The organism is Blautia sp. Sow4_E7 (assembly GCF_052116245.1).
Taxonomy (GTDB): Bacteria; Bacillota; Clostridia; order Lachnospirales; family Lachnospiraceae; genus Blautia_A.
Map to the genome: position 1 here is coordinate 1 of NZ_JBQKLL010000001.1, position 57,671 is coordinate 57,671.

53 protein-coding genes are annotated in these 57,671 nt (G+C 42.5%); 7 read left to right on the forward strand and 46 right to left on the reverse strand.

Annotation, left to right across the window (positions count from 1 at the left end):
• Positions 1-974 precede the first annotated feature (974 nt).
• From ACTQ50_RS00005 to ACTQ50_RS00025, 5 genes are all read right to left on the reverse strand, one after another.
• Positions 975-1,283: a DUF6508 domain-containing protein gene (locus tag ACTQ50_RS00005; RefSeq protein WP_441482395.1), complete on the reverse strand. Its 309-nt coding sequence runs from the start codon at positions 1,281-1,283 to the stop codon at positions 975-977.
• Entirely contained in the window at positions 1,280-2,353 is a 1,074-nt protein-coding gene (gene mcrC, locus ACTQ50_RS00010; protein ID WP_441482396.1) for a 5-methylcytosine-specific restriction endonuclease system specificity protein McrC, read from the reverse strand. Before mcrC ends, ACTQ50_RS00005 begins: the two co-directional genes overlap by 4 nt.
• Positions 2,350-4,827: an AAA family ATPase gene (locus tag ACTQ50_RS00015; RefSeq protein WP_441482397.1), complete on the reverse strand. Its 2,478-nt coding sequence runs from the start codon at positions 4,825-4,827 to the stop codon at positions 2,350-2,352. Before ACTQ50_RS00015 ends, mcrC begins: the two co-directional genes overlap by 4 nt.
• Positions 4,828-4,829: 2 nt before the next feature.
• A complete protein-coding gene (locus tag ACTQ50_RS00020) occupies positions 4,830-5,000 on the reverse strand; it encodes a hypothetical protein (RefSeq protein ID WP_441482398.1) in 171 nt (56 codons plus the stop codon).
• Positions 5,001-5,090: 90 nt separating this feature from the next.
• The gene (locus tag ACTQ50_RS00025) at positions 5,091-5,288 is read right to left on the reverse strand and encodes a hypothetical protein (RefSeq protein ID WP_441482399.1); all 198 of its coding nucleotides are present in this window, start codon (positions 5,286-5,288) and stop codon (positions 5,091-5,093) included.
• A 151-nt stretch (positions 5,289-5,439) separates the two neighbouring features.
• Between ACTQ50_RS00025 and ACTQ50_RS00030 the strand changes: the two genes are divergently transcribed.
• Entirely contained in the window at positions 5,440-6,339 is a 900-nt protein-coding gene (locus tag ACTQ50_RS00030; protein ID WP_441482400.1) for a DUF6076 domain-containing protein, read from the forward strand.
• Positions 6,340-6,574: 235 nt separating this feature from the next.
• Here the strand turns inward: ACTQ50_RS00030 and ACTQ50_RS00035 are convergent, their stop codons facing one another.
• The 9 genes from ACTQ50_RS00035 to pcrA form a co-directional block, all read right to left on the reverse strand.
• Positions 6,575-7,168 carry a hypothetical protein gene (locus tag ACTQ50_RS00035; protein WP_441482401.1) on the reverse strand — a complete coding sequence of 198 codons (594 nt, stop codon included), beginning with the start codon at positions 7,166-7,168 and terminating at the stop codon, positions 6,575-6,577.
• A 4-nt stretch (positions 7,169-7,172) separates the two neighbouring features.
• Positions 7,173-7,880 carry a DUF3800 domain-containing protein gene (locus ACTQ50_RS00040; protein ID WP_441482402.1) on the reverse strand — a complete coding sequence of 236 codons (708 nt, stop codon included), beginning with the start codon at positions 7,878-7,880 and terminating at the stop codon, positions 7,173-7,175.
• Positions 7,881-7,899: 19 nt separating this feature from the next.
• Complete coding sequence (locus ACTQ50_RS00045) at positions 7,900-9,387, reverse strand: N-6 DNA methylase (RefSeq protein ID WP_441482403.1); 1,488 nt, start codon at positions 9,385-9,387, stop codon at positions 7,900-7,902.
• The gene (locus tag ACTQ50_RS00050; RefSeq protein ID WP_441482404.1) at positions 9,387-10,517 is read right to left on the reverse strand and encodes a restriction endonuclease subunit S; all 1,131 of its coding nucleotides are present in this window, start codon (positions 10,515-10,517) and stop codon (positions 9,387-9,389) included. Before ACTQ50_RS00050 ends, ACTQ50_RS00045 begins: the two co-directional genes overlap by 1 nt.
• Before the next feature lie 10 nt (positions 10,518-10,527).
• Positions 10,528-13,281, reverse strand: coding sequence for a type I restriction endonuclease subunit R (locus ACTQ50_RS00055; RefSeq protein ID WP_441482405.1), 2,754 nt, complete (start codon positions 13,279-13,281; stop codon positions 10,528-10,530).
• A gap of 5 nt (positions 13,282-13,286) precedes the next feature.
• Entirely contained in the window at positions 13,287-13,499 is a 213-nt protein-coding gene (locus ACTQ50_RS00060) for a helix-turn-helix domain-containing protein (protein WP_441482406.1), read from the reverse strand.
• 315 nt (positions 13,500-13,814) lie between these two features.
• Positions 13,815-15,182, reverse strand: a complete 1,368-nt coding sequence (rlmD, locus tag ACTQ50_RS00065; RefSeq protein ID WP_441482671.1) for a 23S rRNA (uracil(1939)-C(5))-methyltransferase RlmD — start codon at positions 15,180-15,182, stop codon at positions 13,815-13,817.
• Between the two features lie 313 nt (positions 15,183-15,495).
• Positions 15,496-15,726 (reverse strand): hypothetical protein, encoded by a 231-nt coding sequence (locus tag ACTQ50_RS00070; protein WP_173716615.1) that lies wholly within the window; start codon positions 15,724-15,726, stop codon positions 15,496-15,498.
• Between the two features lie 227 nt (positions 15,727-15,953).
• Entirely contained in the window at positions 15,954-18,185 is a 2,232-nt protein-coding gene (gene pcrA, locus ACTQ50_RS00075) for a DNA helicase PcrA (RefSeq protein WP_441482407.1), read from the reverse strand.
• Positions 18,186-18,431: 246 nt separating this feature from the next.
• Between pcrA and ACTQ50_RS00080 the strand changes: the two genes are divergently transcribed.
• Positions 18,432-19,052 carry a DUF1836 domain-containing protein gene (locus ACTQ50_RS00080; RefSeq protein ID WP_441482408.1) on the forward strand — a complete coding sequence of 207 codons (621 nt, stop codon included), beginning with the start codon at positions 18,432-18,434 and terminating at the stop codon, positions 19,050-19,052.
• A 226-nt stretch (positions 19,053-19,278) separates the two neighbouring features.
• Here ACTQ50_RS00080 and ACTQ50_RS00085 read toward each other — a convergent pair whose 3' ends face one another.
• Positions 19,279-19,605: a YerC/YecD family TrpR-related protein gene (locus ACTQ50_RS00085; protein ID WP_021926156.1), complete on the reverse strand. Its 327-nt coding sequence runs from the start codon at positions 19,603-19,605 to the stop codon at positions 19,279-19,281.
• Between the two features lie 260 nt (positions 19,606-19,865).
• Between ACTQ50_RS00085 and ACTQ50_RS00090 the strand changes: the two genes are divergently transcribed.
• Genes ACTQ50_RS00090 through ACTQ50_RS00100 form a run of 3 tightly spaced genes read left to right on the forward strand, consistent with a single transcriptional unit; the run spans position 19,866 to position 22,035 of the window.
• On the forward strand, positions 19,866-20,561 hold the full coding sequence (locus ACTQ50_RS00090) for a YesL family protein (RefSeq protein WP_441482409.1): 696 nt from the start codon (positions 19,866-19,868) through the stop codon (positions 20,559-20,561).
• Positions 20,558-21,487, forward strand: coding sequence for a TIGR01212 family radical SAM protein (locus ACTQ50_RS00095; protein ID WP_441482410.1), 930 nt, complete (start codon positions 20,558-20,560; stop codon positions 21,485-21,487). The genes ACTQ50_RS00090 and ACTQ50_RS00095 overlap by 4 nt, the downstream gene beginning before the upstream one ends.
• Positions 21,488-21,522: 35 nt before the next feature.
• Positions 21,523-22,035 (forward strand): DUF4364 family protein, encoded by a 513-nt coding sequence (locus tag ACTQ50_RS00100; protein ID WP_441482411.1) that lies wholly within the window; start codon positions 21,523-21,525, stop codon positions 22,033-22,035.
• A gap of 80 nt (positions 22,036-22,115) precedes the next feature.
• On the opposite strand, the gene ACTQ50_RS00105 is transcribed toward ACTQ50_RS00100, so the two are convergent.
• From ACTQ50_RS00105 to ACTQ50_RS00160, 12 genes are all read right to left on the reverse strand, one after another.
• Entirely contained in the window at positions 22,116-23,444 is a 1,329-nt protein-coding gene (locus ACTQ50_RS00105; RefSeq protein ID WP_441482412.1) for a replication-associated recombination protein A, read from the reverse strand.
• A gap of 213 nt (positions 23,445-23,657) precedes the next feature.
• On the reverse strand, positions 23,658-24,356 hold the full coding sequence (locus ACTQ50_RS00110) for a polysaccharide deacetylase family protein (protein ID WP_441482413.1): 699 nt from the start codon (positions 24,354-24,356) through the stop codon (positions 23,658-23,660).
• 104 nt (positions 24,357-24,460) lie between these two features.
• Positions 24,461-25,081 (reverse strand): AAA family ATPase, encoded by a 621-nt coding sequence (locus ACTQ50_RS00115; protein ID WP_441482414.1) that lies wholly within the window; start codon positions 25,079-25,081, stop codon positions 24,461-24,463.
• A gap of 63 nt (positions 25,082-25,144) precedes the next feature.
• Entirely contained in the window at positions 25,145-25,855 is a 711-nt protein-coding gene (locus ACTQ50_RS00120; protein WP_226818008.1) for an ABC transporter ATP-binding protein, read from the reverse strand.
• Positions 25,856-25,868: 13 nt separating this feature from the next.
• Positions 25,869-26,627, reverse strand: coding sequence for an ABC transporter ATP-binding protein (locus ACTQ50_RS00125; RefSeq protein WP_441482415.1), 759 nt, complete (start codon positions 26,625-26,627; stop codon positions 25,869-25,871).
• Between the two features lie 2 nt (positions 26,628-26,629).
• The gene (locus ACTQ50_RS00130; RefSeq protein ID WP_441482416.1) at positions 26,630-27,703 is read right to left on the reverse strand and encodes a branched-chain amino acid ABC transporter permease; all 1,074 of its coding nucleotides are present in this window, start codon (positions 27,701-27,703) and stop codon (positions 26,630-26,632) included.
• Positions 27,704-27,713: 10 nt separating this feature from the next.
• Positions 27,714-28,598, reverse strand: a complete 885-nt coding sequence (locus ACTQ50_RS00135; RefSeq protein WP_441482417.1) for a branched-chain amino acid ABC transporter permease — start codon at positions 28,596-28,598, stop codon at positions 27,714-27,716.
• A gap of 332 nt (positions 28,599-28,930) precedes the next feature.
• Complete coding sequence (locus ACTQ50_RS00140) at positions 28,931-30,091, reverse strand: ABC transporter substrate-binding protein (protein WP_441482418.1); 1,161 nt, start codon at positions 30,089-30,091, stop codon at positions 28,931-28,933.
• 451 nt (positions 30,092-30,542) lie between these two features.
• Positions 30,543-30,899 carry a 50S ribosomal protein L20 gene (gene rplT / locus ACTQ50_RS00145; protein ID WP_117850812.1) on the reverse strand — a complete coding sequence of 119 codons (357 nt, stop codon included), beginning with the start codon at positions 30,897-30,899 and terminating at the stop codon, positions 30,543-30,545.
• Between the two features lie 40 nt (positions 30,900-30,939).
• Positions 30,940-31,137 (reverse strand): 50S ribosomal protein L35, encoded by a 198-nt coding sequence (rpmI, locus tag ACTQ50_RS00150; protein ID WP_117850817.1) that lies wholly within the window; start codon positions 31,135-31,137, stop codon positions 30,940-30,942.
• Positions 31,138-31,227: 90 nt separating this feature from the next.
• On the reverse strand, positions 31,228-31,722 hold the full coding sequence (infC, locus tag ACTQ50_RS00155) for a translation initiation factor IF-3 (RefSeq protein WP_118578206.1): 495 nt from the start codon (positions 31,720-31,722) through the stop codon (positions 31,228-31,230).
• A 686-nt stretch (positions 31,723-32,408) separates the two neighbouring features.
• A complete protein-coding gene (locus ACTQ50_RS00160) occupies positions 32,409-34,781 on the reverse strand; it encodes a phosphoketolase family protein (protein ID WP_441482419.1) in 2,373 nt (790 codons plus the stop codon).
• A 381-nt stretch (positions 34,782-35,162) separates the two neighbouring features.
• On the opposite strand from ACTQ50_RS00160, the gene ACTQ50_RS00165 reads away from it, so the two are divergent.
• Positions 35,163-35,483, forward strand: coding sequence for a DUF1540 domain-containing protein (locus ACTQ50_RS00165; RefSeq protein ID WP_441482420.1), 321 nt, complete (start codon positions 35,163-35,165; stop codon positions 35,481-35,483).
• A gap of 133 nt (positions 35,484-35,616) precedes the next feature.
• Here ACTQ50_RS00165 and ftsZ read toward each other — a convergent pair whose 3' ends face one another.
• From ftsZ to ACTQ50_RS00255, 18 genes are all read right to left on the reverse strand, one after another.
• Positions 35,617-36,768 (reverse strand): cell division protein FtsZ, encoded by a 1,152-nt coding sequence (ftsZ, locus tag ACTQ50_RS00170; protein WP_441482672.1) that lies wholly within the window; start codon positions 36,766-36,768, stop codon positions 35,617-35,619.
• A 171-nt stretch (positions 36,769-36,939) separates the two neighbouring features.
• Complete coding sequence (locus ACTQ50_RS00175) at positions 36,940-38,082, reverse strand: cell division protein FtsQ/DivIB (RefSeq protein WP_441482421.1); 1,143 nt, start codon at positions 38,080-38,082, stop codon at positions 36,940-36,942.
• Between the two features lie 6 nt (positions 38,083-38,088).
• Positions 38,089-39,357 (reverse strand): UDP-N-acetylglucosamine 1-carboxyvinyltransferase, encoded by a 1,269-nt coding sequence (gene murA, locus ACTQ50_RS00180; RefSeq protein ID WP_441482422.1) that lies wholly within the window; start codon positions 39,355-39,357, stop codon positions 38,089-38,091.
• Positions 39,358-39,378: 21 nt separating this feature from the next.
• The gene (locus ACTQ50_RS00185; RefSeq protein ID WP_441482423.1) at positions 39,379-40,506 is read right to left on the reverse strand and encodes an FtsW/RodA/SpoVE family cell cycle protein; all 1,128 of its coding nucleotides are present in this window, start codon (positions 40,504-40,506) and stop codon (positions 39,379-39,381) included.
• A gap of 169 nt (positions 40,507-40,675) precedes the next feature.
• Positions 40,676-42,031: a UDP-N-acetylmuramoyl-L-alanine--D-glutamate ligase gene (murD, locus tag ACTQ50_RS00190; protein WP_441482424.1), complete on the reverse strand. Its 1,356-nt coding sequence runs from the start codon at positions 42,029-42,031 to the stop codon at positions 40,676-40,678.
• Positions 42,032-42,091: 60 nt separating this feature from the next.
• Positions 42,092-43,048, reverse strand: a complete 957-nt coding sequence (mraY, locus tag ACTQ50_RS00195; protein WP_441482425.1) for a phospho-N-acetylmuramoyl-pentapeptide-transferase — start codon at positions 43,046-43,048, stop codon at positions 42,092-42,094.
• 111 nt (positions 43,049-43,159) lie between these two features.
• Positions 43,160-44,872: a peptidoglycan D,D-transpeptidase FtsI family protein gene (locus tag ACTQ50_RS00200; protein WP_441482426.1), complete on the reverse strand. Its 1,713-nt coding sequence runs from the start codon at positions 44,870-44,872 to the stop codon at positions 43,160-43,162.
• Between the two features lie 123 nt (positions 44,873-44,995).
• Entirely contained in the window at positions 44,996-47,131 is a 2,136-nt protein-coding gene (locus ACTQ50_RS00205) for a peptidoglycan D,D-transpeptidase FtsI family protein (RefSeq protein WP_441482427.1), read from the reverse strand.
• 137 nt (positions 47,132-47,268) lie between these two features.
• A complete protein-coding gene (locus ACTQ50_RS00210; RefSeq protein ID WP_441482428.1) occupies positions 47,269-47,823 on the reverse strand; it encodes a septum formation initiator family protein in 555 nt (184 codons plus the stop codon).
• 14 nt (positions 47,824-47,837) lie between these two features.
• The gene (rsmH, locus tag ACTQ50_RS00215; protein ID WP_441482429.1) at positions 47,838-48,773 is read right to left on the reverse strand and encodes a 16S rRNA (cytosine(1402)-N(4))-methyltransferase RsmH; all 936 of its coding nucleotides are present in this window, start codon (positions 48,771-48,773) and stop codon (positions 47,838-47,840) included.
• A gap of 35 nt (positions 48,774-48,808) precedes the next feature.
• Complete coding sequence (gene mraZ, locus ACTQ50_RS00220) at positions 48,809-49,240, reverse strand: division/cell wall cluster transcriptional repressor MraZ (RefSeq protein ID WP_441482430.1); 432 nt, start codon at positions 49,238-49,240, stop codon at positions 48,809-48,811.
• A gap of 414 nt (positions 49,241-49,654) precedes the next feature.
• A complete protein-coding gene (gene lgt, locus ACTQ50_RS00225) occupies positions 49,655-51,004 on the reverse strand; it encodes a prolipoprotein diacylglyceryl transferase (RefSeq protein WP_441482431.1) in 1,350 nt (449 codons plus the stop codon).
• Between the two features lie 90 nt (positions 51,005-51,094).
• A complete protein-coding gene (gene ychF / locus ACTQ50_RS00230; RefSeq protein WP_441482432.1) occupies positions 51,095-52,192 on the reverse strand; it encodes a redox-regulated ATPase YchF in 1,098 nt (365 codons plus the stop codon).
• Between the two features lie 107 nt (positions 52,193-52,299).
• A complete protein-coding gene (locus tag ACTQ50_RS00235) occupies positions 52,300-53,490 on the reverse strand; it encodes a tyrosine-type recombinase/integrase (protein WP_441482433.1) in 1,191 nt (396 codons plus the stop codon).
• A 91-nt stretch (positions 53,491-53,581) separates the two neighbouring features.
• Positions 53,582-53,785 carry an excisionase gene (locus tag ACTQ50_RS00240; RefSeq protein WP_441482434.1) on the reverse strand — a complete coding sequence of 68 codons (204 nt, stop codon included), beginning with the start codon at positions 53,783-53,785 and terminating at the stop codon, positions 53,582-53,584.
• Between the two features lie 75 nt (positions 53,786-53,860).
• On the reverse strand, positions 53,861-54,121 hold the full coding sequence (locus tag ACTQ50_RS00245; protein WP_441482435.1) for a hypothetical protein: 261 nt from the start codon (positions 54,119-54,121) through the stop codon (positions 53,861-53,863).
• Positions 54,122-54,269: 148 nt separating this feature from the next.
• Positions 54,270-54,953, reverse strand: coding sequence for a hypothetical protein (locus ACTQ50_RS00250; protein ID WP_441482436.1), 684 nt, complete (start codon positions 54,951-54,953; stop codon positions 54,270-54,272).
• A gap of 128 nt (positions 54,954-55,081) precedes the next feature.
• The gene (locus ACTQ50_RS00255; protein WP_441482437.1) at positions 55,082-55,930 is read right to left on the reverse strand and encodes a hypothetical protein; all 849 of its coding nucleotides are present in this window, start codon (positions 55,928-55,930) and stop codon (positions 55,082-55,084) included.
• Positions 55,931-56,059: 129 nt separating this feature from the next.
• Here ACTQ50_RS00255 and ACTQ50_RS00260 point away from each other — a divergent pair, with 129 nt between their 5' ends.
• Complete coding sequence (locus ACTQ50_RS00260) at positions 56,060-56,404, forward strand: helix-turn-helix domain-containing protein (RefSeq protein WP_441482438.1); 345 nt, start codon at positions 56,060-56,062, stop codon at positions 56,402-56,404.
• 240 nt (positions 56,405-56,644) lie between these two features.
• Here the strand turns inward: ACTQ50_RS00260 and rhuM are convergent, their stop codons facing one another.
• The gene (rhuM, locus tag ACTQ50_RS00265) at positions 56,645-57,661 is read right to left on the reverse strand and encodes a RhuM family protein (RefSeq protein WP_441482439.1); all 1,017 of its coding nucleotides are present in this window, start codon (positions 57,659-57,661) and stop codon (positions 56,645-56,647) included.
• Between the last annotated feature and the right edge of the window lie 10 nt (positions 57,662-57,671).

Genomic DNA, 57,671 nt, shown 5'->3' on the forward strand with positions numbered 1-57,671 from the left:
AACGAAAGAGATGACCGATGATCAGCTCGCAGAACTTGCACCCTGGAGTGAAAAACTCCAATCTATCAAAAATCGCATGTGAATTATAGTGAATTACTCCAACTCGCAAAGAGCTGGGGTAATTTTATATCTGACCGCATTATTATTTGGCGGTTACTGAATAAAAGAAAAGGACTCTTACCTCTCAGAAATTCTGAAAAACAAGCGTCCTTTTGACTGTTTTAACGATATTCAAATAAAAATGAAATTTTCTTTTTCATGTGTCCACTCATACCAGATGCAGAACTACCGATACCTCGATTCCGTCCATAATCTGCTTTTTTCGTCCCTGTTTACCTGTAGGTGCGAAACTCATATATCTCGCAAAGTGCCTAAAACAAAGGACTTCTACGAATTCACCCGATGTAGACAACATACCGTCTCCACATGGCACGATACCTTCTGATTGATGTCAGGATTTGTGCCTGTTCGCGGAAACATATCCTGTCAAAACGGGAACAAGTCCACACCTCTGATATCGCGCATTCACAGCTTCAAAACAGATGCAATCTGTGGCAAAATCGACATCCATATCCAGGTCTTGACCATCGAAGTCTACGGGAACAAATCGGTATAAGGCCTTTTCTACCTATATAATGCAAGGCAATTTTACACTGCTGCTCCCTGCCACTGTCTCGACAGTTGAGACAGTGAAAGCCGCTCAACTTCTACACAATTCATCCGCTCCGAGCACGAATTTGCCATACACTCGCAGGGAGTTGAGTTGCCGGATTTCACCGTCTCGACCTGGTATCTGGTCATCATTTTATCGGTATCACATATCTCCTAGCCACTATTCAGTTTGAACTGTCCGGAAATTCCGGATAGTTCATTCAAACTTATCGGATAACTGACCACTCTTGTAATTATGAGTTATTCGATTTTTTCGAATAACTGAATCCTGTTGCAGAAAAATGCTATAAATAAACCTTTCCTTATTTTTCAATCAATTTCATCATTCGCTGAACAATACGTTCAACCTGCCCGGATTCCACTCTCTGATCAAAAGCGCCATTACAAAAATGATCTTCTCGCAATATCATCGTCAACAAAGCTGAACACAAATCATAGTCAGCGCATTCCAGGCGTTTTAACTCTTCGTTACAATTTACAGGCTCTGTGGTCATGTAATCCCAGTAGTTTGTTTTTAGGTCACCAGTCTCTTCAAGCACCTCATAGCTATTGGTAACATTTATATTTGAGAGCAACTGCCTAAACTTTATTATCTTTTCTTCGTTTGTCATCCCTTGCTCCTCTCCGGTAAATCAAAGTGCGTTTCCGCAATGGTATTCAATTGCCTAGCAATATCCGCAAAAGGCTTATTCAAATCTAATGTTCTGACGGTAATCTGGTTACCATGCATTTTATACACGTTGTCTGGTTGAATTTCCTCATCCGTTTTTGCATACAGCAACATCCCGGAAACCTTGTGATCTTCATCTCCAAATTCATAATCGCGATTCTTCACATACGTGAATATCTGGTACATATTATTTGAATGGAGCGTGTGTTTGTCATACTGCGTTTGAGTTGTGTGACTATAATATTTCGCATCAATAATCAGTACGGTATTACCTTTTTGCAGATGAATATCACTCTGCATTACCGGCAGCATCGTTCTGATTCCATCGTCCACAAACCAAGGTATCTGCGAAGCGCTGACCGACAGTTCAGGAAAATGCTTACTGTAATACTCAAGAATAAATTTCTCATACAGCCTACACATACGTTGCTCATCCACAAATGATGCAAGCCTATACTCTCCAGCATCTGTTGTGATAAGCATACCCTCAATTATCAGCTGACAAATACTTATAAGCATCCTGTAAGTCTGATTATTTCGCTGAAATCTGATGGATGACCATCGTATGGAGGTTGGCTCAAGCGTATCAACGTCAGAAAAGAATAACATCTTCTTTTTCAAATCATCCTTGTACTCCGCCTTAACCTTTGCATTTCGCAGTAACAGCATAACCGTCGTCTTAATTATTTGATTGAAAAGATTATTCTCAGACAACTCATCATAATCACATGTCAGTAACTGCTTACGTACCAGTCGATTCTTAATTGTTCCTGGCATGTTAATCTTTCCGCGCATTACCGGGAGTTCCTCCTGACGGTTTATATACTCCCGGTAGAGGCCTTGTTTCAGCTGAATTCCAATCCCCCTTGCAAGAATCGCAGCCAATAAATCATACATCTCGTCAAACGATTCAACTGCTACATCATCGTAGTTTTCCTGGTTCAACGTTTGAAAAGCATAGGACAGCATATAATATATATTTTTGATGAATATGCTCTTATCTTTTGTCATTGAAATACACCGTGCAAGATGTTCTCCCACCGCTGTAACTTTGAACTTTCATCAAACCAGTATTCACTGAGCATCGGTAAAATATCAAAATCAACAACGTCCTTCATCCATTCTTCTGTGCAGTCATCCGCATTACAGAAATAGCTATGCCCTATGCAGAAGCCTTTACCCAGAGACTTATCCTGAGCTATTTCCTTGTTGAGTTCCTTAATACGCTCAATGAGAGTGTTGAATGTTTCATTTGCAAAGCTATTCTGATAATTGATAAATCCCTCCGAATCAAAGCCTGGTTCCATATCGAAAAAGCTGAATCTACGTCTTAATGCATAATCAATCATTGCCAGACTTCGGTCTGCGGTATTCATCATTCCGATAATATGTAATCTCTTAGGAACCGAAAAGCTCAGGCCATTATATGCAAGCGTTGCTTTTTTATCTCGATAATCTGCCTCTATCAGCATCAGCAGTTCTCCGAAAATCTTACTCATGTTTCCACGGTTGATTTCATCTATGATGAAGAAATAGTCTTTATCTGGATGGTTTGCAGCCTTTTGGCAAAAACGATAGAAAATACCATATTTTAGTTCGAATCCATTTTCCACAGGCTTATAGCCCATCATGAAATCTTCATAAGAATAATTCTGATGGAACTGAACAAATTCGATACGGTCATCATCTTTTTCACCCATCACAGAGTAGGCTAATCTTTTAGCTGCAAATGTCTTTCCAACTCCTGGTGCTCCTTGCAGAATAATGTTCTTTTTCTTTTTCAGAACCGCTGCAAGCCTATCGTATTTGGCTTCTGTCATATAGACTTCTCTTAAAAAATCTGTTTTCGTATATTCGGTATTGCCTTTCCCTGAGGGAGCCGGATTTTCCTCTCGGATCATGTCGATGATAAAATCATATTCTCCACGTGTAAGCTTAAACAAGCTACCCTGTGTCATAGAGAAATATTCCATCTTCTCAAGCTCTGAGCATTCTTTCAACGTCGAAAAATCAATAGGAGAGGAAAGGCCTTCTACTTTCTCAAAATAGATTTTTTGCCCATCTTGCTCCGCACTAACGCGCAGAATTGCAACGATCTGCTTTACTGGTGTTGATTCATAACCAATTACCATATCGCCGGCCTTAGCATCTAAGAAGTTCTGAAAAATCCTACGTTTATTTCCATTATCGTTATAAAGGGTATAGTCCTGAACCTCACCAATTGGCATACTGGACATACTCCATATTTTAGGATTTGCATTTAAAAACCAGTAGCGCAAACCTGATGCATCATTCTTCAGAAGTTCTTCTTTTGTAATGTCAAAATAAGGCTTTAAGATATAGTCTTCAAAGAGCTGTGTTTCACTTTTGGGAACAACAATGCAAGTCGAGTTCTCGTTTGGCGTCCACCACTTTTTATTTCCAGAATAGGCGCTTGTATCACGAGACTCCGTAATAACCGTATAACTTGCTATCTGCTCTTCCTTTGATAATAGGGAAAAAACAACCGGTGCCTTTACCCCACATCCACCCTCAGGACAGTTAAATCCCGTCTGACATTGAATGTAAGCACAGGTACAGGGTTTCTTTGCTTTTTGACATTGCTCCACCTTTGCCTGTGTTTCATCATAGGAATATCCGTCATACAAAGAACTCCACTCATGAGCCTTTTGGGCACCATCCTTTGCAAGAGCAATATTGGAAAGAGCATACTTCCATTCGGGTTCCGTCACCGCATTCGGTTCTTCCACCAACTTGCGAGTAAATTTGCACCCGTCAAGAATCCTGAACGCACTTCCTACCACACGCTCATCCACTTCAAAAGGTGTATGTTCCGGCTCGAGTTCTTCATAGAACTCCTCAAAATCTTCAAGGGAATAAAAAATGCCGTTATCAGCAATGACACGACACTCTGGTTTTCCACTATCCAATTTATGATTAAGGCTTCCCGGTGCTCTGAACATATGCGACAGATTAAATACCGGGTCAATTTTCCAACCTTTCTCTGCAAATACCTTTTTTAAATGCTTACCAAATCCCTTATAGATTGCCGCTACATATTTTCTTCGCCCATCATCCATTGTATCGATTGGATTTTCAAATATGTAATAAGCATATAACCCATATCCCGAATCTACGATAAAGGAAGGTTTAGCAGGTAGGTCATTGAAAACATCCATTGCATCCTGTTTCGTGGGTGGAAGGTTCTGCTCCTTGTGAGCAGGTCCCAATACATCGATATCCGCTACAAACGCTGTCACGGAAATAATATCATCGTCAGAGCCTCTTACCCCTGGTGGTAAGTTATCTCTTCTAGGATTTGGATTAAGGTAAACATTTGTTGCCTTGCCCTGCTCCATAACATAATCGTATGCTGCATCCAATTCATCCGATGTAAATTGCCTGTGTATGTTATCGGGTAAGGAAGTAATAACAAGCTTACCTCCACCCCGAAATACATATTCGTATAGTTTTTTGTTGTCCATGTTTACGCCACCTCATTCTTCTTATTAGAAGATTTAGCCTTTTTCTTTTCAGCATCAACCATGTTCTTTACTGCCTGATATGGTGTTGGGTCAAGAATGCCAACGCTATTACGCATTGCTAAATATTCCTGTTTCATTCTGCGATTTACACGCTGTCTGTCTCTATTCTTCATAATCACTTCTCCTCCTTATTATATTTTGGTGGACTTTCCCCTTGGTCTTCGTGTTTAAGGTCGACATCCAATTAAGGGGAACGACCAGGTTTAACCTAATTGCTTATTCAACTCGTGTTTCGCCTTAACCGCTGCAATGCCTTCTCGAACCATTGCTTTTTTGTCAGGGCTTAATTCCTTGCGAAGCCATTTGACCATTGTCATTTCGGAAATACCAATCGCATCGGCTACTTCCCACTGCTTCACATTTGCAATTCGGATTTCGTTTCTTAAATCTTCGTTACACATATTCAATTTACCTCCTTGACAGATTTTTGCTTGCTGTAATACAATGATTACGATATTATAATAATTGATTACGCAACCTTTTTCAACGGGGGTTCGTAGTCAATACCAAGTTGGTAACACTTGTATTACAACAACGAAAGGGGTTCATTTTATGAGTTTTACAATGTCCTTTAGAACCGGGAAAGATGGAGAGCTAGTCTTTGGTGAAAGACCACAATATAGAGAAGAGTTTTTAAAGAAAGTGTATGGCGGTAGCCTTAATATAACAGCAGAACTTGGCGAAATGTTTACGGACTTCATTTCTATAGAAGGAGACATTGCCACCAGCAATCATCCTTTTATTCAGGCTGCCGGAGATACATGTGAAGGTATTACTTCAGATTCACATTTTCTTGTTCAGTTGAGAGAATATATTGATTTAGGAATCGAGAATAAGAATTTCTTTGAAGAATCATGCTTTATGTTCTTCTTGGAATCACAAAACCTGCACTTACCTGCTATGCTCTACACCCCTGTTATAAAAGAAGGACAGGAAGATGCCTGTGTAGAGGATTTCGTTGAAGATAATAAAGATATGTCTCCATTGGAAAAAATGATGCGTGGCTATGTGGCTGCCAAAGACAAAATATATGATGTTCCACTTACTACCTATGAATGTGAAACCGTAGAAGATGCCTGCATTGCTTCTTTGCACTTTTTGATTACACACGACTGCAATATTCTAAAATGCCAAAACTGTGGAAAATATTTTATATCTGCACGTTCTGATACAAAATACTGTGACCGCATAAGTCCTTTCAACAAAAGAACCACCTGTAAGAAGGATGGTCCTCAGCGAGCACATAAGGATAATGTAAAAGCAGATGAATTAAAAAAGGCTGTTAAGCTAAAGAAAAATAAGTTATATATGAGAACTTTCAGAAATCAAGATAATTTAGATCTTGATAGATACTACCAATGTTTTCTTAATAATGTGAAAGAAAAACAGAACCTCCTTAACTCCGGTGCCATAACTACCGAACAATTTATGGCTTGGCTTGAAGAACAATAAAAGAACGGCATTGCAGACCTCCCCGATAATCTGCAATGCCAATAATTGTAATCTATTACAACCATAAGTATATTTATCTTTGCATGTGCATATATTATAATTGAACCATCAGTTTAGCTAACTGCAGAAAAAAGTCCTTGCTTTTTTCCATGGTTGAATGTATTATAATATTAACTCATCTAACATGTTTAGAAGGAGAATCCGGTTTTCGCATAGTGATTACCGGCTTTTTTTATTATTTCTCTAAATTCTTTAGATAATTCTGATAATCACTTTCATAGTCCCGCTTTGCACTTATAAAGAACACAGGATATCCTGTTATTAAGATTACTCGTTTATCACTTTTATCCTCAAATATAACAATATAATCAATTTCTTCTTCCTGATATCGAAGATAAATACGATTTTTCTTGTTAGAATTTATTTTTTCCCAGTATTTTACTCTCTCATCACCATTGTTATACAAGTCAATTATTTCTCTTATCCAACCAACACGCACAGCACGATAAATACACTTTTCTCTTTCAGTTCCATTATTCATAATAACAGAATCATACGGACTAATGCAATTATTCGCGCATAATGAAGATGTAATATCATTTGTACATGGTTGTATATCTAATTTGGCTTTTTCTTCTATGCTGGCAGCATGCCAAAACAATTCTGCTTTACACTCAATCCAATTAAGTGGAACTGCGACTTCTCTCCCACCAAGTTTCGCCCTATTCTCTTTATTGGCCATTGTATTTTTAAATACAATATGGCACTTATCCATAATAGCAGAGATATCTTCGAGACCAGCAATATCAATCGTCTTTAGTTTTCCCATATCTCTACTCCTTTGGCTCCCAAATAAAAAGATTAAATTTTCGCTCACCATACTTAGTGTTATTGTCTAAATCAACATGCTTTTGCAATTCTTTCACAAATCTTATTTTTCCTTGATTTGAATCAGGATTCTCAACTAAGCCTCTATGATAAAAAGCAAGTGCTCCATTAATCAAATCTGCCAATTGTAGAATCTCTGATTCTTTTGAATTAATCTGACCTATCTGATCAATTACCTCTTTCTTGAAATCATAAATATTGTTACAAAGAACTTCTCTCAGCTTTGCAACACGCTTTCCACCTCTTGTATCTTTTATATCAACCATAATATGATATTTCTTGTTAGGAGATATAACTGGATCAAGCATACAATAGTACATTTTGTAATACCATAAATCGTAATCTCCGCCATTGTACTTATCATGATCTAAAGATTGCTTACCACTTGCAACTAACCCTCTGTATAACAAATCCTGATTATCCCAAAAATAATGCAAAAGTTCAAGGTAAAAATCTATTTTTGACTCAGATACTTTTGTCCATTTAATCTCAAAAAAAGTACTAATATTGTGTTTTGTTTTTATTGAACGTATCTCTTCATATATCTGTTTTTTGCTTTCTTCAGGACAATACATCGCACCTAGAATCATAACAGGCGAAGAGTCCTTTTCAAGATGACAACTCTCGTCACAATAAACATTATATCGTTTCATTATTGCTCCTTTCCATTAATCATCCCTTCAACTGTGCCTTTAAATCTTGAAACGATTCCAAAGCACTCTGAAGATTTTCGATAATATCATCAACAAGAACATCAGGGTCAGGAAGATTATCTAAATCAGCTAAGGACTTATCCTTTATCCAGAACAAATCAAGACTAGTTTTGTCTCTTTCAAGGATTTCTTCAACAGTAAACTTTCTGAATCTTCCGTCCGGATTTTCTTCCGACCATGTTTCTTTTCTATCATGCCTGTTTTCTGGATTATAACATGCTACAAAATCATCAAGATCTTTATCTGTCATCGGATTCTGTTTCAATGTAAAATGAATATTTGTTCTAAAATCATAAATCCACACTTCTTTCGTTTGTCTTTCAGCACTTGCAGGTTTCTTATCAAAGAAAATTACATTCGCCTTAACACCCGGCTTATAGAAAATGCCCGTAGGCAAACGGAGAATCGTATGCAAATCGGTAGTTTCCAGTAACTTCTTTCTGATTACTTCACCTGCACCACCTTCAAATAAAACATTATCCGGCACAACAACTGCTGCCTTACCTGTTGCCTTTAATATTGTATTAATGTGCTGCACAAAATTAAGCTGTTTGTTGGAACTGGTTGTCCAGAAATCTTGACGGTTATATACTAAATCTTCATCTTCCTGCTCACCATCTTCATTAGTAAATGTAATTGATGACTTCTTACCGAAGGGTGGATTCGTAAGGACATAGTCTACCCTATAACCAGGGTCAGTAAGCAGTGCATCTCCTAATGATACCGGAACATTACCATAAATATCACCAATATTGTGAAGATACAAATTCATAAGTGCCATCTTAAAAGTATTCGGCACTAATTCATTTCCATAAAATGTTTCATTCTTTAAAAATTCCTTTTGTTCTCTATCTAATTTATAGTTATCAGAATCAGCGAGAAAACTCTGACATGCTAAGAAAAACCCACCACTACCACAACATGGGTCTGCGATTGTCTTCATCGGTTCAGGACGGACACACCTAACCATTGCTCGAATAACTGGTCTTGGTGTAAAGTATTGGCCAGCTCCAGACTTGATATCTTCGGCATTCTTCTGCAACAATCCTTCGTATATTTCACCTTTAACATCAGATGACATAGATACCCATTTCTCAGCATCTATCATCTGTACAACTCTATATAAAATTGCTGCATTATTAATCTTATTAGTGGCACCCTTAAATATCTTACCAAGAATACCTTGCTGTTCCCCGAGTTTCTCCAATGTCCTTTTATATTGTTCTTCGAGTTCAGCACCTTTTAATGTATTCATATCCGACCAAGCATACCCAGTTGGAATACCTGTTTCTTTTTTATAAGGTGGTTTTGAATACTCATCTGACATCTTTAGAAAAATAAGATAAGTCAGCTGTTCCAAATAATCGCCATATCCTACACCATCATCTCTAAGTGGATTGCACATACCCCATACTTTTGAAATGATTGCACTTGATTGTTCTGACATTATACTAATCTCCCTTCGAATGCTTTCTTTAATACACTTTGTCGAAGCGCTTCAGCCTGGATCAATGCATTATCTATAGTTTTGTCAATCTGATCACAAACAGATAATTTTTCATCTATAAATTTTACTATATTTAGTTGATTATCATAACTAATCAGTGGAATGCGAAACTTTTTAATATCACCAACATTAATATGTGGCGAGCCTGTACCACCTTTAGATACAATTACATGATTGGTTACTATTGGAGAATTCAAATAATGCATCAAGAATAAATTATTTATTTTTTTCCCAGTTCTAAATAGCATCATTCTTTGTCCCAAACAAGGTTCTATACCTTTGGGAATGATACATGCTATCCCCAAAATTGATCCTTCTCTGCTATACAATACATCACCAGTCTTTGGCATCAACCTAGCAGTTCTTTCATCATATACTTCTGATGTTACATAGCTTTTTTCAGACAAATCCAAATAGCCTCTTTTAAAATTTGAAGTTCTTAAACATAGCCTTCCTTCTTCGCTCCATTTAGGTGTAGAATGTGGACAATCAACAATGCTTTCACACAAATTTTCAATTGTTTCCGTTTTGTCACTTACTTCTTTAAATGCGCTTACAAGAACTGATTGACGATATATTTCTACCTGCTCTTTAGTTTTTTTTAAGTTTTTTATTCCCGCATCAATTTGAGAAAAAATTTCTTCAATCTTTTCTACAATTTTTGCCTGTTCATCAATCGAAGGAATGCTAATCTTTATTTTTGAATAATGCTGTATCCAGTATCGCTTATGAGTGTCATGATCGATTTGAATAATTTGCATTCTATAATAAATATATTTAGGTAAAACTAATTCCGTATTTACATTCAGTATCTTCATTGCCGAAGACTTTACTTTAAATGGAAAATTCACAAACTGACTTGCTGTTGTAAAATCATCAAAAATAAGTACAGGTAATCTGTCTTTTTCAAATATTCCATCTTTTTCATCTGTGTAACCAAGAATAAAACTTTTTCCTGCAGTTAATACCGGCGTTTCATACGAATCATCATATTTAGTTGATTCAACAATATATTTTGTTGGCTGCTCATATGGAAGCAACTCATCAAGGGTATATTCTTTTAATTCCATTTATGTCTCCTTAAGCCACAAGTTCCTCATTCATTTCATCGAGTATTGTTTCATATTCATCACCAAAAACATCATAAAATTTTCCAAGTCCACCTTTTCTATCAAACGGACTCAAATCTAAATCATCAGGAAAAACACTAAGCGAAGTAGCAATATGCTCCTTTATCATTCTTAACCATTCCATCTGTTCCTCTGTAAAATGAACATCACCAGCATTCTTCTTTAAGGTCCATTTCATGAAGTTATAATTCACCCTATCAGCAAACGGGCTTAATTTGTCCTCATATCCCATTTCAAATCTGATTATAGATATAAGGTCTGTAATCTGTGCCCTTGTGCCTCTTTTAACCTGTCCCGGTTTCTTAATAGCATAACAATCCCACAATCTTTCAACTGTAATACCTTTGGCTTTCAGTTTCTCATATAGCACTTTCATTTTTTCTATAGCCATTGGTCTATTCTTATATTTCTGATCATAAATAATGCGTAATGCAAGAATCTCATCTTTATTCTCTTCAATGAACTCTTGGAATGTTTTTATTGTTCTATCTGCATTTGCCTCTTGGTCTTTATCAAACCCAGCAAAGACAACAGAATCAACATTCACATTGTCAATGATTTGCTCATGTGAACGTCTTACATTTTCAATATAATTGCGAACCTCTGGCTTATTAAATGGCTCAATAGCAATACTAATTAATTCTTTCTGTGCCTCTAATAATTTCTTTTTATCCTCTTCAGATGGTTCAACTCCATCATCCGTAAGTACATAGCCCGCCTTTTCGGCAATAACATCTTCATCAAATGCATTCAGAAGATTCTCTGATATCTTACCAACAGGAATTCCTATCTCTTTTTCAAATTCCTTCTTCTCTGTCGAAGTCATTTGGCTGTTAAGACGAATAATTCTATTTGCCAACGAAGTAAGTGTATCTTCATCTCTTACTCCCAAGGCTACATTCATCATTAACTCTTTCATGGATACTGTTGGCTTACGTTCAAGAGTTCTTGTTTCCGTCTTTTTTGATTTTGTAACGCCAACTGCATCTACAATAACAAAATGGTCTTTATTCTCTGTAGCAGAAGGAGTAACCTTCTGTAATTCATCTTTAGATAAAGTTCTAGTTCCTCTGCCCTTCATCTGCTCAAAATAATTCTTACTACGAACATCTCTCATAAATACAAGACACTCTATAGGTTTTACATCTGTTCCTGTTGCAATCATATCAACGGTAACAGCTATTCTTGGATTGTAATCATTTCTGAACGAACTAAGTGCAGCCTCTGGATCATCTGCTCCGTATGTAATCTTTTGACAGAACTCATTTCCCATACCAAATTCTTCACGAACAATCTGAATAATGTCATCTGCATGACTATCAGTTTTCGCAAAAATAAGTGTCTTTGGTACTTCCTTTCTATATGGAAATAAAGTAGTTCCAAGACTTTCTCGAAAACATTTAATGACAGCTCGAATCTGACTAGGATTAACAATATCTCTATCTAAATCCTTTGCAGTATATTCTATATCTTCATCAAGCTGTTTCCATCGTTTTGCACGAGACAATCTATTTCTGTACTCAATCAACTGCTTCATCAACTGAGCACCATTTCTGCCAACTTCTGTTTCAATGACAAATACATCTTCACCTACATTAACGCCATCAACAATTGCCTGTTCTCTAGTATATTCACTGACAACATTCTGCTGAAAGAATGCAAATGTTCTTTTATCTGGTGTTGCTGTAAGTCCAATAATAAATGAATCAAAGTATTCAAGCACCTGACTCCAAACATTGTAAATTGACCTATGACATTCATCTACGATAATACAATCAAAAAACTCCGGCGGATACTTTTCGTTATAAGCAACTTCCTTTGGTGTTTTACTATCGGCTGTCACAAATTCATTTGGTGATGTTTCTTCAGCTGATTCATCCAATTCCTCTTCTTTCAAAATAGAATACATTCTCTGAATTGTACTAATATATACCTGCGTATTTGCTGGCATATGTGATGATTTCAAACGATACACCCCATAAATATTCGAAAATGGTCTATGATCGTCATTAGGAATGTAAGCAAGAAATTCTCTCTCTGCCTGTTCCCCAAGACTTTTGGTATCGACAAGAAATAGTATTCTGTTTATCTTGGCATATTTTAATAAACGATATGCAGCTGTAATTGCAGTAACAGTTTTGCCCGCACCAGTTGCCATCTGAACTAAAGCCCTTGGTCTACTCTCTGAAAATGATTCATCAAGTTTTTTCAAAGCATTTATCTGACATTTTCTAAATCCTTCTTCATCAAGTGCCGGAAAATGTTTCATATTGTTTCTGATAGTGTCATTCTGCTTCAACATATACGCAAGCGATTCTGGTCTATGGAATGAAAAGATTTCTCTTGAACGATAATTAATATCCTTATAATCAGTGAATCTAGTCAATTCTCCTGTACACTCATATGCAAAGCGAATACTAACATCACTTTTCATCCACTTAAATGTACTTTTAGCATATCGAGCAGACTGTTTCTCAACGGTTGTAATATCTTCGCCTTTTTCTTCCCTTTTAGCTTCTGCAATACCAACTGGTACTCCATCTACAAAAAGAGCATAGTCCACCTCACCACTACTTGTAGGATACTCCCTGACAGCAACCCCTCTTCCCGCAGTAAGATTGAGGCCTTTCATATCTTGAATTATCCAGCCAGATTTTTTCAATTGTTTATCAATAACAAGTCTTGCCTTCTCTTCTGGTGACATACGCCTCAATCTCCCTTCTTTTCCACATACTCCATAATATCTCCGAAATCTGAATGTAGTACCCCACATATTCTTCCTAGGACATCCAATGATACTTCTTCATTTTTTCGAATACGTGTCATCGTATTTGGTGCTATATCTGCTGCCTTTCTAAGTTCAACCATTGTAATGTTTTTCTCTTCAAGAACCTTATATAATTTATTATATGATACAGCCATTTCTTAAACCTCTCATGCAATTACATTTAAATTACAACACTGTAATAATCATATCACTAAAAGCTCTTTTTCGCAATATGTTGCGACCAACAGTCTGCGATTTCAAAGCAATAAATATTTCAATATAAAATGCCAGTAATCCTGTATTCTCAACCTACCTATTTATCTATAGTTGTTTTTCAACATTACTCTCCAACAGGAACATCTTCGAACAGACACATTTCCACCAATCAAAAACAAAAAGACCAAAAGCAGCATATCCAAATACTACCATTGGCCTTAAAACCTTTTATCAACGGCATTTCTGCCACTTTTCTATTTCACCCTTGACATCAATACTACGGTCTCCACATGCACCGTCTCACAAAACTGATCCACACTACAACTCCGTCTGATCTCATACCCTGCTGCCAGAAACGCCGGTAAATCTCTCGCCAGGCTGGTGGGTTTGCAGGAGATGTAGACGATGTTTTCTACGCCGTAGGCCAGGATCTTGGGCAGGGCTTTGGGGTGGATTCCGTCGCGGGGGGGATCCAGGATGATCATGTCGGGCTTTTCGGTAAGGTCGTCCAGGACTTTCAGGACGTCACCGGCAATGAAGCGGCAGTTGGTGAGGCCGTTCAGGGCGGCGTTTACTTTGGCAGCTTCTACGGCTTCTTCGACAATTTCCACGCCGATCACTTCTTTGGCTACAGAAGCCAGAAGCTGAGCGATGGTTCCGGTGCCGCTGTAGAGGTCAAATACTTCTTTGTCCTTGGTATCGCCGATGTAATCGCGGACAATGGAGTACAATACTTCTGCTGCCAGTGAATTAGGCTGGAAGAAGGAGAAGGTACTGATTTTAAAACGCAGTCCCAGCAGCGTCTCATAGAAATAATCCTGTCCATAGAGCAGTCTGGTCTCATCGCTCTGTACCACATCAGACAGGGAATCGTTGATAATGTGCATGATTCCCACGATTTTGCCTTCCAGCGGAAGGGCAAGAAGTCGGGATACCAGCGGCGCATAGTCGTACTCTGCCTGGCTTGTGGTGATCACGTGCACCAGAATTTCTCTGGAGGTTACGCCTCTTCGAAGAAGCAAGTGGCGCAGATATCCAGTATGCTGCATTTTCTTATAATGAACGGCTCCAAGCTCTGTAAAAAAGTCCAGCACACAGGAAAGAATGGCTGTCATGTCCGGGTGAACCAGCTTACAGTCGGACGCAGTGAGCACGTCATAGGTGCTGCCTTTCTTGTGCAGACCAAGGGAAATGGGACCGTCTTTGTATTCATCTCCGAAGGAAAACTCCATCTTATTGCGGTATCCAAATTCAATGGGGCTTCCGTGGATTCCTTCCCAGTGAAGATCTACCTCATTCCCTACCGCGTCCTGAAGGAGTCCTTTCACCTGGGTTTCCTTCATTTTCAGCTGTTCTTCATAGGACATAGTCTGGTACATGCAGCCGCCGCAGGCTGGGAAAATCTTACATACAGGTTCCCGGACCTCCAAAGGGGATTTCTCCAGAACTTCCAGAAGTCTGCCTTCTGCCCTGCCGGAGCGCTTCTTATTGATCATAAAGCGCACCTTCTGTCCCGGAATACCATTTTTTACAATCACTTTTTCCCCATCTATATTCACATATCCCTTGTTAGGGAAATCAACTTTCTCTATAATTCCTTCGTAAATCTCACCTTTTTTCATCATTCCTCCACACAGATTGAAATAATCTATAATCCTTCATTTAGCATCCAATTTGTTCAAAATAACTCTTACAAAAAATATACTCCGCGAATTGTGTATCATGATCGCGGCAGTCGCCAAGGTCTCGTGCAAGCCCGGACTTTGGCTCGCCTACCGCATAAATCAAAAATAAGGTATACGGGGGAGCATAACTGCCATATGCCCGTATACCTTTTCATTTCATATCACTTGCTTATTAAAAATTCTCGAAATTATCCACATAAAAACTATGCCCTTGCATGTCGGCCTGCGGACCATTCACTGAACACCTGAATTATTTCTCTTCATCCTCGAAATAATCATCATAATCATCATCAAAGTCTTCTTCGAAGTCTTCAAGATAATCCGGTGCGAAGAAGCGATATACTGCAAATGCGATTCCTGCAACAGCAGCTACAGCACCAATGATAGCCAGTACCCAGAGGACTGTATTCTTCTGCTTCTCATCTTCTTTTTTCTTAAGTAATGATAATAATTCCTCGAGCTTATCCATTTTAATGTTCATGTGATACCATCCTCTCTTTCATACAGCTTGCAGATCCACCCTACTGCAAAAATATCTGGCAGCTGTGCTCTGCTCTCATGTTACTGCTCACTTCATGCTCAGCAACTTTTGCCTGAATGAGTACATCATTCAACTACTCATTAGGTTTACTTATTATACCACTTTTGCGACTATTTTACCATAGCTAATATGGTAATTTTGAATTTTTTATAAATAATTCGCTCCACTTAAATCTTCTTCAGCTTCGCAAAGCTTGCGAACATCTTCTTCACACCAACTTTATCAAACTCCACCGTAACCTCATAATCACGGCCGCCTTCCACGATTTCCTTTACAATTCCCACACCAAACTTAATATGACGGACAGTATCTCCAACCTCATAATCCAGGGAATTAGCCTTGGTCACCTTAAATTCCCTTGGCTTGTAATTTCTGCCCTGAAGAATTTCTTTCATCTTGGAATACTTGGTCGGCGTAGGGATCAGATCCTCTGCTTTCGGCTTTTTCTCCTGAATGGTGTGCCCCAGGTCTACCAGTTCACGCGGGATCTCTCTTACAAACCTGGAGACCTTATTATACTGTGTCTCTCCGCGGATCATCCTCTGCTGTGCACAGGTCAGTGTCAGATCCTTCATGGCACGTGTGATTCCCACATAGCAAAGTCTGCGCTCTTCTTCCAGTTCTCCGTCATCTCCATAGCTGATGGTCATATGGCTTGGGAAAATACCATCCTCCATTCCCACCATAAACACCTTTGGAAACTCCAGTCCCTTAGCGCTATGTAAAGTCATAAGTAGAACATAATCCTGATCGGGATCTACCGTATCAATATCTGCCACCAGCGCAACTTCCTCCAGGAAACCGGAAAGAGTAGCCGGCTGATCCTGCTCCTCCATTGCCTCCTGATAAGCAACAGTCTTGGAAATCAACTCATCGATATTCTCGATTCGTGCTCTTGACTCTTCTGTATCCTCCGCTTCCAACTCAGCCACATACCCCGTAGAATCAATTACTTCCTGCAAAATCTCCTCCACAGTCAGTACAGCAGCCTTGCTCTTTAAAGTCTGGATAAAAGTAACAAACCCATCAATCTTAGACAGACTTCTTCCAATAGAAGGAACCTCCTCTGCCACACGAAGTGCCTCATACAGGCTGATTCCCATATTATCCGCATAATCCTGGACACGGCCCAGTGTAGTAGCACCGATTCCACGCTTTGGAACATTGATGATCCTCTGCACAGCCAGGTCATCTCTGGCATTGTCAATCGTCTTCAAATAGCAGAGAAGATCCTTGATCTCCTTACGGGCATAGAAATTCACACCACCCACCAGCTTATAAGGAATGTTTGCCGCAATAAATTTCTCCTCAAAAATACGGGACTGGGCATTGGTACGGTAAAGGATAGCACAATCCCGATAGCTTCCAAGCCCTTCTCTCTTCAGCTTGCTAATCTCCCCAGCCACATACTCAGCCTCCTCATAGGCATTGAAAAACTGGCGGAAATGCACCTTACTGCCCTCTTCATTCTCTGTCCACAGGGTCTTCGCCTTACGCTCTGTGTTATTGGCGATCACCTGGTTCGCCGCATTCAGAATATTCTTGGTAGAACGGTAATTCTGCTCCAGACGGATTACCCTGGCATCTGGGAAAACACGCTCAAAACCAAGGATATTTCCAATATTTGCCCCGCGGAACTTGTAAATGGACTGGTCATCATCACCTACCACACACAGATTCTGATATCTCTGTGCCAGAAGGCTGATAAACTTAAACTGGGCAGTATTGGTATCCTGGTACTCATCTACCATAATATATTTAAAACGCTCCTGATAATACTCCAGCACCGCACCACAGTTCTGGAAAAGTTCCACAGTCTTCACGATCAGATCGTCAAAATCCAGGGCATTGTTCTTGCGAAGAGCGGCCTGATATTCCCGGTAGACAGATGCCACTTTCTTCATATTATAATCTCCTGCAGCCTTCATCTCCATATCGTCTGGTGTGAGCAGCTCATCCTTGGCATGGGAAATCTGGGCAAGAAGGGAACGCTCCTTGTAAACCTTGGTGTCAATATTCAGCTTTCTGCACACATCCTTCATAAGAGACTTCTGGTCATCTGTATCATAAATGGTGAAATTCGTGTCATAACCCAGATTGTCAATATGTCTTCGCAGGATCCGCACACAGGCAGAATGGAAGGTAGACACCCAGATGCTCTCTGAGCCAAATCCTACCAGCTTATCCACACGCTCTCTCATCTCCTGGGCAGCCTTATTGGTAAACGTGATGGCCAGAATATTCCATGGATTAACTCCCATCTCATCCATCAGATAAGCAATCCTGTGTGTCAGCACCCTGGTCTTGCCGGAACCAGCACCCGCCAAGATCAGCACTGGTCCTTCGGTCTGCGCAACCGCCTCACGCTGAGGGGGATTCAAGGTATCGTATATGCTCATTTATGTTCTCCTTTTTCGTTGTCGCTCAAGTAATTAATATTTTTACAGTTTGCCAGTACATTTCCCAAGGTATTTTCGTAAACGGACTGTACAGCAACCTATATCTTCTTAAATAGTTAGATTTCATTATACATGAAATCCCCACCTATCACAACCATCGATTTTCCCCCTTTTTCCCAGAAACTGAAAAAAACAGTTTACAAGTAGTTTTAAAAACTATATAATAGGGAGCAGAGGTGATAAAAAATGACAGCTGATGATAAATCCGTATTAAAAGGCATTCTGGAGCACATTTCCGGAATGGATTATATAAAACCAGAAGATCTTCCAAACATTGACCTGTACATGGATCAGGTCACTACCTTTATGGAGGATCAGCTTGCATCCACCAAGCGCCACGATGATGACAAGATCCTGACCAAGACCATGATCAATAATTATGCCAAGAATAATCTTCTTCCTTCCCCTGAGAAGAAGCGCTATTCCAAGGATCATCTTCTTATGCTGATCTTCATCTACTATTTTAAAAATATTCTGTCCATCACAGATATCCAGAAGCTACTCGGCCCCATCACGGAGAAATATTTCAAGGGCGAGCCTGGCAAGGACATGACCTATGTATATAATGAAGTTTTTGGAATGGAGAACCGCAAGATCGACCAGCTGATCAAGAATCTTCTGAAGGACTACCGCTTCTCCAGCGCCACCTTCCAGGACGCAGACGAGGAAGACCAGGAGTTTCTCAAGCGGTTTAGCTTTATCTGTCTCATGAGCTTTGACGTCTATATTAAGAAGATGATCATTGAGAAAATGATCGACGATATCTCCCCCGCAGAAGAGAAGCATAAGAAAAATAAAGACAAGTAGTACAAACCTCCGGTTATTTAAAATTTTTGCCGGAGGTTTTTTCATACAGTTTTAGAAAATACGCATGAACAGATTGGAGCATGTCAATTGCAAAAATAGTATAAGAACTATCTGCCAGCACAATTCCTGTTATGCACCACAAAACCCGCAGAATCATCTCACATCACGATTCCACGGGTCTTCATTCGTACATTTCATTCTATTTTCAGTTCAGATTCCCTGATTCTCATTCATCCTTCTGATCCAGTGGACGATTCTGCTCTTTCTTCTCTTCCATTCTCTTAAATACCATATCATAACCGTCATTACCATAATTCAGAGAACGGTTTACACGGCTGATTGTCGCTGTGGAAGCACCAGTCTTCTCAGAAATGTCAAGATAAGTTCTCTTATCCATCAACATCTTGGCAACCTCAAATCTCTGTGATAAAGAAAGAAGCTCGTTAATGGTACACACATCCTCAAAGAAAGTATAGCACTCTTCCTTATCCTTCAGACAAAGTATGGCCTCAAAAAGATGGTCAACTGCCTCAGTTCTGATATTTTTACTCATTTCGCTACTCCTTTTTTCTATATTTAATGTTTTCTATTCTGTTTTCAGTGATTACTATTTTAACACGCTAACGTATGATAAGCAAGGACTTTCTGGAAATATTTTTCCTGCAAAAGGTCCGCAGGCATTTTCTTTTTTGTGAAGAATTTATAGTTTTTCCGTAGTTTTCTATTTTCAAATTGATTTTTTTTCACAGATTCGTTATACTATTTGGTAAGCTTATCAACGCTATACACCAAATAGAAAAGAGGAAATTTTGAATGGATCGTTTTTTCAACATGGATAACAAATTTTTCACCTTTATGAGCAGGGTTGCAGATCTGATCATTCTGAATCTGCTGTGCATTGTCTGCTGCATTCCGGTGGTAACCATTGGACCTTCCATTGCTGCCATGTTCTACGTCACTTTAAAAATGGTACGCAATGAAGAGTCTTACATCGTCCGCGGATTTTTTAAATCCTTCAAACAGAACCTGAAACAGGGTATTGTGATCAATCTGATCATGCTTGTGGCTGCTCTTCTGCTGTATTTTGACATCAGCATCTGCCGCAACACACCTGGCGCTATCGGTAAAGTCCTTATGGTATTATTTATGATGATCCTGGTTGTTTACCTGATGATCTTCCTGTACATTTACCCGGTACTTGCCAAATTTTACAATACTATCAAGAATACCTTTACCAACGCATTTTTGATGTCCATCCGTCATCTTCCATACACAGCACTGATGATCCTTGTCACTGCTGCCCCGGTGCTTGTGTTCTTTATTCCAAGCGCCCAGGTACAGTCCATGGTTCTCCTTTTACTTGTGCTCATTGGATTTTCCGGAGTTGCATACATCAATTCCCATTTCTTTGTGAAAATTTTTGACAAATACATTCCGGAAGAAACTTCCGAGCCTAATCTGGACAGCGTGGTAGACCACAGTCTTGATCCTGACAACAAGAATTTATGATCACCAGTTGGAATGGAAAACCCTATCACTCTCTTGACTACATGTTGAAGGAGCGTTTCGGGGAAAAAGTTTACAAAGTCACCTTAAATGGCGGCATGAGCTGCCCAAACCGGGACGGCACCATTGGACACGGCGGCTGTATTTTCTGCAGCGAAGGAGGCAGCGGTGATTTTGCCGCAAGCGCAGCGCTTTCCATTACCCAGCAGATTGACAGCCAGATTGCCATGCTCTCTGCCAAGCGTCCCATTCATAAATACATTGCCTATTTTCAGGCATACACCAATACTTACGCCCCAGTACCTTACCTGGAGAAAATTTTTCAGGAAGCCCTTTCCCATCCGGGGATCGTGGCCCTCTCCATCGGCACAAGGCCGGACTGTCTGGGAGATGACGTGGTAGAACTCCTCTCCCGTCTAAATAAGATCAAACCGGTCTGGGTAGAGCTGGGACTGCAGACCATTCACGAATCTACTGCCGCTTACATTCGAAGAGGGTATCCATTATCCTGCTTCGAGAATTCCCTTAAGAGGCTTCGTGCAGCAGGTCTGGAAGTGGTTGTTCACACAATTCTTGGTCTTCCTGGCGAATCCAGGGAAGCGGTACTGGCAACCATGGATTATTTAAGTGCCCGGGATATTCAGGGGATCAAGCTTCAGCTGCTTCACATTCTAAAAGGCACTGATCTTGCATACGATTATCTGGCCGGGAAATTCAGAGTGCTTGAGCGGGAAGAATACATTGATCTTGTGGCAGACTGCCTAGAACACCTGGATCCTGCCATTGTGATCCACAGAGTCACCGGCGATGGTCCGAAGGATCTGCTGATCGCACCTTTGTGGGCAAGCCGGAAAAGAGAGGTTCTGAACCTGCTCCACCATCGTTTGAAAGAACGCCAGAGTTTTCAGGGGAAAGCTTTGCTTGAGTAATTTTCACACAATTTCACCAGAAGGGAGGCTGGAAAATGGCTACACCATTTACCGTTTACAAACTGATCATCTTATATATGCTTCGGAATTCTTCGTCCCCTATCACCAATTCGGAGATTTCGGAATTTATTCTGGATCGTGAGTACACCAATTATTTCCATTTACAGCAGGCTCTTTCCGAGCTTGAGGAGACGGAACTGATCGAGAAGCGTACCATTTCCAATACTTCCTACTATTATCTTACTGAAGATGGAAAGAACACCCTCACCTATTTCGAGAATGACATTTCCCAGGACATCCGCACCGAAGTGCTTCAGTACCTGGCTGCCCGGGGTGCATCCACCAGGAATCAGGTGAAAGCTCCCGCCGATTATTACATCAATAATCAGGGAGAATATGTAGTGCACCTTCAGCTTTTGCAGAAAGGCGCATCTGTGATCGATCTTTCTCTTGCAGCGCCATCTCTTTCTGCCGCTAAGGCTATGTGCAAACAGTGGCCAAAGAAATACGAAGAAATTTATGACAAAATAATGGAGGGGCTTTTATAAAGCTCCTCCATTTTTAATTGTTAAGTAATCTACAATTTGCCTGTTTCCTGTCCCTTTTCGCAATTCTTCTATGATTTGATTTATTTTTCTTCCGCATGGCTTCGGATAAATTCCATATGCTCTTTCAGCTTCTTCTCATATCCCATATCTGAAAGCTCATAGAATGTCTCTCCCTGAATTTCATCTGGAAGGTACTGCTGCTTCACGTAATGGTTGGGATAGCTGTGGGCATACTTGTAGCCGATTCCATGTCCCAGCTTCTCATGTCCTCCATAGTGGGCATCCTGAAGATGAACCGGCACTGTGGTCTTGGTGCGCTTCACGCTGTCCATTGCTGCAAAGATGGCATTCACCGCCGCATTGCTCTTAGGCGCACACGCCATATAAGCGGCCGCCTGGGAAAGAATGATCTGGGATTCCGGCATTCCCACACGCTCTACCGCCTGGGCTGCTGCTGTGGCAACTACCAGCGCCTGTGGATCTGCATTTCCAATGTCCTCCGAAGCAAGGATCATCATTCGTCTTGCAATAAATTTCACATCTTCCCCTGCATATAACATCTTCGCCAGGTAATAAACTGCAGCATCCGGATCAGAACCACGCATACTCTTGATAAACGCAGAAATAATATCGTAATGGTTATCTCCATCCTTATCATAACGCACCACGCGCTTCTGAATGCACTCAGAAGCCACATCCAGGGTAATATGGATCTTGCCGTCAGAATCTCTGGGTGTGGTAAGAATGCCCAGTTCTATGGCATTTAAGGCGCTTCTGGCATCCCCGCCAGCCATGTCAGCCAGGAAATTCAGGGCATCCTCATCCAGAACCGCATCATAGCTTCCCATTCCCTTTTCCTTATCATTCACAGCACGCAGAAGCAGCTCCTTAATCTCCGGAATCTCCAATGCTTTCAGCTCAAATACTATGGATCGGGATAAAAGCGCGCCATTTACCTCAAAATAAGGATTCTCTGTGGTTGCCCCGATCAGAATGATGGTTCCATCCTCCACGAAAGGCAGCAGATAATCCTGCTGTCCTTTGTTAAAACGGTGGATCTCATCGATAAACAGGATGGTCTTTTTCCCATACATGCCAAGGGCGTCCTGGGCCTGCTTTACCACTGCTTCCATATCCTTCTTGCCAGCTACTGTGGCATTGATCTGGGTAAAATCTGCGCTTGTGGTATTGGCAATCACCTTGGCCAAAGTGGTCTTGCCTGTTCCTGGAGGGCCATAGAAAATAACAGAGGTCAGTTTATCAGCCTTAATGGCTCTGTAAAGTAATTTATCCTTCCCCACAATGTGCTGCTGTCCTACCACTTCCTCCAGCCTGGTGGGACGAAGACGGGAAGCAAGGGGGGATTCGTTCTCCATTGTTTTGGATTTCGCATATTCAAATAAATCCATGTAGTGTTCTCCATTTCCAAACAGGGAATCATCATACCAGCTCCCAAATGCTGTTCTGGCAACATCTGATTTCCCAGTAATTATCGTACATTTGTTCTAATTATAAACCATATGTCCTATTTAGGCAAGTTAATAAAATATGTTCCTGTTCACTAAAAATGCCTCGCAGAATATTACCTGTAAACAGTAACTTACTGGTAAGCAAATACTACTTTATGGCAATATCAGCTCTTCCACCGTCACAAATTCATACCCCTCTGCCGTCAGCAGATCCACGATCCGGAGCGCCGCATCCACCGAACTCTGGTAAGCGTCGTGCATCAGGATCACAGCCCCATCTTCTACTTCATTTTTTACGATCCGCATAATAGAATCCACGTTTTTACTCTTCCAGTCCAGGGTATCCACATCCCAAAGCACTGGAAACATCTCCACATAGAAATCCAGATTTTTCCTCCACTCCCCATAGGGTGGTCTTAACCAGGCGGGATACACACCGGTGATCTCGTAGATTTCCTGGCTGGTAGCCTCAATTTCCTCTTTTGCAGCTTCCTTTGAAATCTTATCCAGCTGTACATGATTGTATGTATGGTTCCCGATCAGGTGGCCTTCCTCCTGCATTTGCTTCACCAGAGCCTCTTTCCCCTCAATATTCTTTCCCATGAGAAAAAAAGTGGCATGAACGCCCCGCTCTTTCAGCCCTTCCAAAAGCAGCGGCGTATATTTGCTGCTGGGACCATCGTCAAAGGTTAAAGCAACTTTCTTCTTTTCCTGCGCTAACTCTTTTTGCACTTCTATTCCCCCTGTTGCTCCCCTGCTTTCTTCCATCTGCAAACTTCCCAGCCGCACACATAGCACTGCCAGCACCATCATTTGCGCCCACATCATCAGATGCCCTGTTTTCTTCTTCATATCCCGCCGCCTGACATCTGTCCTTCCTGACAATATATGTTTGGAACACGAAAAAAAGCACCGGCAACCTCTCTCGAAATCACCAGTGCTCTTCACACATCTGCTTATTTTTTCAGCAGTTTCAGCTGATTCTCAATTTCCTCGATGCATTTCTCATATCCCAGCTTGCTGCTGTCCAGACACAGGTCATACTGGGTGGCATCCTTCCACTCTTCCCCTGTAAATCTGCGGTAATACTCATCCTTGCGCTTGTCGTCTTTCTGAAGGAATTTCTCGATTTCCTTTGTACTCATGCTCAGCTTCTCAGCCGCCTTTTCCATTCGGAAATCCCAGTCAGCGTGGATAAATACACGGAGCACATTTGGATAATCCTTCAAAATATAGTTGGAGCATCTTCCGATGATCACACAGGACTCCTTCTCGGCCAGCTCCCGGATAATCTTCGCCTGATAATTAAACAGGTTCTCATCAGAGGTAAAATCCTTGCTCTGAGGCGGGATCAGCTCACCGCTGTAAATACCGTTCTTTCCGAAAAGCGGCTTTCTGGCGCTGGAATACTCATCCACTCTTCCGAAAAGAGTTTCGTGGATTCCACTGTCCTCAGACGCCATGCGGATAATATCCTTGTCGTAATATCCAATCCCTAATTTCTTCGCAAGCATTTCTCCCACGGTACGTCCACCGCTTCCGTACTGTCTTGCAATGGTAATTACGAAATTGTCCATTTCTCTCCTCCTTATTACACCGGCCAGCTTTTAGTTCCCTGACCGGAGAATTTTCCATAGATTTTATTCTCCCAGATAAGCCTTCTGTACCGCCTCATCATTCAGCAGGTCGCTGGCCTTTCCGCTCATTGTGATCTTACCAGTCTCAAGGACATAAGCGCGGTCTGCAATGGAAAGTGCTTTCTTCGCATTCTGCTCTACCAGAAGTACGGTAGTTCCGCCTTCACTTACTACACGGATGATATCGAAAATCTCATTTACAAAAATCGGGGAAAGTCCCATGGACGGCTCGTCCATTACGATCAGTCTTGGTTTGCTCATAAGGGCACGTCCCATGGCAAGCATCTGCTGCTCACCACCGGAGAGTGTACCGGCACGCTGTCCTTTACGTTCTTCCAGACGTGGGAATCGTTTATAGACTCCCGCAAGGCTTTCCTGGATCTCAGCCTTATCTTTTCTTGTATAAGCTCCCATGATCAGGTTCTCATATACACTTAAGTCCGCGAAAACACGACGCCCCTCCGGGACATGTGCGATTCCCATCTCAACAATCTTATGCGCCGGAACCTTGGTAATATCTTTTCCTTCAAAAACAACGGAACCTTCTTTTGCAGAAAGAAGACCTGTCAGAGTCTGCAGTGTAGTAGTTTTTCCTGCACCATTGGCGCCGATCAGGGCAATAACCTCGCCCTGGTTTACCTCAAAGGAGATTCCTTTTAATGCCTGAATTACACCGTAATATACGTGTAAATCTTTCACTTCCAACATTGCCATTTCTTTTTCCTCCTTATTCGCCCAGATATGCAGTAACAACAGTTGGATCCTTAAGAACCTTAGCTGTCTCACCCTGACAGAGAACCTGTCCGAAGTTCAGTACAGTCAGCTCCTCACAGATACCACCAACCAGCTTCATATCATGCTCGATCAGCAGGATAGTCATATTGAAATGGTCTCTTACAAATCGGATGGTATCCATCAGCTCCTGGGTCTCGTTAGGATTCATACCAGCAGCCGGCTCATCCAGAAGGAGAAGCTTGGGATCTGTGGCAAGTGCTCTGGCGATCTCCAGCTTACGCTGTTTACCATAAGGAAGGTTTCCTGCAAGAAGGCCAGCTTCCTGATCCAGGTTAAACACCTTCAGGATTTCCATAGCACGCTCATTCATCTCTTTTTCTACTTTAAAATACTTCGGAAGTCTTAAAATTCCTGTCAAAGTAGAATATTTATAATGGTTGTGCAGACCTGCCTTAACATTATCCAGCACTGTCATATCCTTAAAAAGTCGAATATTCTGGAATGTTCGTGCAATTCCTGCTTTATTGATGTCGATAATACTTTTTCCTGTGATGTCCTGGCCATCCAATTTGATAAGTCCCTCATTTGGCTTATAAACGCCTGTAAGAAGGTTGAATACAGTTGTTTTTCCAGCACCGTTTGGTCCGATCAGGCCATAAAGCTCTCCTTTTTCAATTTTCATATGAAAATTATCAACAGCGTGAAGACCGCCAAACTGGATAGAAAGATTGTTTACCTCTAACATTGCCATAATTAAGCCGCCTCCTTTTCTTTGCTGTGACCTTTGATTTTTTCAACAATGCGGCTTCTGAAATCCCTTGCTGCAGGAGCCCAGTTGAAAAGCATCATTGCGATCATAACGATTGCATAGATCAGCATACGGTATGTGGAGAATCCACGAAGCAGCTCAGGAAGTGCATAAAGCACGATAGTTGCAAGGATACTTCCGCGAAGATTTCCCATACCTCCAAGGATAACGTATACCAGGATGGTAATGGACATGTTATAGTCGAAGATGGAAACCTTCAGCATGGAAAGGTTATGGGCATAAAGCACACCTGCCACGCCTGCGATTGCTGCAGAAATGGTAAATGCAAGCAGCTTATTCTTAGTTACGTTGATACCGATGGACTCAGCTGCGATACGGTTATCACGGGTAGAAGTGATGGCACGTCCGCTTCTGGAGTTTACCAGGTTCTGAATGATAAATAATGCAAGAAGGACCAGGATCACACCGATCAGGAAGAAATAGTCCTTGATATCTTTGTATAAGGTTGCAGTTCCCGCAACACCAAGGGCACCCTTGATGATCTGTTTTCCGCCAGGATCCAGCTGAAGATTGGCTGCGCTTGTTGCAACATGAAGTCCTTTGTCATCTACACCAACATACAGAATGTTGATCAGGTTCTTGATGATCTCACCAAATGCCAGCGTTACGATTGCCAGATAGTCACCTCGAAGTCTCAGTACCGGAATACCGATGAGCACACCGAAGATAGCAGCAACAGCTGCACCTACCAGCAATGCAAGAATCAGTCTTGGAACAGACGGGATCAGATCACTGGTAACATGGGAAAATACCGCACTGGAGTAAGCTCCAACACACATAAATCCTGCATGTCCAAGGCTCAGCTCTCCAGAATAACCTACTACCAGGTTCAGGGAAAGAGAAGCGATGGTGTATACACAGATTGGTACCAGAAGGCCGGTAAGCAGTCTGGACAGGTTTCCTGTGGAGGAAAGTGCCTGTACCACAACGAAGATTGCGATCACCATGCCATATGTAATAAAGTTGTTTTTTGTTGTTTTGTTCATATTCTTTTTCATATCGGCCACCTCATACTTTCTCCTGGATGTTCTTGCCGAACAGACCAGATGGTTTTACAAGCAGCACGACGATCAGAACTGCAAACACGATTGCATCTGCAACCTGAGAGGAAATATAAGCCTTACTGAAGATCTCGATCACGCCAAGAAGGATTCCGCCAACCATGGCGCCAGGGATAGATCCGATTCCACCAAATACAGCGGCAACGAATGCTTTGATACCAGGCATTGCTCCTGTGTAAGGAGTCAGTGTAGGATAAGCGGAGCAAAGGAGAAGTCCAGCGATTGCTGCAAGTCCGGAACCGATTGCAAAGGTAAGAGAAATGGTAGCGTTTACATTGACACCCATCAGCTGTGCAGCATCACGGTCCTCAGAAACAGCCTGCATGGCACGTCCTGGTTTGGTTTTCTTTACAAAAAGCTGAAGGCCGACCATGATCACGATACAGGCAAGGATAGTTACAATGGTAACACCTTTAGTGGTAAGCTGTCCGTCAAACAGAACCAGGGCTGGAACATTGATAACCGGAACGAAGCTCTTTGCATCTGCGCCGAAGATCAAAAGTGCCAGGTTCTGAAGCAGGTAGCTGACACCGATTGCAGTGATCAGAACTGCCAGGTTGGAAGAAGCTTTACGAAGCGGTCTGTAGGCAACTGCCTCAATGACAACACCGGCTACCGTACAGATCACAACGGAAAGAATGATTGCCAGAATTGGTGACATACTGGCTTTGGTAACTGCGGTAAGGATTACAAATGCTCCAACCATAATAACGTCACCATGCGCGAAGTTCAGCATTTTTGCAATACCATATACCATTGTATAGCCAAGAGCGATGATCGCATAGATACTGCCCAGGCTGATACCATCTTTTAAATAGGATATAAAACTCATAATGCACCTCTTAACTGGATTTGTTACTGTAACTAGTAACGAATTTTTCTTTTCCATGAGCGTGTTTGAAAATTCATTCCCGGCTTTTTCCTGCTGTAAAATTTTCTTTCATTGCGAAAAATGAAAAAGCGGAAGTAAATTTTCAGACACGCTCCAGTTATTTTATAGTTATTTTGGTTGTCCCGGAGCGGAGCAACCATTATTTTATAATTGCAAAGAAGGAGACGGACCCACAGGTAACCGTCTCCCCTTTGCTAACGGCCATCCCCTGCGAACTCAGGGAAATGGTTAAGACCCTGCCGCATATCCGGCATAATGTCCTTTATTCTTTATTATTCCATAGAAGCGTAAACGCCATCCTGAATCACATAAGCCTTAGGAGCTTTATCGCACTCGCCGTCCTCTGTCCATTTAGCTTCTCCTGTAAGACCATTTACAGTGATGTTCAGCATGGAAGCGGACATTGCTGCGCTGATGTCCTCATTGGACATATCCGGTGTGATACCAGCGTCATCTGCTGCTGCTTTCATAGCGTAAAGTACGTCATATGCATCTGCTGCGAACTGGTTTGGTGTCTCACCGTTGTTTGCATCGCCATATGCTTTTACGAAGTTTACAGTTGCCTCATCCTCACCTGTTGCAGAGAATGGTGTCAGAAGCATAACACCTTCTGCAAGAGAGGTATCGAAATTCTCAACGTTCAGGATACCATCCATACCGTCAACACCGAAGATCTTTATGTCAAGACCAAGGTCATGAGCCTGCTGAAGGATCAGAGCGTTGTCAGAGTAGTAGTTTGGAAGGAACAGAAGCTCTGCACCGCTGTCTTTAATCTTGCCAAGCTGTACGGAAAAGTCTGTGTTGTTGTCTGTGGTGTAAGCTTCATCAGCTACAACCTCAAGGCCGTAATCACCGCAAGCTGCAACGAATGCGTCATGTACACCTGAGTTGTAGTCTGCCATGGAATCGTAAAGAGTTGCTACTTTAGTAGCAAGTCCTTTCTCGGAAATGTACTCAGCAGATTTGGTTCCCTGCATTGGGTCTGTGAAGCACATACGGAACTCATTGTCACCAGCTGTGATGCTGTCTACTGCTGTTGCGGATGGTGTGAAGAGGAATGTGCTCTCTGCTGCCTCTGCACCTACTGCGATACAAGCACCGGAAGTAACGGTACCGCAAAGCATCTGCATTCCTTTGTCAAGAAGGTCGTTGTAAGCGTTAACTGCTTTTTCCGGATCTCCCTGATCATCACCAGCGTCAAGGATCTCTACCTGATATCCATTGAATCCGCCGTTTGCATTGATCTCATCTGCTGCGATCTTAGCTGCATTGTATACACCAGTACCATACTGTGCATAATCTCCTGTCATAGGTCCAATGACACCAATCTTGAAGGTTTCCTCGCTCTCTGCAAATACAGATACAGGTGTTACTGTGGATACTGCCATTGCTGCGGCTGCAGTAATGCTGAGTACTTTTTTCAGATTTCTCATAATAAATCTCCTCCTTAATTTATGTAAGAGTTTCTGTCATCTCGCCCTCTCACCGTGTCTACCACACTGAGGTAATAGAAAAGCCCACTGGTGGTTTCCCAGCCGGCTTTGGCTTCCATAACTTCTTCTCTTTACTACTTTAATGTTAAGATTATAGCATCCTGTTTTTTTGATTGCAATAGAAAATTTTATAGTTTTTTAAGAATTACAGAAAAAATTTTCGTTACTATGTCCAAATTTTCCTGTTTTTGTTATTTCTGCGGCGTACAAGCGTGCGCTGTAGGACGCACTGCAATTCTATTATCATATTTTATATTGTAAATAGAGTGTATTTCAATTTAGTCCAATAAGGCTCTAACCCCCCAAATGCAAGTTCCTGTTGAACGCTTTTATGTAAAAAAATAGGAGATGGTTTCCCATCTCCCATACTTTATCTCTTATTTCGCAAAAATTAAGCGATTGCTTTCTTAGCGATCTCAGCAAGTGCTGCGAATCCCTGAGCATCGTTTACAGCCATCTCAGCAAGCATCTTTCTGTTGATGTCGATGTTTGCAACTTTAAGGCCGTGCATCATTTTGCTGTAGGATAATCCGTTCATTCTTGCAGCAGCGTTGATACGTGCGATCCAAAGCTGTCTAAACTGACGTTTCTTCTGCTTTCTTCCAGCGTAGGAGCTGGTAAGTGCACGCATAACAGACTGTTTTGCTACTCTATACTGTTTGGAACGAGCTCCTCTGTAGCCCTTTGCCAGTTTTAATACACGATTATGTTTCTTCTTTGCGTTTAATCCGCCTTTAATTCTTGCCATTTCTTATTTTCCTCCTGTTCGTCTTCTTCTATGCTATATCTTATAAATACGGTAATGCTTTCTTCATGCTCTTAACATTAGTAGAATCAACAACAGTAGCTTTTCTAAGATTTCTCTTTCTCTTCTGAGATTTCTTTGTTAAGATATGGCTCTTGTAAGCTTTATTTCTTACTAATTTTCCTGTTCCTGTTTTTTTGAAGCGCTTTGCTGCTGCTCTACAAGTTTTAATTTTTGGCATTGTAATTTCCTCCTTAATATCGTATCTATTTAATGTCCCTCATCCAGCCTGACGCCCCCGCAGGGTGTCTCTCCAAATGAATGCAACATCCTAGTGTTTCTGTGCTAAAAACATTGTCATGCTTCTGCCTTCTACCTTAGGTGCCTTCTCAACTACGGCAATGTCCTTCAGCATGTCGGCAAAATCATCCAGAACGTGCTTGCTGCTTGACATATGCGCCATCTCTCTTCCGCGGAAACGAAGAGTAACCTTTACTCTGTCGCCCTTGGTAAGGAACTTACGCGCTGCCCCAGCCTTTGTGTTCAGGTCATTGGTATCAATATTTGGTGAAAGACGCACTTCTTTGACATCGATGGTCTTCTGCTTCTTCTTGGCTTCTTTCTCTTTTCTGGCAAGCTCGTAGCGGTATTTACCGTAATCAATGATCTTACATACCGGCGGCTTTGCCTGCGGGGCAATCTTTACTAAATCAAGCTCTGCCTCCTGAGCCTTGGCCATTGCCTCTCTCGCGGACATAATTCCAAGCTGCTCTCCGTCCGGTCCGATTAAGCGTACCTCTTTGTCTCTGATTTGTTCGTTAATCATTAAATTGCTAATTGTCGTGCACCTCCATACCTGATAGATGATCTGTTCTGATCCAGCTTCTAACCTCTGGACTCTCATTCCCCTTCGCAGGAAGAAATTCCTGCCTCCATACGCTGCCCCACACATAAAAAAAGTGCAGACAGAATCCACACTTCTCCTATTACACCCGCGAACTAAGTCACGCGCTGCTGTGCAATATGAACCCGAGCCGCATCCAAATGTGCGCTGAGGTGAGAGTGAACTCTGCTTTCTTTTCATTACGTACTGTTGTATACTACCATGCCCGCCCGTGAAAGTCAAGCCATTTTTTTCAATATATTATATTTTTTTCACAAGGGAAACTCATCTTCTTACCCTCCGCCCTCCATTCCCAGAAAAAGCGCAGCGCCTTTCGTCCCTTTTCCCCCCTCGAAATAAAATAGCCCCCTCTCAGTGCGCCCAGTCCCAGCCAGTACACAGCCGTGACGCGGGCAGGGATTGTCTAAGGACGTCAGGCGATTTTCCCGGGTTTTGTGAGCATAGCGACAGCCTTGTGAACACTGTCTGAGCCCGAAGGGCGAGTTTGTTCACAAGGCTGTCAAAAGGCGGCGGAGCAAAACCCGGGAAAATCGCCGTGTCCGCAGACAACCCTGCCCGCGTCACGGCGTCCCTTACCAACTCACTCCCGTCGCCATCACCTATCTATTTTATTTCCACTCCCAGTCTCTGATCTCCTCCAGATCCTGTCCATACTCCGCAATATACTGCTTATGCTCAATCAGCTTATCATTCATCTTCTGGATCAAATGAGCACCCTTATTCCCCAGCTGCGGCAGATGCATGATCACATCCTTAACCAGATTAAATCTGTCAATCTCATTCTGCACCCTCATATCAAACGGAGTTGTAATCGTACCCTCCTCCTGATAACCATGCACAGAAAGATTTCTGTTATGTCTCTCATAAGTAAGCTCATGGATCAGCGTCGGATAACCATGGAACGCAAAGATAATCGGTTTATCCTTAGTAAACAGCGCATCATACTCTCTGTCACTTAATCCATGAGGATGCTTTGTATCAGACTCCAGCTTAAACAAGTCAACTACATTGATCACACGGATCTTCAGCTGCGGCATCTCCTCACGAAGAATGGTAACTGCTGCAAGAGTCTCCAGCGTAGGAGTATCACCACAGCAAGCCATCACAACGTCTGGCTCCTCGCCAGCATCATTGCTAGCCCACTCCCAGATACCAATACCCTGGGTACAATGCTTAACCGCCTGCTCCATAGTCAGCCACTGGCAGCTAGGATGCTTAGAAGCAACAATGGCATTCACATAATTCTTGCTCTTGATACAATGATCGAAGCAGGATAACAGACAGTTTGTATCCGGTGGAAGATACATACGTACAACGTCTGCCTTCTTATTGGCAATATGATCCAGGAATCCAGGATCCTGATGGGTAAATCCGTTGTGGTCCTGCTGCCATACGTTAGAAGTCAGGATAAAGTTCAGAGACGCGATCGGCTGTCTCCAGGAAAGCTGATTGGTAACCTTCAGCCATTTTGCATGCTGTGCTGCCATGGAATCCACAATACGGATAAATGCCTCATAGCTTGCAAAGAAACCATGACGTCCGGTAAGCAGATAACCTTCCAGCCATCCTTCACACATATGCTCACTAAGCATACTGTCCATAATACGTCCATCTCTAGCCAGACAATCATCATTATCAACCATCTCAGCATTCCAGTCACGGTTCTGAGCCTCGAATACACGATACAGACGGTTAGACATAGACTCATCTGGTCCAAAAATACGGAAGTTCTTATTCTCTTCATTTAATTTGAAGATATCACGGATATATCCGCCAAGCTCTATCATATCCTGAGCCTTTGTTTTTCCAGGAATTACATCAATTCCATAATCACGGAAATCCGGGAGACGAAGATCCTTCAGAAGAAGTCCGCCGTTTGCATGTGGGTTCGCACCCATACGTGCATTTCCCTTAGGAGCCAGCTCTGCAAGCTCTGGGATCAGACGTCCATTCTCATCAAACAGTTCTTCCGGATGGTAGCTCATAAGCCAGTCCTTCAGCTGCTGAAGATGCTCCGATTTCTCCATTGTCATCGGAACCTGATGCGCACGGAAAGTACCCTCGATCTGCTGTCCGTCTACAACCTTCGGTCCAGTCCATCCCTTCGGTGTGCGAAGAACGATCATCGGCCACATTGGTCTTGTAGGATCGTTGTTTTCACGGGCATGCTTCTGGATGTCCTTGATTTCCTCGATCACTGTATCCATGGTCTCTGCCATCTTGCGATGCATTTCCATTGGATCGTCACCCTCAACAAAATATGGTTTCCAGCCGCAGCCTTTGAAGAAGTTCTCAATCTCCTCATGGGAAATACGGGAGAAAATAGTCGGGTTGCTGATCTTGTATCCATTCAGATGAAGGATTGGAAGAACGGCACCATCTGTGATCGGGTTCAGGAATTTATTTGACTGCCAGGAAGTTGCCAGAGGACCAGTCTCAGCCTCTCCGTCACCAACAACTGTAGTAGCGATCAGATCCGGGTTATCAAATACAGCACCAAAAGCATGTGCGATAGAATATCCCAGCTCACCACCCTCATTGATGGAGCCTGGTGTTTCAGGAGCACAGTGGCTTGGAACTCCACACGGGAATGAGAACTGTTTGAACATTTTCTTCATACCCTCTTCGTCCTGGCTGATATTCGGATAAACCTCGCTGTATGTACCTTCCAGATAAGTATTTGCGATCAGGAAGTTTCCGCCGTGTCCAGGACCGGAAATGTAGATCATATCCAGATCATAACGTTTGATCACACGGTTGCAGTGAACATAGACAAAGTTCTGTCCCGGTACAGTTCCCCAGTGACCAACGATTTTCTTCTTCACCTGATCCATTGTCAGCGGCTCACGAAGAAGCGGGTTATCCAGTAAGTAAAGCTGTCCTGCGGAGAGATAGTTGTCAGCTCTCCAATACGCATCCATTTTTTTCAGAAGTTCTTCTGATAATGGCTGTTTTTCCAGACATGTGGTGTTTTCAGACATATTGTACTCCTTTCCATCGAGTTAGATTGTCTTTTTTTTGTCAAGCGTATTGTAAACTGATAGCCTTAATACCGCAAGTTCTTTTTTTGACATAATTATAGTTCTTTTTTGTCCTAAGCGAAAAAAAAATCTGTTATTGAAAAATCTTCCCATTTTCTGATTTCGCTGCAACTGTTCTCAATGGGACAAAACACACTCTGCGAGTTTGGCTCGTTATCGAAGCAGTCGCCTCAAGCGACATCTACCTTTCTTCTAAAATTCTCTTATAAAAATTCACGTATATTTTCTTCCTTTCAGGAAAAGATAAAAAAAGAATCCTGCAAAACAGGATTACGTTTCATAACACAATTACGAAAAAATGAAACTCAGGAGGTAAAAAACATGACAATCTTAAAATGTTCCGCAACAACCTGTGCTTACAACAAAGATATGCTCTGCTCCAGAGGGGAGATTGACGTGATGGGTGACAGTGCCAGAAGTGCTGATGAAACATCCTGCGGAAGCTTCCGTGAAAGAAGCCAGGGAGCTATGAACAGCGCCAAAAACGGCTGTGGATGTGAAACCATCCAGATTGACTGTAAAGCCCACAACTGTACCTACAACGAAGACTGCAAATGTACCGCAGCTGCTATCGACGTAGCCGGAAACGGTGCCAAGACATGTTCTGAGACGAAGTGCGACACTTTCCAGTGCCAGTGCTAAGTCTATAAGTCTTAAAGCAGCCAAAACCAGGCGGCATCCGCCAACTTTTTCCACAAACACAAACTTTGGCGCGCCTGCCGCGAAAAAAACAGCCCCCGCACAAATGTGCGAGGGCCTTTTTACTCTCTATTTTCTATCTGTTTCTTAAGAAATCCGGAATCTGGATGTCCTTCTTCTGAACAGTGCTGGATGGTGTCTTCGCTGTGAATGGTGTAGCATTCATAGTCGGCATGCTGAAAGATGGCATGTTCAGTTTTACACCGCCAGTTGTGGTAGTGGAAGCAGGTCTCTTGTTTGCAAATACAGAGTTGCTTGCCTTATTTCCAAATGGGTTAGATGCCTGTACATTGTCAGCAAGACCAGTTGCGATAACAGTGATTCTTGCATAATCAGCAACAGAGTCATCATACATAGCACCAAAGATGATGTTTGCGTCCTCGCCTGTAAGCTCCTGTACGTAGCTTGCTGCATCGTTTGCATCCATAAGGGAGATATCACCGGAAATGTTGATGATAACATGTGTAGCACCCTTGATGGTAGTCTCAAGCAGCGGAGAAGATACAGCCTGCTGAACAGCTTCCATAGCCTTATCATCGCCTCTTGCCTCACCGATACCGATGTGAGCAATACCCTTATCAGTCATAACAGTCTGTACATCAGCAAAGTCAAGGTTGATAAGAGCCGGCAGATTGATCAGGTCTGTGATGCCCTGAACGGCCTGCTGCAGAACCTCGTCTGCCTTTCTCAGTGCTTCCGGCATAGTAGTACGGCGATCAACGATCTCCAGTAACTTGTCATTCGGGATTACGATCAATGTATCAACAGACTTCTTCAGGTTCTCAATACCTGCAAGTGCGTTGTTCATACGTGTCTTAGCTTCAAAACGGAAAGGTTTGGTTACAACACCTACAGTGAGGATACCCATTTCCTTAGCTGCTGCTGCGATAACCGGAGCTGCACCAGTACCGGTTCCACCGCCCATACCACAGGTAACGAATACCATGTCAGCACCTTCGATGATCTGTTTCACTTCCTCAATGCTCTCTTCTGCTGCTTTCTGTCCAACCTCAGGCTGTGCTCCTGCACCAAGACCTTTGGTAATCTTCTCACCGATCTGAAGTACAGTTGGAGCTTTGCACAGAGTCAGAGCCTGCTTATCTGTATTTACTCCTACAAACTCTACCCCGCCGATGGCCTCTTCAACCATTCTGTTTACTGCGTTATTTCCGGCGCCGCCTACTCCGATTACAATAATCTTTGCAGAGGATTCCGCCTCATTTGACATTATCTCTAACAATGTACTTCCTCCTTTATTTCTACCTTATATCCTTTATCTTTAATTTCAGCAAATATATACCAAGCTGCATATAGCTATATCATATATTTTTTTTGAGAATTTATCAACCACTAATTTTGTTTTTTTTATACTTTTTTCTCGAAATCCGCGGTTATTTCCTTAATATTCCTCATCGTAGCTGTCATAGCCGTCTTCATTATAGTCTCCACTGTAGTCTTCGCTGTAATCTTCACTATAATCTTCACTATAGTCTGTGCTTCCGTCTCCAGTGTCTTCCCCGTCTCCTTCCTCACTGGTTTCGTTTGGATTCGGGCCTACATAATTTCCATCTTTATCCAGCTGTCCATATCCGGTATAACTTCCATCCTCCATATAGCCCCCAAGCCAGCTCCCATTTGCAGCAATGCTCTCCTCTGTAGGCTTAGGTCCTACATAGTTCAGATTCTGGTCATATTCACCCTCACCAGTGTAGTCCCCTTCCTCGTCATAGCCTCCATGCCAGTTTGCAAGGGCATTCTCATAGGCCGCCTGGGTATCCACACTCTCTATGGTTCCATTCTCGCCCAGATCCTGCTCAAAGGTAATGGTTTTGGAATTGTCATTTACGTTCTCCAGGTGAAGGATTCCCTTTTTGCCGGAAAGCTTGGGCAAAATAGCGCTCACCCGCATCATCTTGTCCTCAAGATATTCATCCTTGCCAAGCATGACCTGAATATCTCCATAAGTAAGGGTAATCTCATAGCTAGCATCAAATTCAATGTGATCCGGTATATCCTGATTTTTCTGAAAAATAGTGGACAGTGCCACCGCAGTGGTAAGAACGGAACTGCCTTTGATCGGAAGCTTCTCCCCCTCGATCACATGGCTTACCTCTATGCCGTCAAAAAAAGGTACCAGCTCGTCCCTTGTCCGGGAACTTTCAATAAAAGTGCCATTCCGGTCAAAGTAAACGTAATTATCCAGATAGGGAATACAGCCCACAGCCTTCTTCTCACGCACACTGACACAGATACTGTTGTGGGAAAGTCTTGTAATATTGAACCCTTCCACAAAAGGCACGTCCTCCACATCTACCCTGGAATGGAGCAAAACTGCAAGAACGGAATTATCCGTAAACGCTCCCTGCAAAGCCATCGCCTTTACTTCTTCATCTGAATAACGTGTGGTTCCCATGACCTCCACACTTGTCACATGAAAATAAGAAAAGAAAAAGACCAGGCCTGCCAGCAGAACTGCCCCCAGGGCTCCCCAAATTGCTTTCTTATGTTTTCTATAGATCAGCTTCATTTTCAGTGATTTCATATATTGTTATTCCTGCATCCTTTTTACTGCTGCTCCCAGCGTATTCAGATCCTGGCAGATATGCTCATAGCCACGCTGCACATAGGAATAGCCCTCCAGTACTGTAACCCCTTTTGCACACAGTGCCCCAAGGATCAGCGCGGCACCGCCTCTTAATTCCCAGGCCGTTACAATAGCTCCATGAAATTCCTTTCCCCCATGGATCACGGCTTCCTTTCCCTGTACCCGGATATCGGCCCCCATCTTCACCAGCTGCTGTGCAGCCTTATAGCGGTCCTCAAAAACATTCTCCCGGATACAGCTTCTGCCCTTTACCGTGGCAAGCACTGCCATCACAGGGGACTGAAGATCTGTGGGAAATCCTGGATAAACTGCGGTTTCCAACAGTTCCACCGGCTTTTGAACATGTTCTCCATTGACTAATAGTTTACCACTGTTACCTTTATATTGTCCACCCATTTTCCGATATACTTCCAGAAAGGCCTCCAGTTCCCCTTCCGGTGGATTTTCCAGGGTGATCTGGCTTCTGGTTATGGCAGCGGCGCAAATGTAAGTGCCAGCCACGATCCTGTCCGGAGGAACCTGCATGGAACCTGCCTTTAAACGCTCCACACCATAAATGCAGATCCGGTCCGTACCATCCCCTTCGATCTTCGCTCCCATAGAACGTAGATAACGGCAGAGCCACTGGATTTCCGGCTCCCGGGCACAATTTTCCAGCACTGTTTTCCCCTCTGCCAGTACCGCTCCCAAAATTCCCTGCTGGGTTGCCCCTACACTTCTCTTCGGAAAAGACACAACCGTCCCCTGCAATCTGGGGCATTCTGCCATCAGAAGCCCGGCTTCTTCCGTGATCACGGCGCCCAGCTTCCGAAGCACAAGAAGATGCAGGTCAATGGGCCTTTTTCCGATCACACACCCGCCGGGATACCCCAGGCTTCCTTTTCCATTTCTTGCCAGAAGCGCACCAAGAAGGATCACAGAGGACCTCATTTTCCCGGTAAATAAAAAAGGCACCGACCATTTATCAGCATTTTCACAATCCATATAGAGGTCCTGGTTCTCCCACCAGGTCACGGCACCCAGATTCTGCAGAATTTCTTCCATGCAAAAAACATCCGCAATCCGCGGACAGCCTTTCAGCACACTGACTCCCCGGTGCAAAAGAGAGGCCGCCATCATAGGCAGCGCCGCGTTTTTGGAGCCCTGTATCCGAATACTTCCTTTCAGCTGGTGTCCTCCCTCAATGTAAATCCGGTCATCCAAGCCATTCACTCCTAAAGGGCCTCTTACCTTCTATTGTATGCGTCTTTTTTCATCTGGTGATAAAATGCTGCCATCCATTTTCCGGCTGACACTTAGGGCCAGCCCCATCTCCCCCAGAAGAAATACCACCGACGTTCCTCCATAGCTGATAAAAGGAAGGGTAATCCCTGTATTCGGAATGGTGTTGGTCACAACTGCAATGTTCAGGATCACCTGTATGGCCATATGGCTCATAAGCCCGCCGCAGATCAAGGTTCCCTGCAGGTCTTTACAGTGGAGGGCGATCACCATCAGCCGCCACATAAGAAGTCCGAATATGACTATGAGAAAAAAAGCTCCCGTCAGCCCCAGTTCCTCACAGATAATGGAAAAGATCATGTCATTCTGGGCTTCCGGCACAAATCCCAGCTTCTGCAGGCTGCTCCCAAAGCCTCTTCCAAAGAGCCCGCCGCTGCCGATAGCGTAAAGTCCCTGAATGGTCTGAAACCCCTTTTCATATTTTTCCGGATTCCGCCAGATGGCAAGACGCTCCATACGGTAGCTCTCCGCAGCCAGAAATACAGCGATCACGGCTACTCCAGCCACGCCCATTCCAATAAACCTGGCATATCCTGGATCGGATACAAAAATCAGGACAACACCGATTCCAAGGATTATGATCGCCGTACTCAGGTTATTGGAGCCTACCAGACCAACGATCGGAAGCAGCGTCATCATGGTCCTGCACATAAACCAGAATCCGGCTGTGGTCTTTTTGCTTCTGGTGATCTGCCAGGTGAGAAACAGGATCACTGCCACTTTCGCAAATTCCGAAGGCTGAAAGGACAAGGGACCAAAATTCAGCCATCTTTTGGAACCGTTGATCTCCTGTCCCACAAGCAGGACAGCGGTGGAAAGTCCCATAGATAAAAGGTAAGCCGCCGGAGCCAGCCGGACAAAGAAACGGTAATCTGACTCTGCCACTATGTACATAGCCAGAAGCCCCAGGGAGGTTGCAAAAAGCTGCTTTTTAAAATAATAGGCAGAGTCGCCGAAGCGTACTCTGCCATTATATTCACTGATGGAAAACAGCATGACCAGTCCGAATACTGCCAGAAGCAGCACTAGGATCAATAAGACCGTGTCTGTTTTCGTTTTCTTATTTTGTTCCCGGATCATAGAGGTCTGCTCCTGCCGTCTCATGCCTTAGTTCAAACATATGCCGCGCCTGAGCATTCTATGAGATAAATCTGCCGCGCCAGCCGGCACTCCTGTTCCAACGGTACAAAGCAGACAATCTGTCAGGGGTTCTGCTGCACAGCCTGCCAGCTGTAATAATGCACTGGATTTACAGTGCCCTCACATACTCCTTGAACATCTCGCCTCTCTGCTCATAATTGTCAAACTGTCCCCAGCTTGCACATGCAGGAGATAAAAGGACTGCGTCTCCGGCATTTGCCTTATCTGCGCATACCTGAACAGCCTCTTTCAGATCTTCACAGAGGATAATGTCATGGAAACCATTCTTCTCGGCTGCTGCCTTGATCTTCTCCTTGGTCTGTCCGATCAGTACCAGATATCTGACCTTGCCGTCAAATGCCTGGATCCACTCATCATAGCTGGATTCCTTGTCATATCCGCCGCCGATCAAAAGTGTAGGACGGTTCATAGCCTGGATTCCCTTGATGGCTGCATCCGGGTTGGTTCCCTTGGAATCGTTGTAGTATGCCACACCGTTCTTCTCTGTTACATACTCGATTCTGTGCTCAACAGCTGTAAATTCACAGATGCTCTTACGGATGCTCTCCATCTCCACGCCAGCATAATAGGCCATGGCCACCGCTGCCATCACATTCTCAAAGTTATGGGTACCAAGAAGCTTCAGCTCTCCAGTCTTCACAACCGGAATCTCTTCTTTCTCAGTGCGAAGGATGATCTGGTCTCCTCTTAAGAAAATACCCTGCTCAAGCTCTCTTGCACTGGAAAAATATACCGTCTTCGGTACCAGGTTCCTGCCAAACTCACGAAGGACCTCATCCTCATAATTCAGGACACATACATCTTCCGGTCCCTGGTTGCTGGTGATCAGTTCTTTCACACGGATGTATTCTGCCATTGTGTGATGGCGGTTCAGATGATCCTCGGTAATATTTAAGATCGCACTTACCTTCGGAGCAAATTTCCAGATCGTCTCAAGCTGGAAGCTGCTGATCTCTGCAACGGTAATGGTCTCTTCCTTCATCTCCAGTGCTTTGGAGGTGTAAGGGGTTCCAATATTTCCAACCACAAATACAGACGGGCGGGCATCAGACATGATCTTGCCAAGAAGCGCTGTTGTGGTAGTTTTTCCGTTTGTTCCGGTAATTGCAAGAACTTCACCCTTGCCAGTCTGGTAAGCAAGCTCTACCTCGCCCCATACCGGAAGTCCCTGATCATAAAAGCCCTTCACAATGGGAAGGTCTGTTGGGACACCAGGACTTAATACTACAAGGTCAAGGCTTTCCTGAACTTCCTTCGGCAGCTCGCCTGCATAAATGGGAAGTTCATAATTGCCGCTTGTTTTATGTAATACGCTCTCTTTATCCAGATCTGCTTTTCCGTCGTAGAGAATAGGGCAGGCACCAACTGCGTTCAGAAGGTCAGCTGCGCCGATCCCGCTTTTTCCAGCTCCGAAAACCAGAACTTTTTTTCCTTTTAATTCCATGATTCATTTCCTCCTTAATGCCTTACAAGCAGATAACCGAAAGGTCATCCAGGGCTGCCCTTACAGGGCCAAAAGTCCGATCAGGCACATAATTGCAGTTACAATGGTAAACACTGCAACCACTCTGGCTTCCGACCATCCGCAAAGCTCAAAATGATGATGGATGGGAGCCATTTTGAAAATACGCTTACCATGTGTGGCTTTAAAATAGGTTACCTGAATCATAACGGACAGTACCTCAACCAGGTAGATCAGTCCAACGATCAGGATAAACAGCGGCATCTGCAGCATATAAGCCACACCAGCCACAAATCCGCCAAGTGCCAGGGATCCGGTGTCTCCCATAAATACGCTGGCCGGATATACATTGTAAAGCAAAAATCCCATCAGTCCGCCGATAACGGCGCAGGTAACCGGCTCAATTCCAGACTGGGTTCCAATGGATACCACAGTGAAAAATACGGCCACGATCAGGGTAACGCTGGTCGCAAGACCATCTACGCCATCTGTGAAGTTCACACCGTTAACCGTTCCGATCACAGCGAAAAACAGTACCGGAATGGCAAGCCAGCCAAGGTTCAGATAATGTCCTCCCCAGAACGGGATGCGCATGGTCAGGGACACATCTGTATATTTCAGCAGGTAGAAGGTAAAAATACCGGTTACAACCACCTGAAGCAGAAATTTCTGCCACGGAAGAAGTCCGTCGGATCTTCTAAGCACTACCTTCAGATAATCATCCAGAAAACCGATCAGTCCGAATCCCAGAGTCAGGAACAATACGGGAATGATCTTCGGATAATCTTTCACATAAAACAGGGACGTAATAATCGTGGAGATCAGAAAGATCACGCCTCCCATTGTGGGGGTTCCTGCCTTTTTCAGATGGGACTGTACGCCTTCTGTTCTCTCTGTCTGTCCCATTTTCAGCTTACGCAAAAAAGGAATAATAACAGGTCCTAATACTGTACTGATCGCGAAGGAGATCAGCACCGGGATCACAATATGAAATTCCATCCTCACACCTCTTTAACTCTTTCGTTTTTTCGTTCTTAAATTTTTGAAGCACCTTATAGTATAAAGCTTTTCCCCTTATTTATCAACCCAAAGGTTGGTTTTCCAAAGATATTATTTCATACTGATCACAGCCTCAAAAATATTCTTTATCACCGGTGCCGCAATGGTTCCCCCGTAATACACGCCCTTTGGATCATGGATAATGCAAAGCCCCAGGATCTGCGGATCTTCTGCGGGCATGAACCCAAGAAACGAGGAAATGTACCGGTTGGCACTTCTGGGCAGGGTCTGGGAAGTGGCGGTCTTTCCGCCTACGGTATAGCCCTCGATCTGGGCATTTCTGCCTGAGCCCTCAGATACCACTTTTTCCAGGATTCCCCTGACCGTTTCCGATGTTTTCTCCGAAATGATCCCCTCTTCCACCGGATATTCCAGCTTTCTTCCGCTGGTTCCATCTGTACTGAGCACAGAAACACCAAAATGGGGCGTGATCCTTCTGCCTCCGTTGATCAGGGAACTGACCGTTGTCGCCAGCTGAATGGGTGTGATCTGAAAGGACTGGCCAAACGCCACAGTTGCAAGCTCCACGTTTCCCATATTTTCCATTTTGTGCATAATGGTCCCGGCTTCTCCTGGCAGATCCACTCCTGTCTTTTTCAAAAGCCCGAACTGCTGGAAATAATGATAATAATTCTCTACACCAAGGCGGAGTCCCACTTCAATAAAGACCGGGTTACAGGAGTTCTGGGCACCTTCCACAAAGCTCTGGGAACCATGCCCGGTACGCCTTGCACAGTGGATCTGCCTGTCATCCACCAGCTTATAGCCTGGACAAAAAAACCGGTCATTCACTGTCACCACTCCCGCTTCGAGTCCTGCAGACATGGTAATGATCTTAAAGGTAGAACCTGGCTCGTAAGTATCATTGAGACAGAGATTTCGCCACATCTGGTTCAACAGATCCTGCTTTTCCTTTTCTGTCATTTTGGAAGTGTCTGTATCCGTATTCAACGTGAATGGATCATTCAGATCAAATTCCGGCACATTGACGCACACATAGATTTCCCCGTTCTGAGGATTCATAAGCAAAATAGAAACACGATCCGCCTGTTTTTCCTCCATTACTTTCAAAGCGGCCTGCTGGGCATATTGCTGCAGATCCACATCCAGGCTTATTTTCAGGTTTTCTCCGGGAACAGGATCTTCCCGGCTCTCTCCGATCTGGTCGATTTCCACGCCTCTTGCATCTGTGGTGGTAAGAATTTTGCCCGCCTGTCCTTTTAAAATTTCTTCATACTTTACCTCAAGACCAATAATCCCCTGATTATCCCCTCCTGTGAATCCAAGGACCTTGGATGCCAGGGAGCCATAGGGGTAATATCTTTTGTAATCCTCATCCACTTTCACCCCATCCAGCTCATATCCCCTTATCACGTCTCCCACTGATTTTTCCACATTTGTCTTAATTTTTTCGATTGAAGATACTTTTTCAACTCTTTTTCGGACAGCTGCACTGTCCATATCCAGCTCTTTTGATAAGATCTGGATCACCTTTTCCGGATCCTTTATCTGACTATATATGACAGATATGGTGCACACGGTTTTGTTGTCAGCCAGAACCCGGCCTTTTGCATCCAGGATCTGTCCTCTTGCCGCTTTGATGGCGCGCTCTCTTTCATGAAGATCCTGGGCTTTCTCATAATAGTAATCAGACTTGAAGCCCATGAGATAGACCAGCCTTCCCACAAGTCCCAGAAGCATCAGGGCACAGAGAAGAAACACAATCCAGATCTTTTTCCTGTGAAAGGTCATTGTTTTTTTCATAAAAAAGCCCCCGACTGAAATTGTCATAACTAATATATGAACATTTCAGTTGGGGGTATGTGTTATATTATGTGGAACCAGAAGATCTGTTTCCCGGCTGTCCGTTTTCGCTGCGGCGGATTTTTAATCCAGTCCAGCCTCTTCGTTGGTGAGACCTTCGCTTTCCATGTTGTTGTCCTCAATGGGATCTGTGGTGTCTTCCGGAGGTCCAGGTACGTTTGTATCGGAAACAGCTTCCGGCAAAGTTTCTCCGGCAGAACCGCTGTAGGTATTATCGATTCCTTCCAGATTGGTGGATTTAATATAATTTCCATCAGAATCCACCTGATAGCTTCCGTCGCTATTCAGAAGATATCCATTCTCATCAATGCGGTTGCCATCCCAGTCGATCCGGTTGCCCTCGCTGTCTACCAGATTTCCTTTCTCATCGATCTGGCTGTCAGAAATGGAATTTACATGGCCGCTGAAATTCTCCCAAAGCTCTGTCTCCGGAATGGTTCCGTCAGTTGATTCATCCGGCTGGATGTTCATATACGGAAGAAGCTCAGAAAGAATGGCCTGTGCCACATACTGTGGATACACACTGCTGGCCTGGTCTTCTACGTTTGGCTCATCAATTACTACATAGATCAAAACCTGCGGATCGTCAACAGGAGCAAAGCCAATAAAGGAAACCACATACTTTCCATTTCCACGAGGGAATTTCTCAGCAGTTCCTGTTTTACCGCCTGAGCTGTAGCCCTGGACTTTGGAAGTCATACTGGTACCCTGCTCCACACTGGCCTGCATATAGCTTCTGATATCAGCTGAGATGCTGGACGAAATAGTCTGTTTCTGAAGCAGTGGATTGATGGTCTTTATGGTGGCACCACTGGCATCTTTGATCTTTGTCACAAGATGCGGCTGGTAATAATAACCGCCATTGATAACCGAACACATTGCATTAATCTCCTGGATCATGGTACAGCTGAAGCCCTGTCCGAATGCGGAGCATGCAAGCTCTGTTTCCTTCATGGTATCAATGGTATGCATGATACCGTAGCCTTCATTTGGAAGGTCGATTCCGGTACGGCTTCCGAAGTTGAAAGTGCTCTGTGCCTTCAGGAAATTCTCTGCGCCCATCTTTGCACCGATCTGCATCATCGCATCGTTGCAGGAGTTGGCGATTACTTCAGCCAGGGTTTCCATTCCATGTCCGTAGACATTTGCACACTTGATGGTGGTCATATTTCCCGGTACACCGAAGTTCTGGAATCCATCACAATAGAAGGTATCACTGGTGGATATTTTTCCCTGCTCCAGTGCAGCTGCCATAACAATGGGCTTTACAACAGAACCAGGTTCGTAAATATCTGTTACACAGAAGTTATTCCACATTGCACTTAACGCGTCCATGGTCTCTGTGTCATTCATGGCTGCAATTTCATCCTCTGAATAAATGGAAGACATGTTTCTTGGATCATTCAGATCATACCGGTCACCGCCGTCCATGGCAAGGATCTCACCAGTTGAAGGATCTTCTACAATGACTCCCATATTCTTGGATCCAGTCGATTCCTGAAAAGCATTTACCCACTTTTCTACGATCTGCTGGATTCCCAGATCCAGACTGATCTCCAGGCTGTTTCCATCTGTAGCTTCAATAATGGTCTGCTCCACATTGGCATCATCATTAAAGTATCCATACTGGCGGCCGTCTGTTCCTGTCAGGCTGCTGTTGTAATAGCCTTCAATTCCATAGTCAGCAGTATCTCTGCTAAAAGTAAATCCAATGGTATCGCAGGCAAGCTCATTGTATGGATAGACTCTTAAATAATCCTCTTCAAACCACACACCTTTGATGTTGTTCTTTTCCTGGATTTCCGCCGGTGTCATGGTAGTGTCTTCCGGCACACTGCAGTAATCCTCGAACGCCTTTTTGTCATCCATGGAAACCTGCTTTTTGACAACCTGATACTGGCTCTCTTTCGTCTCATCGGCAGTAAGCCTGGTACGGATATCCCCTTCATCCAGGCCAAACATTTCCACAAGGGCTTTTACCGTAGGATTAATATAATCCGGATCTTCATTCACGGCTTTGCAGTCCAGTACAACATTATACACCTTGTTGCTGGTTGCCAGAATGTTGCCATTCCGGTCATAAATAGTGCCTCTTTTGGCTGGCATTGTGCGGTTCTCATATTTCTGCTGTGCCTGGCTTAGCACCTGCTTCTTATATTTCTCACCGCTATGCAGATTGTAATAAGTTACAACTGCCAATAAAAAGACTAAAGCTCCCAATACTCCAAAAAAGAGTATTGACAGCTTGTTTTTCATATTGTGGTTTATTTTTTTTATGGGTTTTCTTTTCTTTCTTCGTTCTGAAGTACTCAATCAAACACCTGCCTTCTGTACCTTTACTTTCCGGTTACGTCCTGATACTGTCTTACATAGCTGCCGCCTTCTGTAGTATAGGTTTCCGTCTGCTGGTTACTTGGGTATTTCATTCCCAGCCGTCCGATGGCAATCTTTCTGATTCTCTCAAGATCCACATTAGAAGTCACCTGACTTTCGTATGCATCATTGTCTTCTTTTAATTCCGCCAGCTGTGATTCCAGAGTTGCCAGCTGACTTCTTTTACTTGTACATTCTGTCTTAAGCCTTAAGTAATTGATACTGCAAAATACGATCACAACCCCCAGTATTCCCAGGAATATGGCAAAATTGCGGTTCATATTGCTGGCTTTTGCACGATTTCTGCGTGCCTCCCGGCTGAGGACCTTGTTCTGGCGCGCCGCCTGCTCTGGTGTAATTGTAATTTCTGGTTGTGCTTTTTTCCTGCGAGCTGAATGCTCCGGCTGACGGTATTCCCTTTTCTGGGGAACTTCCTGTACCTTCCGGACAGTGTTTCCGTCAACATACGTATTCTGCGAACGTCTCCCCGACGTAGTACGTCTGCCTGTCTCCGCCATTTTTTACCCTTCTTTTAAAGTCTTCTTTCAAAAATTCTAAGTTTAGCGCTCTTAGAACGCGGATTCTCTTCCATTTCTTCATCACTTGGAAGAATTGGTTTCCTTGTGATGACTCTCCCCTTGGATTTCTTCCCGCACACACAGACCGGAAAATCCGGAGGACAGGTACACGGGTTCTCATTCTTTCGGAAAATTGTCTTAACAATTCGGTCTTCCAATGAATGGAACGTAATAATGCAAAGCCTTCCGCCATCATCCAGAAGATCGATCATTCCATCTAAGGAATCCCGAAGCACATCCAGTTCCTTATTCAGCTCGATCCGGATTGCCTGGAAAGTACGCTTGGCAGGATGACCTCCCGCTGCCTGTATTTTCATAGGAATGGATTCCCGGATGATCTGGGTAAGCTGGCCAGTTGTCATAATGGGGGCCTGCTGTCTTGCTGCTACTATATGTTTCGCGATATTTTTCGCAAATTTATCTTCACCGTAATCGCGGATAATGCGATACAGTTCTCTTTCTTCATAACCGTTAACAATGTCACTGGCTGTCTGCGTCTGTCTCTGATCCATGCGCATGTCAAGAGGTGCATCTACCCGGTAGGTAAATCCACGTTCTTCATTGTCCAGCTGATATGAGGATACTCCCAGATCCAGAACAATGCCGTCAACCTTGTGAATTCCCCTTGCGGCAAGTTCCTGTACCATGTAACAATAATTGCTGCGAATGATTGTCACCTGGTCAAAGGCGGCAAGCCGTTCACTCGCAGCAATTATCGCATCCTGGTCTTGATCTATACCAATAAATCTCCCCTTGGCAGAAAGTTTCCTGCATACCTCTATGGCATGTCCTGCGCCGCCCAAAGTGCCATCCACGTAGATTCCATCCGGCTTCACATTAAGTCCACCAACGGTCTCGTCCAGTAATACAGATTTGTGTTTAAATTCCATTTCCGTCTCCTGTTGGATATTCGCTTATTCTATGCTCAAATGACGATTCCCATGTTCTCCATGCCGGTAGCAATGCTGTCCATATCGTCATAATCGCAGTTTTCGCTCCATTTCTCCTTGCTCCAGACTTCCACCCGGCCTAAGTTTCCTGCCAGGATCACATCCTTCTCCAGACCAGCGAATTCGCGCAGCGTCTGTGGTACGAGAATTCTCCCCTGCTTGTCCAGTTCACATGTGGTGGCGCCTGCTACAAAGAATCGCGAAAAGGCTCTCGCGTCTTTATTTGTAAGTGGTAATGCTCTGAGCTTCTCTTCAAAGGCTTCCCATTCATCCATCGGATAAATGTAGAGACAACCATCAAGCCCTCTGGTCAGAACAAATTCCTCACCTAAGGGTTCCCTGAATTTCGCCGGGATAATCAAACGCCCCTTCGCGTCGATTGTATGATTGTACTCACCCATGAACATAAAAAAACTCACCTACTCTCGTGAAATACGAGTCTCCCCCTCGTATCTCATGACTGGAAACAAATGGAAGTTCTGCCACTTCGTCCCCATTTGTCACCACTTTTCTCCACTTCCTACCACTTATGCAACCATTCTAACCCATTTGTGCACAAATTACAAGTGGGAAATTATGAATTAAATTACATAATTCTGTTACAAACTCCTTACGCTTTCCACAAAAAAGGATTTCTGCGACGGCTTTTTCCACATTATTATAGAAAAAAACGGAAGGGAAGTACCAGAAAAAAACTTCATTTGCAGTCGCCTTGTTCACATGCAAGCCCACTGTACCGCAAAAAGCGTCACTTTCGTGGGATCATCCCCACCAAAGTGACGCTTTTTTAACCCAGATTCACATATCTGGCTATCATATGATCAATCTTCCTGCTGATCGGCAGGTTTTTTAGCAAATCGCCGCGGCTTGCTATACAGCCATTCATCATCTTCTGAAAATGATGGATTCTTTGCAGTAGCAGTTTCTTTCTCAGAAGTACTGACAACGTCTTCCACTGGCTGCGCTGGCTCTTCAGATTCCGGTAAAGCTTCGTCCTCCGAAATTTCTTCTGGACTTTCCTCTTCATAACCATTCCCATCCGGGCTTTCATCCTCTGCAGTTTCTTCAGGGACTTCTTCATCCTGATATATTTCAGCTGAAGCGTCTTCCTCCACAGGGGAAGTATCTTCCCTTTCTTCTTCCGGAGCACTTTCATAAACCGCTGTATTTCCTGAATACGCTTCTGGCACTTCACCGGCTTTTTCATCTGCAAAAGCCCTCTCCAGCCTGAGCCGATCCCTGTATTCTTCTGCTTCCGCCTCTCTGGCAGCTCTTTCCTGTGCTTCATAGTCCTGTTCTCTCCTGCGTCTGCGCCTTGCAGCCCGCTTCTTCGCCATAGTCCCTTCCACGGCAGCAACCAGCGCACAGATCAAAAACAGTGCCGCTGAGATCAACTGGGAAATTCCAATGGAAGTGCCTGGAATCAGAAGCTTGTCTGTTCGAAGATACTCGATCACAAACCTTCCCAGTCCATATCCTGCCAGATATCTGAGAAACACCTGTCCCTGAAAACGCTTTTTCCGTTTCCACACCAGCATCAGCAGAAATAAAAGCAGACACCATGCGCTTTCATAGAAAAATGTGGGATGTACCTGAATATAAGATGTACCTCCTATGGTTTCCAGATTTTCTCTCATGGCAGAGGTCACTTCACTGGAACGTACAGCGGATAAGGGAAGCTGCATTGCAAATATACTGTTTGTATACTCTCCGAAGGATTCCCTGTTAAAGAAATCCCCCCACCTTCCTATTATCTGCGCTACAATGATTCCCATACTGGCAGTATCTGCCATCTGCATAAACGGTTTTCTGCGCACACCACAGTAAATTGCTGCGCCCAGCATTCCGCCGAACAGACCGCCATAAAAGCAAAGGCCGCCATTTCTGATATTGAAAATCTGCACGATATTGCCTTTATAAAGATTCCAGGAGCAGGCCACGTAAAGCAATCTGGCTCCGATCACACCGAAAAGCAGGGAAATGATCACCATCTCCAGATATTCATCTTTATTCTCGCCGCACCGCTTCGCTTCCAGAATTACAAATTCCAGTCCCAGAAGCATTCCCAGAGCTATTATAAAGCCAAAGAATGTAATTTCGAATCCAAATATTTGAATGGATTTTCCTACATAATCCAGGTTTATCCCCAGATTTGGAAACTGAATTGACATCTATGCTATCCCTCTGTTTCATTCTGATGAAAATGGGCCTTCCCGTATTTTCAAAGAAAGCGCCGCTTCCATATATCTCTTAGTTTCCTTTTATACATTAAAACGGAATAAGATCACATCGCCATCCTGCACTACGTAATCCTTTCCTTCCATTCTTACCAGACCTTTCTCTCTTGCACCTGCGTAGGAGCCGCAGTCCAGAAGATCCTGATAATTTACCACTTCCGCTTTAATGAAACCACGCTCAAAATCAGAATGGATCTTACCAGCAGCCTGTGGTGCCTTTGTTCCGATCTTGATGGTCCATGCTCTTGTCTCATCCTCTCCGGAAGTAAGGAAACTCATAAGGCCAAGCAGATGATAGCTTGCCTTTACCAGCTTCTCAAGACCGGATTCCTTAAGTCCCAGATCCTCCAGGAACATTTTTCTCTCATCCTCGTCCAGCTCGGAAATCTCTTCCTCGATCTGGGCACAGATTACGAAAATCTCACTATTCTGCTCAGTAGCGTATTTTCTGACGGCCTGTACATGTGCATTGTCAGCACCATCATTTGCAAGATCGTCCTCTGCAACATTTGCCGCATAGATAACCGGTTTCTGGGTGAGCAGATTATAGGTTCCCATCCAGGCTTCCTCATCCTCATTCTCCAGTTCCATGGTGATAGCCATCTTGCCATCTTCCAGCCATTTCTTGATCTTCTGAAGGAAATCAAGCTCTTTGGCAGCTTCTTTATCCATACGGGCAGTCTTGGTAACCTTGGCAATTCTTCTCTCCAGGATCTCCAGGTCAGAGAAGATCAGTTCCAGGTTGATGGTCTCAATATCACGGATCGGGTCAATGCTTCCGTCTACATGGATTACATTGGTATCCTCGAAACAGCGAACCACGTGAACAATGGCATCAACCTCACGTATATTTGCAAGGAACTGGTTTCCAAGACCTTCACCCTTAGAAGCGCCCTTTACAAGACCAGCAATATCTACGAACTCAATAACAGCCGGTGTCACCTTCTTGGAATGATAAAAATCTCCAAGCAGCGCAAGTCTCTCATCCGGCACCGTAACAACTCCCACGTTAGGGTCAATGGTACAGAACGGATAGTTGGCAGATTCTGCGCCAGCCTTTGTCAGAGAGTTAAAAAGTGTACTTTTTCCTACATTTGGTAATCCAACAATACCTAATTTCATTTTATCCTATTTCTCCTTATTTTTAGGGGCGTCTGACATTTCTCTACGCCATTTTTACGCCATTTCTACGCCATCTTTACGCCATTATAGCACAAAAGGCGAAAATATCATATATCTACCCCAATATTATTATTTTCTAATTGTTTTATTGCACTTAACATGGAATCATCTGTAACATGTACATATGTATCCATTGTCGTTGTTATTTTCTCATGTCCCAGAAATTTCTGTAGAACTTTTGGTGATACTCCCTGTTCTATAGCCCTGGTAGCGAATGTATGTCTTAATGTGTGCATTGAAAAATGTTCTAGTCCAGCCTGATCGCACAGCTTATATAAATGCGAATCATATGAACTATTCTTGGTAGGCAATCCAGTTCTGAAATTTATGAACACTAAATCTTCCATATCAAGAAACTCTTGTTTGCCGCTTCTTCGGTCTAAATATGGTAATTTTTGTGATAATTCTATTGACTTTTTCTGCTTGTCACGAATTTCATATAATTCCTTCAAAATGTTATATGCATTGTTTGTCAGTGGAATAGTTCTATAACTATTTGGGGTTTTGGTACAACCAGCTCTCCAACATTGATTTGTATATCTATACTCTAGAGTCTTATTTACCGTTAAAGTACGTTTTTCAAAATCAACTGCGTCCCAAGTTAGACCAATCAATTCCCCTGTACGCAAACCGGTTTCTAGTATCAATGCATATTGCCTGTAATTATGAGTTTTCTTTGCAACTTGCAAAAATCTTTTCTGTTCTTCAACTGTCAGAATTCTATGGTTGCTTGCTTTCTTAATAGGCTTTTTCGTATACACATCATCCATAGGATGTTTTTCGATTATGTCGTTTCTCACTGCTGACTTAAACATTGTTCCCATTGTGATATAAGTCTGTTTAATAGTTGAGCCTGCATATTTTTCTTCCATTTTATTGAGAACTTTTTTACAATGCATTGGACGTACATCAGATATGCACATATTGCCTATGAATGGCTTGATATTTTTATCATATCGTTCTTGATAATTTCGTCTTGTATTTGGAGCTAAATCCTTAATAATATTCTCTTGCCAGTAATTAAACCAGTCATCAACTTTCATATCCGAAGTAGTACCTAATTCTTTATGTCTGTCTTCGTACTGTGTATCTGCCAGCCATTTTTTTGCTTCAGCTAATTTAGAGAAATATTTTTCAAGACGTTTACCCGATTTACTTACAAATCTGGCTGAATATCTACCATTACTTCTTTGTGATAGACCCTTCCCACATTCACGACCTTTTAAATCTTTTCCCATGTATCAGTATCTCCTTAGATGAGAAAGTACCTGATACAATATTTGATTCTATCACATCAGGTACTTTCCTTCAATTAATTATTGAAAATTTTTATATTTCAATTTCTTTTTTCAAGAATTTCTCAAAAGCTTCCCTCTTTACCAATTTCTTAGTTCCCACATATAATACAAAGGAACAACCTGGTTCTTTTAAAAGTTCGTCAATTTTGTTTATCCCAATATTGGAATACTCAGCAGCTTCTCGTATTGTGAGATTTATCTTTTGTGGAATCGTTAAATGTTCAGTTCCACTCATTAACACAAACTCCTTTTATTTTAAAATTCTACATCATCTGGTAACTCGTCACCATTATGACCACCACCACCATTGTTAACCAATCCCAATATTAGAGTTCATATAAATAATCTCTTTTCCAGACTTGTTTATTTCCACTCTTCCTCTTGGATAGTAATTATATGGGGCTTTCGAATGAGAAATCTCTTTCCATAAATATTTATGGACATATGTATCTCCCGATTTCGCAACTGCATTTAAATATTTTCCCTTATCAAAAGGAATCGCCAGCAGTTCACCATCTATAAGCCAAAATAGCCCCTTAGTTGGCTTTTGTACTTCTATCACGTTATTCATTTATTACCCCATTATTTTATTTTTTCATTTAGTGAAATATTATTGCTCTGATATATAAAAAATGCAATTTCTGGAACTGTAAAAGAATAATTTATTTCTCGTAAATAACTTGAAATGTCAGTAGAATTGATAAGCCTATAAACATCCATCAGCGACCCTCCAGCATAACGCTCAGAAACCACTCAACAGTGTCTTTATATTCTTTTCCTTTTATGCTTTCGCGCAACTCTTTCTGAAAATTAATATATTCTTCATATGTCCACAATTCAAACGGCTGCATTTTTTCAAGCCTAAACCAGCTTGTCTTAACATTTTCTCCTAAATCATGTTTTAACGGCGCACATTGTAAATTCAGCCCATTGAGAAACCTGTCTGTATTTTTAGAAGTTGCAGCTTCTATGGTGGTATTATCTACTGGAACATGAAACCACTTCCTTGCACTATCAATATTCCAATACTTTGTTTTTAAATTTGATTCAATAATAACCAAATTCAACAATGTTTGATTCAGCCACCGCTGTGCGATTCCGTAAGCAACATTTCCAACATTTTTATAACACTGAAGAATTTCCAAACAGATCTCATTATGCTGTTCATCAAATTCTTTCTGGCTTTTTGTTTCAAGTAAAGCTGGGATTCTACAGCATAACAGATTTTCAATTTCCTGTTCAATATCATTTTTTTGATCTATACTGACTTTATTTTTCAAAACAACTCTTCGCCAAAACTCTCTATAGGACTTTCTGGCACATTTAAAAATAACATCATTAGCAGTATCTGTTTTTCTTATATCATAATACCGATAAATTAAATATAAATTCATTTCGTCCATTTAAAGCCCTCCTAGTCCTTGTTTTACCTCTTTTTTCTGTTTACAGGTATTTTTCTTTTTGAATTTTTATAAAGAAAAAGAGATGTTTTCTTTTATCCCCCAAAATTCCATATTATCTTTAAAAATTATCATTCTACTGTATTACAATTCTTTTTGGCTACGCACGAATTACATTTAGGATTCCTCTTAGTACAGATTTCTCCATATCCTTTTGCACAATAAGACCATAAAATAAAATCTATCTCCGCAGAACATTTATGCAGTTCTTTTGCAATTTCATCAATAATATTCATTGCTTCATAAAGCGGAACAATCACTTCCTCTGAACAGCCCAGAATTTCACTTCCCAGAATTCTTCTGATATGTCTGTCTGGTTTTGCCATATCATATCCCACATTACGTAAATATTCAGCAATCAGTGCCTCCCCCATCTGTGTCATTTTTAATTCACTGCCAGGAGTAGCTAATTTATAAATCAGCAATTGTTTAGTAGGGTCTTTTTCAATCAATTTCTGATAACAGCCATCAATGCTTCCATGCTCTTTCTCTAATTCCTGTAATTTAGGAATATTCTTCTGTATCAAAGCAGCCATCTGTTTTCTTGTACTCTGGCTTCCATATCCCAATACAATAATTTTTTCGCTAATCTCATTAGGCTCACAGGATAAAATATAATTTACATCAAACTGATTGAATACATCTTCCACTGGAAGAATCATTCCTGTTTCTACGTCTATTCCAGGCTCCATACGCTCCCATGCAACAGAAGAACTTAACATAGAGTAAACCATAGCCCTTACATGGTCTGTTAAGGAAAATGATTTCTGATTAACTCTATTATCAATCTGATGTTTCATGTATGTATTTTCCCATAACTTCTTAGGATTAACAGTTCCGTTTTCCACCAACAATTCAGTTCTTAAAGAATTATCAATTTCGCTAATAATGCCACTTACTTCTTTAATAGTTCTTACCATTTCACGCCCTCCTTCAAGATTTTATATATGTTCATGGTAGAACACATTTTGTGTATTATCAACTCATTTTGAGTTTGTTTCTACTTTTCTCGACATCTTCCTTTAGTATGTATCTAGGAGGTGCACTACATGGATTTTAGCAATACTTTACGAATGCTTATTGAGGAAAATGACCTAACTCAAAAAGAACTGGCAAAACAGTTACATCTTGCTCCATCCACATTAGGAAGTTATGTTCAAGGTTCCAGAGAGCCCGATTTTTCTACATTAAAACAACTTGCAGATTACTTTAATGTGTCTATAGATTATTTACTTGGACATTCTACCGATTCTATCAATTCCCCACTTGAAATTGAATTGTTAAGAGTATTTCGTTCTCTAACCGTAGAACAGCAATATATCTGTATAGACCAAAGCAAAGTTCTGATGAAATACCATACAAAGATAAAAGAACAACAAAAAAGACATTCATAAACATTACATGGACATATTTCAGAAAATTTTTACATCACCTTACATATATCCATACCGAACAGACACTGTCTCTCTGTTTTTTTAGCTTATACTGAAACCTTCTGTGTGATGCTTTAAATACAGAACATCTAACCTAGATGAAAAAACAGACTGTCATGTAGGGAAAAAATTCTTAATTAAATTACACTAGCTCATTCGCTCGAATAACCGCCTTAGAACCTGTTATAAGACAATGAAATATCATTTCAGCTTCAACAGATTCATTACCAATTTTACCATGACATCTTTCTCTTCTGCTTTTGATTCAGCAATCATTAGCGTGATTGCTACCAGAGTTCCATCACTGAGTCTCTTTTCTCCATTTTGAAACAATGCATTGTTCTTGTCCAAAAATTCCAAAAATAATGAGGCTGCGATTCTTTTACATCCATCTGCATATGGATGGTCTTTTATCATAAAGTACAATAGATTAGCCGCTTTCTCTTCTAAGGACGGATATGCGTCCTGTCCAAATACACTTTGGTAAACCGCAGCAATAATTCCTTCTACCTTACCTGACTCTTTTTCTACGCCAAATACATCTGTATCGAAAGAATCCTTCATTTGACCAACCATTTGAACACACTCTTCATAAGTAATTCGGTACACTGGGGGGCTTCCCACTGGCTTACTTAATGCCTGGTGGTCATATTGATCCAGAAGAATTAATGCATCTGTATATTCATTTACAGCTCTAAGCACATCTTTCTCCTCTATGTTAAGTGCATCTGCAAGCATCCTTGACTGAATATCGACTGTTTTTCTGAGTGCCTGGAGACGCTTCTCATTAATAGCATAACCTTTCAAAATAAACTGTTTAAGAATATTATTTGCCCATTTTCTAAAAGCTATACCTCTTTGTGAATTTACTCTATATCCAACTGCTAAAATTACGTCCAAAGAATAAAATGCAACTGGCTGCTTTACTCCATCAACACGCATTTTTTGCGTGTTGTTATCTTTATCCACTTCTGAAGACCTAAAAATATTATTTACGTGCTTTCTGATATTCGTTTCATCCTTTTCAAACAGAACAGCCATTTGATTAGCAGATAGCCATACCGATTCTCCATCTCGGGATACTGGAACTTCTAATTGTATATTTCCATCCATAAATAAAACGATATCATTTTCCATATCCTTCACCCATTTTCCCTTCTTCACAATGTACAATATATATAATCTTTTGCCTACAACACTACCTACTACAACTGCCATTAACCAATAA

Excerpts from the sequence above, each read along its gene's own strand:
- ACTQ50_RS00210 (WP_441482428.1), bottom strand. The coding sequence starts at position 47,823 with ATGGCGGAGACAGGCAGACGTACTACGTCGGGGAGACGTTCGCAGAAT.
- ACTQ50_RS00080 (WP_441482408.1), top strand. The coding sequence starts at position 18,432 with ATGACAGCTGATGATAAATCCGTATTAAAAGGCATTCTGGAGCACATT.
- murD (WP_441482424.1), bottom strand. The coding sequence starts at position 42,031 with ATGGAATTAAAAGGAAAAAAAGTTCTGGTTTTCGGAGCTGGAAAAAGC.
- ACTQ50_RS00040 (WP_441482402.1), bottom strand. The coding sequence starts at position 7,880 with ATGAAACGATATAATGTTTATTGTGACGAGAGTTGTCATCTTGAAAAG.
- ACTQ50_RS00240 (WP_441482434.1), bottom strand. The coding sequence starts at position 53,785 with ATGAGTGGAACTGAACATTTAACGATTCCACAAAAGATAAATCTCACA.
- ACTQ50_RS00175 (WP_441482421.1), bottom strand. The coding sequence starts at position 38,082 with ATGAAATCACTGAAAATGAAGCTGATCTATAGAAAACATAAGAAAGCA.
- ACTQ50_RS00015 (WP_441482397.1), bottom strand. The coding sequence starts at position 4,827 with ATGGACAACAAAAAACTATACGAATATGTATTTCGGGGTGGAGGTAAG.
- infC (WP_118578206.1), bottom strand. The coding sequence starts at position 31,722 with ATGATTAACGAACAAATCAGAGACAAAGAGGTACGCTTAATCGGACCG.
- ACTQ50_RS00110 (WP_441482413.1), bottom strand. The coding sequence starts at position 24,356 with ATGAAGAAGAAAACAGGGCATCTGATGATGTGGGCGCAAATGATGGTG.
- rlmD (WP_441482671.1), bottom strand. The coding sequence starts at position 15,182 with ATGAAAAAAGGTGAGATTTACGAAGGAATTATAGAGAAAGTTGATTTC.
- ACTQ50_RS00185 (WP_441482423.1), bottom strand. The coding sequence starts at position 40,506 with ATGATCCGGGAACAAAATAAGAAAACGAAAACAGACACGGTCTTATTG.
- ACTQ50_RS00055 (WP_441482405.1), bottom strand. The coding sequence starts at position 13,281 with ATGTCACCAGAAGAGAAGGCAAGACTTGTTATTGATAAACAATTGAAA.
- ACTQ50_RS00035 (WP_441482401.1), bottom strand. The coding sequence starts at position 7,168 with ATGGGAAAACTAAAGACGATTGATATTGCTGGTCTCGAAGATATCTCT.
- ACTQ50_RS00120 (WP_226818008.1), bottom strand. The coding sequence starts at position 25,855 with ATGGCAATGTTGGAAGTGAAAGATTTACACGTATATTACGGTGTAATT.
- pcrA (WP_441482407.1), bottom strand. The coding sequence starts at position 18,185 with ATGAGCATATACGATACCTTGAATCCCCCTCAGCGTGAGGCGGTTGCG.
- ACTQ50_RS00260 (WP_441482438.1), top strand. The coding sequence starts at position 56,060 with ATGGATTTTAGCAATACTTTACGAATGCTTATTGAGGAAAATGACCTA.
- ACTQ50_RS00100 (WP_441482411.1), top strand. The coding sequence starts at position 21,523 with ATGGCTACACCATTTACCGTTTACAAACTGATCATCTTATATATGCTT.
- ACTQ50_RS00115 (WP_441482414.1), bottom strand. The coding sequence starts at position 25,081 with ATGGACAATTTCGTAATTACCATTGCAAGACAGTACGGAAGCGGTGGA.
- ACTQ50_RS00005 (WP_441482395.1), bottom strand. The coding sequence starts at position 1,283 with ATGACAAACGAAGAAAAGATAATAAAGTTTAGGCAGTTGCTCTCAAAT.
- ACTQ50_RS00135 (WP_441482417.1), bottom strand. The coding sequence starts at position 28,598 with ATGAGTTTTATATCCTATTTAAAAGATGGTATCAGCCTGGGCAGTATC.
- ACTQ50_RS00085 (WP_021926156.1), bottom strand. The coding sequence starts at position 19,605 with ATGAGTAAAAATATCAGAACTGAGGCAGTTGACCATCTTTTTGAGGCC.
- ACTQ50_RS00245 (WP_441482435.1), bottom strand. The coding sequence starts at position 54,121 with ATGAATAACGTGATAGAAGTACAAAAGCCAACTAAGGGGCTATTTTGG.
- ACTQ50_RS00125 (WP_441482415.1), bottom strand. The coding sequence starts at position 26,627 with ATGGCAATGTTAGAGGTAAACAATCTTTCTATCCAGTTTGGCGGTCTT.
- ACTQ50_RS00020 (WP_441482398.1), bottom strand. The coding sequence starts at position 5,000 with ATGAAGAATAGAGACAGACAGCGTGTAAATCGCAGAATGAAACAGGAA.
- rhuM (WP_441482439.1), bottom strand. The coding sequence starts at position 57,661 with ATGGCAGTTGTAGTAGGTAGTGTTGTAGGCAAAAGATTATATATATTG.
- ACTQ50_RS00030 (WP_441482400.1), top strand. The coding sequence starts at position 5,440 with ATGAGTTTTACAATGTCCTTTAGAACCGGGAAAGATGGAGAGCTAGTC.
- mcrC (WP_441482396.1), bottom strand. The coding sequence starts at position 2,353 with ATGACAAAAGATAAGAGCATATTCATCAAAAATATATATTATATGCTG.
- ACTQ50_RS00095 (WP_441482410.1), top strand. The coding sequence starts at position 20,558 with ATGATCACCAGTTGGAATGGAAAACCCTATCACTCTCTTGACTACATG.
- ACTQ50_RS00025 (WP_441482399.1), bottom strand. The coding sequence starts at position 5,288 with ATGTGTAACGAAGATTTAAGAAACGAAATCCGAATTGCAAATGTGAAG.
- ACTQ50_RS00045 (WP_441482403.1), bottom strand. The coding sequence starts at position 9,387 with ATGTCAGAACAATCAAGTGCAATCATTTCAAAAGTATGGGGTATGTGC.
- lgt (WP_441482431.1), bottom strand. The coding sequence starts at position 51,004 with ATGTCAATTCAGTTTCCAAATCTGGGGATAAACCTGGATTATGTAGGA.
- rpmI (WP_117850817.1), bottom strand. The coding sequence starts at position 31,137 with ATGCCAAAAATTAAAACTTGTAGAGCAGCAGCAAAGCGCTTCAAAAAA.
- ftsZ (WP_441482672.1), bottom strand. The coding sequence starts at position 36,768 with ATGTCAAATGAGGCGGAATCCTCTGCAAAGATTATTGTAATCGGAGTA.
- mraY (WP_441482425.1), bottom strand. The coding sequence starts at position 43,048 with ATGGAATTTCATATTGTGATCCCGGTGCTGATCTCCTTCGCGATCAGT.
- ACTQ50_RS00060 (WP_441482406.1), bottom strand. The coding sequence starts at position 13,499 with ATGGCTGTATCATATAATAAATTATATAAGGTTCTTGAAGAGAAAAAC.
- ACTQ50_RS00250 (WP_441482436.1), bottom strand. The coding sequence starts at position 54,953 with ATGGACGAAATGAATTTATATTTAATTTATCGGTATTATGATATAAGA.
- ACTQ50_RS00050 (WP_441482404.1), bottom strand. The coding sequence starts at position 10,517 with ATGGAATTAAAAGAATATACCCTTGATGAGTTGCTTCCATATGAGCAG.
- ACTQ50_RS00160 (WP_441482419.1), bottom strand. The coding sequence starts at position 34,781 with ATGTCTGAAAACACCACATGTCTGGAAAAACAGCCATTATCAGAAGAA.
- ACTQ50_RS00165 (WP_441482420.1), top strand. The coding sequence starts at position 35,163 with ATGACAATCTTAAAATGTTCCGCAACAACCTGTGCTTACAACAAAGAT.
- ACTQ50_RS00105 (WP_441482412.1), bottom strand. The coding sequence starts at position 23,444 with ATGGATTTATTTGAATATGCGAAATCCAAAACAATGGAGAACGAATCC.
- ACTQ50_RS00255 (WP_441482437.1), bottom strand. The coding sequence starts at position 55,930 with ATGGTAAGAACTATTAAAGAAGTAAGTGGCATTATTAGCGAAATTGAT.
- ACTQ50_RS00200 (WP_441482426.1), bottom strand. The coding sequence starts at position 44,872 with ATGAAAAAAACAATGACCTTTCACAGGAAAAAGATCTGGATTGTGTTT.
- ACTQ50_RS00235 (WP_441482433.1), bottom strand. The coding sequence starts at position 53,490 with ATGGGAAAAGATTTAAAAGGTCGTGAATGTGGGAAGGGTCTATCACAA.
- ACTQ50_RS00090 (WP_441482409.1), top strand. The coding sequence starts at position 19,866 with ATGGATCGTTTTTTCAACATGGATAACAAATTTTTCACCTTTATGAGC.
- ACTQ50_RS00130 (WP_441482416.1), bottom strand. The coding sequence starts at position 27,703 with ATGAAAAAGAATATGAACAAAACAACAAAAAACAACTTTATTACATAT.
- rplT (WP_117850812.1), bottom strand. The coding sequence starts at position 30,899 with ATGGCAAGAATTAAAGGCGGATTAAACGCAAAGAAGAAACATAATCGT.
- ychF (WP_441482432.1), bottom strand. The coding sequence starts at position 52,192 with ATGAAATTAGGTATTGTTGGATTACCAAATGTAGGAAAAAGTACACTT.
- rsmH (WP_441482429.1), bottom strand. The coding sequence starts at position 48,773 with ATGGAATTTAAACACAAATCTGTATTACTGGACGAGACCGTTGGTGGA.
- ACTQ50_RS00070 (WP_173716615.1), bottom strand. The coding sequence starts at position 15,726 with ATGAACATTAAAATGGATAAGCTCGAGGAATTATTATCATTACTTAAG.
- ACTQ50_RS00140 (WP_441482418.1), bottom strand. The coding sequence starts at position 30,091 with ATGAGAAATCTGAAAAAAGTACTCAGCATTACTGCAGCCGCAGCAATG.
- mraZ (WP_441482430.1), bottom strand. The coding sequence starts at position 49,240 with ATGTTCATGGGTGAGTACAATCATACAATCGACGCGAAGGGGCGTTTG.